The organism is Virgisporangium aurantiacum (genome assembly GCF_016863635.1).
In the GTDB taxonomy this organism is placed as follows: Bacteria; Actinomycetota; Actinomycetes; order Mycobacteriales; family Micromonosporaceae; genus Virgisporangium; species Virgisporangium aurantiacum.
On record NZ_BOPG01000012.1, the window covers coordinates 115344 to 173014 of the forward strand.

52 protein-coding genes (2 of these 52 cut by a window edge) are annotated in these 57671 nt (G+C 71.9%); 29 read left to right on the forward strand and 23 right to left on the reverse strand.

The annotated features are described in order from the left end of the window. Positions 1 to 1065, reverse strand: partial view of a HEAT repeat domain-containing protein gene (locus tag Vau01_RS09345; RefSeq protein ID WP_203989331.1) — the 5' portion only. 96 nt of this gene lie to the left of the window's left edge; the window shows 1065 of its 1161 coding nt (coding positions 1–1065); it begins with the start codon at positions 1063 to 1065; the stop codon falls past the left edge of the window. Positions 1066 to 1145: 80 nt separating this feature from the next. On the opposite strand from Vau01_RS09345, the gene Vau01_RS09350 reads away from it, so the two are divergent. Then, positions 1146 to 2102: a phosphotransferase family protein gene (locus Vau01_RS09350; RefSeq protein WP_203989333.1), complete on the forward strand. Its 957-nt coding sequence runs from the start codon at positions 1146 to 1148 to the stop codon at positions 2100 to 2102. Here the strand turns inward: Vau01_RS09350 and Vau01_RS09355 are convergent. Further along, positions 2099 to 2587 (reverse strand): hypothetical protein, encoded by a 489-nt coding sequence (locus Vau01_RS09355; RefSeq protein WP_203989334.1) that lies wholly within the window; start codon positions 2585 to 2587, stop codon positions 2099 to 2101. The two genes, Vau01_RS09350 and Vau01_RS09355, sit on opposite strands and share 4 nt — an antisense overlap. 115 nt (positions 2588 to 2702) lie before the next feature. Here Vau01_RS09355 and Vau01_RS09360 point away from each other — a divergent pair, with 115 nt between their 5' ends. From Vau01_RS09360 to Vau01_RS09370, 3 genes are read left to right on the forward strand one after another with little or no spacing between them, the layout of a single operon-like run. After that, positions 2703 to 3788: an ArsR/SmtB family transcription factor gene (locus Vau01_RS09360; protein WP_203989336.1), complete on the forward strand. Its 1086-nt coding sequence runs from the start codon at positions 2703 to 2705 to the stop codon at positions 3786 to 3788. Between the two features lie 52 nt (positions 3789 to 3840). Next, positions 3841 to 4380 carry an AAA family ATPase gene (locus Vau01_RS09365; protein ID WP_203989344.1) on the forward strand — a complete coding sequence of 180 codons (540 nt, stop codon included), beginning with the start codon at positions 3841 to 3843 and terminating at the stop codon, positions 4378 to 4380. Between the two features lie 14 nt (positions 4381 to 4394). Beyond that, a complete protein-coding gene (locus Vau01_RS09370) occupies positions 4395 to 5051 on the forward strand; it encodes a hypothetical protein (protein ID WP_203989346.1) in 657 nt (218 codons plus the stop codon). Between the two features lie 10 nt (positions 5052 to 5061). Here Vau01_RS09370 and Vau01_RS09375 read toward each other — a convergent pair whose 3' ends face one another. Then, complete coding sequence (locus Vau01_RS09375; RefSeq protein WP_239151453.1) at positions 5062 to 6207, reverse strand: DUF1835 domain-containing protein; 1146 nt, start codon at positions 6205 to 6207, stop codon at positions 5062 to 5064. Positions 6208 to 6445: 238 nt separating this feature from the next. Then, on the reverse strand, positions 6446 to 7645 hold the full coding sequence (locus Vau01_RS09380) for an epoxide hydrolase family protein (protein WP_203989348.1): 1200 nt from the start codon (positions 7643 to 7645) through the stop codon (positions 6446 to 6448). 193 nt (positions 7646 to 7838) lie between these two features. Here Vau01_RS09380 and Vau01_RS09385 point away from each other — a divergent pair, with 193 nt between their 5' ends. From Vau01_RS09385 to Vau01_RS09410, 6 genes are all read left to right on the forward strand, one after another. After that, a complete protein-coding gene (locus tag Vau01_RS09385) occupies positions 7839 to 8315 on the forward strand; it encodes a DUF5709 domain-containing protein (protein ID WP_203989350.1) in 477 nt (158 codons plus the stop codon). A gap of 43 nt (positions 8316 to 8358) precedes the next feature. Continuing rightward, a complete protein-coding gene (locus Vau01_RS09390) occupies positions 8359 to 9531 on the forward strand; it encodes an AI-2E family transporter (RefSeq protein WP_203989352.1) in 1173 nt (390 codons plus the stop codon). 93 nt (positions 9532 to 9624) lie between these two features. Continuing rightward, complete coding sequence (locus tag Vau01_RS09395) at positions 9625 to 11682, forward strand: phosphocholine-specific phospholipase C (protein WP_203989359.1); 2058 nt, start codon at positions 9625 to 9627, stop codon at positions 11680 to 11682. Positions 11683 to 11777: 95 nt separating this feature from the next. Continuing rightward, on the forward strand, positions 11778 to 12989 hold the full coding sequence (locus Vau01_RS09400; RefSeq protein ID WP_203989361.1) for an inorganic phosphate transporter: 1212 nt from the start codon (positions 11778 to 11780) through the stop codon (positions 12987 to 12989). Between the two features lie 13 nt (positions 12990 to 13002). Beyond that, positions 13003 to 13302, forward strand: a complete 300-nt coding sequence (locus tag Vau01_RS09405; RefSeq protein WP_203989363.1) for a hypothetical protein — start codon at positions 13003 to 13005, stop codon at positions 13300 to 13302. Positions 13303 to 13310: 8 nt separating this feature from the next. After that, positions 13311 to 13628, forward strand: a complete 318-nt coding sequence (locus Vau01_RS09410; RefSeq protein WP_203989365.1) for a DUF3349 domain-containing protein — start codon at positions 13311 to 13313, stop codon at positions 13626 to 13628. Positions 13629 to 13649: 21 nt separating this feature from the next. On the opposite strand, the gene Vau01_RS09415 is transcribed toward Vau01_RS09410, so the two are convergent. Then, positions 13650 to 14144 carry a DUF1003 domain-containing protein gene (locus tag Vau01_RS09415; protein ID WP_203989367.1) on the reverse strand — a complete coding sequence of 165 codons (495 nt, stop codon included), beginning with the start codon at positions 14142 to 14144 and terminating at the stop codon, positions 13650 to 13652. Between the two features lie 100 nt (positions 14145 to 14244). Between Vau01_RS09415 and Vau01_RS09420 the strand changes: the two genes are divergently transcribed. Further along, positions 14245 to 15795: a phospholipase D-like domain-containing protein gene (locus Vau01_RS09420; RefSeq protein WP_203989369.1), complete on the forward strand. Its 1551-nt coding sequence runs from the start codon at positions 14245 to 14247 to the stop codon at positions 15793 to 15795. 64 nt (positions 15796 to 15859) lie between these two features. Here Vau01_RS09420 and Vau01_RS09425 read toward each other — a convergent pair whose 3' ends face one another. Then, the gene (locus Vau01_RS09425) at positions 15860 to 16408 is read right to left on the reverse strand and encodes an HdeD family acid-resistance protein (RefSeq protein ID WP_203989371.1); all 549 of its coding nucleotides are present in this window, start codon (positions 16406 to 16408) and stop codon (positions 15860 to 15862) included. A gap of 184 nt (positions 16409 to 16592) precedes the next feature. Here Vau01_RS09425 and Vau01_RS64590 point away from each other — a divergent pair, with 184 nt between their 5' ends. Continuing rightward, a complete protein-coding gene (locus tag Vau01_RS64590) occupies positions 16593 to 19370 on the forward strand; it encodes a helix-turn-helix transcriptional regulator (protein WP_275423930.1) in 2778 nt (925 codons plus the stop codon). Positions 19371 to 19377: 7 nt separating this feature from the next. Here the strand turns inward: Vau01_RS64590 and Vau01_RS09435 are convergent, their stop codons facing one another. Then, complete coding sequence (locus Vau01_RS09435) at positions 19378 to 20577, reverse strand: PucR family transcriptional regulator (RefSeq protein WP_239151455.1); 1200 nt, start codon at positions 20575 to 20577, stop codon at positions 19378 to 19380. Between the two features lie 141 nt (positions 20578 to 20718). Here Vau01_RS09435 and Vau01_RS09440 point away from each other — a divergent pair, with 141 nt between their 5' ends. Genes Vau01_RS09440 through Vau01_RS09455 form a run of 4 tightly spaced genes read left to right on the forward strand, consistent with a single transcriptional unit; the run spans position 20719 to position 25892 of the window. After that, the gene (locus tag Vau01_RS09440) at positions 20719 to 22212 is read left to right on the forward strand and encodes a long-chain-fatty-acid--CoA ligase (RefSeq protein ID WP_239151456.1); all 1494 of its coding nucleotides are present in this window, start codon (positions 20719 to 20721) and stop codon (positions 22210 to 22212) included. After that, a complete protein-coding gene (locus tag Vau01_RS09445) occupies positions 22209 to 23900 on the forward strand; it encodes a PHA/PHB synthase family protein (protein WP_203989379.1) in 1692 nt (563 codons plus the stop codon). The genes Vau01_RS09440 and Vau01_RS09445 overlap by 4 nt, the downstream gene beginning before the upstream one ends. A gap of 11 nt (positions 23901 to 23911) precedes the next feature. Next, positions 23912 to 25084, forward strand: coding sequence for an acyl-CoA dehydrogenase family protein (locus Vau01_RS09450; protein WP_203989381.1), 1173 nt, complete (start codon positions 23912 to 23914; stop codon positions 25082 to 25084). After that, entirely contained in the window at positions 25065 to 25892 is an 828-nt protein-coding gene (locus Vau01_RS09455) for an alpha/beta fold hydrolase (RefSeq protein ID WP_203989390.1), read from the forward strand. The genes Vau01_RS09450 and Vau01_RS09455 overlap by 20 nt, the downstream gene beginning before the upstream one ends. A 3-nt stretch (positions 25893 to 25895) precedes the next feature. Here Vau01_RS09455 and Vau01_RS09460 read toward each other — a convergent pair whose 3' ends face one another. From Vau01_RS09460 to Vau01_RS09485, 6 genes are all read right to left on the reverse strand, one after another. After that, positions 25896 to 26435 carry an HdeD family acid-resistance protein gene (locus Vau01_RS09460; RefSeq protein ID WP_203989391.1) on the reverse strand — a complete coding sequence of 180 codons (540 nt, stop codon included), beginning with the start codon at positions 26433 to 26435 and terminating at the stop codon, positions 25896 to 25898. A 15-nt stretch (positions 26436 to 26450) separates the two neighbouring features. Beyond that, positions 26451 to 27194 (reverse strand): SDR family oxidoreductase, encoded by a 744-nt coding sequence (locus Vau01_RS09465; protein WP_203989393.1) that lies wholly within the window; start codon positions 27192 to 27194, stop codon positions 26451 to 26453. 99 nt (positions 27195 to 27293) lie between these two features. Further along, complete coding sequence (locus tag Vau01_RS09470; RefSeq protein WP_203989395.1) at positions 27294 to 27965, reverse strand: VOC family protein; 672 nt, start codon at positions 27963 to 27965, stop codon at positions 27294 to 27296. Between the two features lie 101 nt (positions 27966 to 28066). Beyond that, entirely contained in the window at positions 28067 to 28729 is a 663-nt protein-coding gene (locus tag Vau01_RS09475) for a Bax inhibitor-1/YccA family protein (protein ID WP_203989396.1), read from the reverse strand. A 37-nt stretch (positions 28730 to 28766) separates the two neighbouring features. Beyond that, entirely contained in the window at positions 28767 to 29735 is a 969-nt protein-coding gene (locus tag Vau01_RS09480) for a thioredoxin family protein (protein WP_239151457.1), read from the reverse strand. Between the two features lie 60 nt (positions 29736 to 29795). Further along, entirely contained in the window at positions 29796 to 32564 is a 2769-nt protein-coding gene (locus Vau01_RS09485) for a helix-turn-helix transcriptional regulator (protein WP_239151458.1), read from the reverse strand. A gap of 123 nt (positions 32565 to 32687) precedes the next feature. On the opposite strand from Vau01_RS09485, the gene Vau01_RS09490 reads away from it, so the two are divergent. Further along, positions 32688 to 33554 (forward strand): MBL fold metallo-hydrolase, encoded by an 867-nt coding sequence (locus Vau01_RS09490; protein ID WP_203989400.1) that lies wholly within the window; start codon positions 32688 to 32690, stop codon positions 33552 to 33554. Beyond that, positions 33554 to 34396, forward strand: a complete 843-nt coding sequence (locus Vau01_RS09495) for an enoyl-CoA hydratase/isomerase family protein (RefSeq protein WP_203989402.1) — start codon at positions 33554 to 33556, stop codon at positions 34394 to 34396. Before Vau01_RS09490 ends, Vau01_RS09495 begins: the two co-directional genes overlap by 1 nt. Here the strand turns inward: Vau01_RS09495 and Vau01_RS09500 are convergent. From Vau01_RS09500 to Vau01_RS09545, 10 genes are all read right to left on the reverse strand, one after another. Continuing rightward, complete coding sequence (locus tag Vau01_RS09500) at positions 34393 to 34776, reverse strand: DoxX family protein (protein WP_203989405.1); 384 nt, start codon at positions 34774 to 34776, stop codon at positions 34393 to 34395. The two genes, Vau01_RS09495 and Vau01_RS09500, sit on opposite strands and share 4 nt — an antisense overlap. Before the next feature lie 2 nt (positions 34777 to 34778). Beyond that, positions 34779 to 35735: an alpha/beta hydrolase gene (locus Vau01_RS09505; protein ID WP_203989408.1), complete on the reverse strand. Its 957-nt coding sequence runs from the start codon at positions 35733 to 35735 to the stop codon at positions 34779 to 34781. Beyond that, positions 35732 to 36574 (reverse strand): alpha/beta hydrolase, encoded by an 843-nt coding sequence (locus tag Vau01_RS09510; protein WP_203989410.1) that lies wholly within the window; start codon positions 36572 to 36574, stop codon positions 35732 to 35734. The genes Vau01_RS09505 and Vau01_RS09510 overlap by 4 nt, the downstream gene beginning before the upstream one ends. Then, complete coding sequence (locus tag Vau01_RS09515) at positions 36571 to 36858, reverse strand: hypothetical protein (RefSeq protein WP_203989411.1); 288 nt, start codon at positions 36856 to 36858, stop codon at positions 36571 to 36573. Before Vau01_RS09515 ends, Vau01_RS09510 begins: the two co-directional genes overlap by 4 nt. After that, positions 36855 to 37619, reverse strand: coding sequence for an SDR family oxidoreductase (locus tag Vau01_RS09520; RefSeq protein WP_203989413.1), 765 nt, complete (start codon positions 37617 to 37619; stop codon positions 36855 to 36857). Before Vau01_RS09520 ends, Vau01_RS09515 begins: the two co-directional genes overlap by 4 nt. Positions 37620 to 37697: 78 nt before the next feature. Beyond that, entirely contained in the window at positions 37698 to 40424 is a 2727-nt protein-coding gene (locus tag Vau01_RS09525; RefSeq protein WP_203989415.1) for a helix-turn-helix transcriptional regulator, read from the reverse strand. A gap of 114 nt (positions 40425 to 40538) precedes the next feature. After that, the gene (locus Vau01_RS09530) at positions 40539 to 41222 is read right to left on the reverse strand and encodes a sigma-70 family RNA polymerase sigma factor (protein WP_203989417.1); all 684 of its coding nucleotides are present in this window, start codon (positions 41220 to 41222) and stop codon (positions 40539 to 40541) included. A gap of 153 nt (positions 41223 to 41375) precedes the next feature. Beyond that, entirely contained in the window at positions 41376 to 44885 is a 3510-nt protein-coding gene (locus Vau01_RS09535; protein WP_203989426.1) for an NACHT domain-containing protein, read from the reverse strand. Positions 44886 to 44945: 60 nt separating this feature from the next. Further along, positions 44946 to 45614 (reverse strand): response regulator, encoded by a 669-nt coding sequence (locus Vau01_RS09540; RefSeq protein ID WP_203989428.1) that lies wholly within the window; start codon positions 45612 to 45614, stop codon positions 44946 to 44948. After that, a complete protein-coding gene (locus Vau01_RS09545) occupies positions 45614 to 46744 on the reverse strand; it encodes a sensor histidine kinase (protein WP_203989430.1) in 1131 nt (376 codons plus the stop codon). The genes Vau01_RS09540 and Vau01_RS09545 overlap by 1 nt, the downstream gene beginning before the upstream one ends. Positions 46745 to 46876: 132 nt before the next feature. On the opposite strand from Vau01_RS09545, the gene Vau01_RS09550 reads away from it, so the two are divergent. From Vau01_RS09550 to Vau01_RS09600, 11 genes are all read left to right on the forward strand, one after another. Further along, a complete protein-coding gene (locus Vau01_RS09550) occupies positions 46877 to 47893 on the forward strand; it encodes an alpha/beta hydrolase (RefSeq protein WP_203989432.1) in 1017 nt (338 codons plus the stop codon). Next, the gene (locus Vau01_RS09555) at positions 47890 to 48990 is read left to right on the forward strand and encodes an acyltransferase family protein (RefSeq protein WP_203989434.1); all 1101 of its coding nucleotides are present in this window, start codon (positions 47890 to 47892) and stop codon (positions 48988 to 48990) included. The genes Vau01_RS09550 and Vau01_RS09555 overlap by 4 nt, the downstream gene beginning before the upstream one ends. Continuing rightward, positions 48981 to 50501 carry an NUDIX hydrolase gene (locus Vau01_RS09560; protein ID WP_203989435.1) on the forward strand — a complete coding sequence of 507 codons (1521 nt, stop codon included), beginning with the start codon at positions 48981 to 48983 and terminating at the stop codon, positions 50499 to 50501. Before Vau01_RS09555 ends, Vau01_RS09560 begins: the two co-directional genes overlap by 10 nt. 24 nt (positions 50502 to 50525) lie before the next feature. Beyond that, complete coding sequence (locus tag Vau01_RS09565; RefSeq protein ID WP_203989437.1) at positions 50526 to 51491, forward strand: threonine ammonia-lyase; 966 nt, start codon at positions 50526 to 50528, stop codon at positions 51489 to 51491. A 9-nt stretch (positions 51492 to 51500) separates the two neighbouring features. After that, entirely contained in the window at positions 51501 to 52694 is a 1194-nt protein-coding gene (locus Vau01_RS09570) for an FAD-dependent monooxygenase (protein WP_203989439.1), read from the forward strand. 57 nt (positions 52695 to 52751) lie between these two features. Further along, on the forward strand, positions 52752 to 53120 hold the full coding sequence (locus Vau01_RS09575) for a hypothetical protein (protein WP_203989441.1): 369 nt from the start codon (positions 52752 to 52754) through the stop codon (positions 53118 to 53120). 2 nt (positions 53121 to 53122) lie between these two features. After that, the gene (locus tag Vau01_RS09580; protein WP_203989443.1) at positions 53123 to 53794 is read left to right on the forward strand and encodes a hypothetical protein; all 672 of its coding nucleotides are present in this window, start codon (positions 53123 to 53125) and stop codon (positions 53792 to 53794) included. 56 nt (positions 53795 to 53850) lie between these two features. Continuing rightward, on the forward strand, positions 53851 to 54168 hold the full coding sequence (locus Vau01_RS09585) for a PadR family transcriptional regulator (protein ID WP_203989445.1): 318 nt from the start codon (positions 53851 to 53853) through the stop codon (positions 54166 to 54168). After that, positions 54165 to 55175: a hypothetical protein gene (locus Vau01_RS09590; protein ID WP_203989447.1), complete on the forward strand. Its 1011-nt coding sequence runs from the start codon at positions 54165 to 54167 to the stop codon at positions 55173 to 55175. The genes Vau01_RS09585 and Vau01_RS09590 overlap by 4 nt, the downstream gene beginning before the upstream one ends. A gap of 14 nt (positions 55176 to 55189) precedes the next feature. Then, entirely contained in the window at positions 55190 to 56398 is a 1209-nt protein-coding gene (locus tag Vau01_RS09595) for a TetR/AcrR family transcriptional regulator (protein ID WP_203989449.1), read from the forward strand. Between the two features lie 74 nt (positions 56399 to 56472). Then, positions 56473 to 57671: the 5' portion of an AMP-dependent synthetase/ligase gene (locus Vau01_RS09600; protein WP_203989451.1), read on the forward strand. The gene runs 619 nt beyond the window's last position; the window shows 1199 of its 1818 coding nt (coding positions 1–1199); it begins with the start codon at positions 56473 to 56475; the stop codon falls past the right edge of the window.

Genomic DNA, 57671 nt, shown 5'->3' on the forward strand with positions numbered 1-57671 from the left:
CGGCGCGAGGTGCCGCGCCAGGACGGCGACCCGTTGGCGGACCGACGGATCGGGGTCGTCGGTCAGCCGGATCACCAGGTGCTCGCCGAGTGCGGACGGTTTCATCGTCGAGGCGATCCCGCTGATCGTCGCCGCCCGCACCGCGGGGATGTCGTCGGCGGCGAGCATCTCCAGGGCGTCCGCCGCGCGGGAGTCGGCGGCTGCCGCGGCGCCGAGCGCCTTGGCCGCCTCGATCCGTCGGTGCGGTTCCGGATCGGACGCCATGGCGAGCAGCGCGTCGACCGTCGCCGACCCGCCGACCCGGCCGAGCGCCTGCACGGCGCACTCCCGGACGTGCCGGTCGGGGTCCTCGACCAGGCGCAGCAGCACCGGACCCGCCGACTCGTCCGCGAGCCGGCCGAGCCCGAACGCCACCATGGCCCGGACCCGCGGCGCCGGGTCGGTGACGAGCCCGGCGAGCGGCGCGACCGCCACGACCCGCCCGCTGTAGCCGAGCCGGCTCACCGCCGAGGTCCGGACCCCCTCGTCGACGTCGCGCAGCCCGACCAGCAGCACGTCGAAGCCCTCCGGCAGCGGCACGGAACCGATCACCAGGGACCTGATCCGCGGGTCCGGATCGGCCATCGCGGGCGCCAACACGTCGAGGTCCCCCGGCTCGACCACGAACCCGAGCGCCCACAACCCGACCCGGCGCAGCTCCGGCGCGTCGAGGGCGGCGAACTCGCGGGCCGTCGTGCGGCCGACGGCCCGGTCGGTCTGCAGCAGACCGATGATCTCGCTGCCGAGGCTGTCCTGGTCATCGCGGAGGTCGCGGGCGGACGCGCGCAGCAGCACCGGAAGCGCCGACGGACCCTCGATACCGGCGAGCACCCCGGCGATCAGGTCGCGGCCGTAGAAGTTCCCGTCGTCGAGGAACCGGGCGAGCGCCGCTTCGAGCAGCGGAACCAGCGTCCGGTCGCCGCTCTCGGCGAGCGCGGTCAGCGCCGGCTCGATGTCGTCGTAGTCGTCCTCGAGGTCCGTGGCATGCCGGATCACGGCCTCCAGGGATGCGCGGGCATCGATCACCGGATCACGATGCCACAGTTCCCCGGCGTCGGCCGTACGCCAGTCGCGGCACGGCACTGCCGGACGGTCATGCTGACCGGATGCGACTGACCTGGCTGGACGAGCCGACCCTGGACGCGGTGCGCACCGGGCTGCGCACGGTGGCACCGGACCTGGCCGACGCCACGATCGTGCCCCGCGGGCTCGAGCCCACCGACGATCCGCGATGGTGCGCAGCCAGCGCCGTCGTCGACGGCCGGTTCGTCGTCAAGTTCGCCTGGGCCCAACCCCCCACGCGGCGGATCTGGCACGAAGCACGGGTCCTGGACGCGCTGCGGACGGCCGCCCCTCGGCTGCCGCTGCCCGAGGTGGTCGCGATGTCGCGTGCGCCGGCGATGCTGGTCACCCGCCGGGTGCCGGCGCTGCCGTTCTTCGACGTGCGACATCTGATCGGGCCCGCCCACCGGCACCTGGCCGCCCGAGACCTTGCCACCGTCCTCGCCACCCTGCACCACCCTGACGTCCTACGGACGGTGTCCGAGGCGATCGACCCGCTGCCCGACCCGACAACAGAAGCGGCAACGCACACGACCACCGACACGCTGCGGGACCGGTTCGGAACGCTGGTCGGACCCGACCAGCGCGACCGGGTGCTGTCCTGGTGCGACCGGGCCGACCAAGCACTCGCCGCGCCGGGACGCACCGTCCTGGTGCACGGCGACTTCCACGGCGACAACCACCTCTGGGACCGGCACACCCTGCGGCTGCGCCTGATCGTCGACCTGGAGACGGTGGGCGCCGGTGAACCCGAGTTCGACCTGCGCTGCCTACCCGGCGACTGCGGCATCGACCTGTTCACCGCGACCGTGGCCCACTACCAGGAGCTGACCGGCACAACGGTAGACATGAACCGGGTCATGGCCTGGCACCTGCGCACCGTCCTCGGCGACGCGCTATGGCGGGCCGAAGCCGGGATCGCATTGCCGGACAAGCGCACACCGGCACAGTGGGTCGACGACCTGACCGCCAGGTTCGCCACGCTCGGGACCCTCAACTAACCGACCCGTCGGTCAGCGCCGGAGCCTGTACCGCCGGTCCACGCGTCCACCCGCGGGCTGACCACCCAGAACCCCAGGACGAGGTTGACGCTCAACGCCAGAATCACCGCGAAGCCGCCGATCGTACCGTTCATGGCGCTGATGAGCGTGGCGACGAAGTTCAGGGCACACAGTGACGCGGCACCGACTCGACCCCACCGTGCGCCGACGAAGATGCCAATCGTGCATACCAGCAGCGCCGCCCCCACCGCCGCCCGGCCGAGGGAGAGCGGCACCGCGTCCTCGTCGCCGTGATCGACAGCGTCCAGGAATGCGGCGAGACCCGCGAGCAGGTTGACAAGAGAGATCAACAGCAGGACGACGCTCAGAACCCACACCGACACCGGTCTGAACACCGGACGCGTCGCCACCGCTCGCCGGTAGTGCGGTTTCAGCGGGCGCCGGGCGGTGTCGCGCTCGACCGGGTCGCCATTTGTGTCCACCATGGGCACCTCCATCGATGCCAGGAACCCTAGGGCGGTGCACGGGCATCGCAGCCGGGGTTACCGCGAGCCCGGCAATGTTCCCGCCGGCCGCGGAACCGGCCATAGACTGTGACGAGTGTCGGTCGTCATCGTCGTCGACGGGGTCGACGCCGGCCGGTTCGCGGTGACGGTGTCGCCGTCGGCCGAACTGGCGGCGAGCCTGCACGTGCTGACCGAGCACGGCCACCACACCGAGCATGTCCCCTGGGTCCGGCAGGTCCTTGCCGACGCGCCGGCCGCGTTCCTGGCCGGTCTGCACCGGTTCTCTCCACTGTGGACGGCGCTGCGCTGGCGCGGGTTCTACCCCGGACCGGGTCCGGCGTCGGGTGGTGCGGTCACCGGCACGCCGCCGGTCGCACTGTCTCCCCGGCAGTTCGCCGAGCTCACCGCGTACGCGTGCGTCAGCGGGTACCACGGCTTCGACTTCAGCCGGGTACTCGACGATCCGCGGCAGGCGACCGCACTCCGGCACGGCGCTTCGAGACTGTCGGAGCCGCATTCACGCCTGGCCGAGGACCTGCTGGGGGACGCCGGACAGCTGCGCGCGGACATCACCACCTTCCTCGACCTGTGCCGGCCGGTCTTCTTCGACCACCTGTGGACGCAGGTACAGCCCATCCTCGCCCGCACCGCCCACCGGGTACGCCAGCAACTCGCCGACGCCGGACCGGCCGCGGCGCTGCTCTCGCTGAGTCCGTCCAGCGCGAGCCTGCACACCCCGGCGACCGGCCCGGCCCGCGTCGTGTTCGACAAGGTCCACCACGCGGTCGTCAGCCCGGCGCGGACGATGGTGCTGCTGGTGCCGACCCGGTTCGGCGCGCCGCACCTGCTGGTGAAGAACGAACCGGGACTGCCGGCGATCGTGCATTTCCCGGTCGACGCAACCGACGTCGGCGTGACCCTGGCCCGCAACCGGCTGCTGGCGCTGACCGACTCGCACCGGGTCCGGCTGTGCCGGCTGATCGCGCGCCAGGCGATGACGACCGCCGACCTGGCCGACCGGCTGGCGATGACCCGGCCACAGGTGTCCCGGCACCTGCGGGTGCTGCGGGACCTGGACCTGGTGCTCACCGAACGGCACGGCCGCCAGGTCCACTACCGGCTCGACCTGGACGCCGTCGCCCGCATCGGCCACGACGTGGCGACCGCACTGCAGCACTGAACGCGTTCACCACGGGGAGCTTGGATCCGGCCCGCCGCTATCATCGGGCCCCGTGATCGTATGGATCAACGGCACCCACGGCGCGGGCAAGACAACGACCAGTGCACTCGTGCAGCAACTGATCCCGGATTCACGGGTCTTCGACGCCGAGAAGGTCGGCGAGACACTCATGGACATCACGCCAGGGCTGCCCGAGACGGACAACTTCCAGCACTGGCCGCCGTGGCGCCCGCTCGTCGTCGAGACCGCCCGCCGCGTGCTCGACTACACCGGCGGCACGCTGGTGATCCCCATGACCGTCCTGATCGAGCAGTACTGGCGCGAGATCAGCGCGGGGCTCGCCCAGCATGCCATTCCGGTCAGGCACTTCGTCCTCCACGCCGACCAGGACACCCTCCGCCGACGAATCGCGGGGCAACATCCCGTCCCGTCCCCGTTCCGGCTCAAATATCTTGAGCCCTACGCCGAGGCGGCCCGCACATGGCTGCACGCCGAAGCGGAGGTCGTCGACACCACGCACCTCACGCCCGCCCAGGCTGGCCTACGGATCGCCGAAGCCGTCAGGACCAAGTCACGTGGCTTGTGCGGCTGAGCGATGCTGGGACGATGACGGGCGTCATCGTGTCGCTGTGCGGCGCGGTCCTGCTGTGCCTGTTCTTCCTGGTGCGCAGCATGCTGTGGAAACGGCGGGTCTCCGCGCGGCCGGTGCTGACCGTCGCGGACGTCGCCGCCGCCGCACCCGGCACCGCCGTCGTGGTTTCCGGCCACACCGCGTCGTTCCCGGTGCGGATCTCGCCGGTGCTCGGCCAGGAGTGCGTCTGGTACGAGGTCGCCCGGAACCGCACGCGGGTGATCAGCTCCAACTATGACGAGCACATCCGCACCGTCGACGAGACGTGGGGCGATCTCGGGGTGTACAACGAGCACGGCACGCGCGTCGCGGTCACCGCGGACCTGGGCCGGCGGCCGATCCTCGCCGTCCGCTCCCCGATGGTCGTGGAGCCGCCCACGAACCGCCCCACCACCGGCTCCAACAGCGACTTCGAAAGCATCAGCGAGCGCCTCGTCGAGGTCGGCCGTGCCGTCGTGGTGACCGGCGTCGTCGAGCCCGGCGGGACACTCGGGAAACGCAGCTGGCTCGACGGCACCGCACAGTCCACAGTGGACGACGTGTTCGCGCGTCACGTCCGGTTCCAGCGCTGGATGCTGTCCATCGTCGTCGCGCTTTCCGCCGTGGCGATGGTGGTACCCCATGCTGCGTGACCGCAACGAATTATGACGTGGCGTGGTGAGGTTCCTGCGTCTCCCCGGAGACGGAGACGATGGTTTCGGTCCCGTCGGCCCAGCGCCACGGCGTCTCACGCCCGTGCAGGTGCACCCCGCCGATCCACCGGTCGATGCCGTTGAGCTTCACGTGGTCCGCCGCACCGGCGAGCACCCGTGCCCCGGTGTCGGTCAGACGCAGACCGGTGCCCCGGCCGACCGGACGGTCCGCCGGCTCGGCGTCAAGGAGCGGGACGGACGCGTGTGCCATCCGGTCCATCATCGCGAAGCACCAGTCGTCGCCGAGGTACGGACGCGTTTCCCGCGCACCCGCCCGAACGAACGCCGTCGCCGCGTCGGACGCGCCGTCGGCAACGGCGGCCAGGATCCGCCGTTCGGTCAGCGACAACCCGTCGCGGGTGGCCGGGTACTCCCGGCTGAGCCGGTCGAACGCCTCACCCAGAAACCGCAGCTCGCCGGAGCGGGTGTCGACGATGGTGCGCAGACCGTCCGGAGTGGGCGCACGGAAGGCGGCCCAGGCCTGGCTGGCGAGTTCCAGCGCGGCCGGGGTCAGCCGGATGCACGCGTTCGTGGCGGGCAGTTCGCGTAACTGCTCGGACGTCAGCTGGCCGAGACCACCGAAGCGGGCGATGCCCGCGTGCTCGCCGATACAGATCAACGTGATGCGCTGCGCCGGCACGTCAAGGTCGGCGAGCCGGTCGAGAATCTGGATGATCTGGAGCTGGTCGTACAGATCGGCCTCGAACCACAGGACGTACTCGCCGTCGCGATTGGCCGCCAGGACCCGGTCGCGCTCGGCGAACATCTCGGTGCCCTCGGCCCGGTCGTCGCAGTCCTCCTGAAGCAGGAAGTCGGCCCTGATCCGGCGAAGCTCCTCCGGCCCGCACGCGGGCACCGGCCCTTCGTGCAGCACGTCGCGCCAGTACAACACGCGCTCGGCCAGCCCGGTCCCCGGCAGGTCTGTGGCGTCGCCGTTGCTCACGTGCAACGCCGCGGTCATCCAACCGTCGACACGAACGGCGGCCGCCGTGTCGGGCCGTTCGGCGAGGATGTGGCTACGGGCGGTCGCGTACGACTCGCCGGTCTTGGCCATGCGGGTACGCACGCGTCGTTTGAGGTCGGCCTGCTTGGTCATGATCGTCTCCCGCGGCCCGTCCGCGGATCCCCCAGCGACCGGAACGGCGGGCGCACGATCGACTACAAAGGCCCCGGCCGAGAGGTGGACCCCCCTTTGCCTCCTGGGGTAACCCGGCTGGGGCGGGTCGCCGGAGGTTCGGCGCGGACGGACGCCGACCACCACGATACTCGACCATCGCGGCGATCGGCGGCTCGAATCGCGGCACTTCCGGTGCCAGCGGCCAGCGTGCTGGCAGTCACCGCAGCGGACGGAACGCGGCCCGGAGCTCCGCCGCGAACAGCTCCGGCTCCTCCCAGGCAGCGAAGTGGCCGCCCCGTTCAGCCTCGCCGAAGTAGCTGAGCGTGGGATAGGACTGCTCGGCCCAGCTGCGCGGCGTCCGCCAGATCTCGCCGGGGAAGGTGCTGAACCCGACCGGGATCCGGGGCGCCGGGAGCGGCTGGCTCCCCGCGGCCGGCGCGTCCGGTCCGTACGCCTCCCAGTACGACCGGGCCGCCGACGCGCCCGTGCCGGTCAGCCAGTAGGCCGTGACGTTGTCGAGGATGTGGTCGCGGGTCAGGTTGCCCGAGGGCTGACCGTCGACGAACGCACGGGCAATCTTGTAGTAGGCGTCGGTGTCGTGGTCGATCATCCAGGCGGCGAGAGCGGCCGGCGAGTCCAGCAACGCGTATCCGATCGTCTGAGGCCGGGTCGCCATCTCCACGAAGTAACCGTTTCCGCTGGTCTGGAACGTCTTGATCGCGGCCAGCGCCGCGCGTTCCGCGTCCGTCTCCTGCGGCAGCGACGCCGGGTCGTTGAGCGCCGGCACGAGCAGGTTGGTGTGGATGCCGGCCAGCCCGTCAGGGCCCAGCCGTCCCATCGCATCGGTGACACCGGCGCCGACGTCGCCGCCCTGGGCCACGTAGCGGTCGTAGCCGAGCCGGCGCATGAGCGTCGACCACGCCCGCGCGGTCCGGACCAGATCCCACCCGACCTCGGCCGGCTCACCGGAGAAGCCGTACCCGGGCAGCGACGGCAGCACGAGGTGGAACGCGTCCGCGGCGGCGCCACCGTGCGCGGTGGGGTCGGTGAGCGGGCCGACGGAGTCGAGCATCTCGATGACCGAGCCCGGCCAGCCGTGGGTCATGATCAGCGGCAGCGCGTCCGGGTGCCCGGACCTGACGTGCACGAAGTGGATGTCGACGCCGTCGATCTCCGTGGTGAACTGCGGCAGCGCGTTCAGCCGGTGCTCGACCCGCCGCCCGTCGTACTCCGTCATCCAGTACTGGTGCAGTGCCTGCATCGTGGCCAGTTGCACACCCTGCGACCGGTCACCGGCGAGCTCCTTGCTCGGCCAGCGCGTGCCGGTCAGGCGGCGCTGCAGATCGTCGAGCGCGTCCTTGGGGATCTGCGCGGTGAACGGCCAAACGGCGTTGCCGGCCTGCTCGTGCGTGGTCATGTCAGACACTTCCTCTCCAGAGACCCGATGAGGCGCAGCACCCAATCGTTGGAAGCCTCGGGCTGCGGTACCTCCCCCCGCGGGGATGAGTTGCGGACGACCAACCGCAGTGCGGGGGCGTTGTCCGCGAACCGCGGCGGTGCACACTGGACGGGTCCAGAACGGCTCGGACGGTGAGCGACCTGGAGGACCGATGAGCGGCGACGACATCGACGGCGTCACCCAGTGGGACGACATCGAGGACGACGGCGTCCTGGACGCCTCGGACACCCTCGACGGCGACGCGGTGAGGGATCCCCTCGACCGCGGCATCGCACCGGCCGACCGGTGGTCGCGGGCCATCCGGTACGGGACGACGCCCGCCGAGCAGCACGCCGGCGAACCCCTCGAACAGCGGCTCGCCGAGGAGGAGCCGGATGCCGACCCGTACACGGATCCGGGCGACGACGAGGACGAGCTGATCCGGCGCGGACACGAGCCGGAGGCGCGCTCGGGCCGTCTGGTCGCCGACGATCCGAACGCGGCCGACACGGAGCCGGGCGGCGAGGACGTCGAGTCCGACGCGGTGGCCTGGAACGCCGGCATCGACGGCGGCGGCGCGAGCGCCGAGGAGGCCGCGATGCACGTGGTCGACGACCCCGACGGGCCAGGCGACAGCCCACTCCGATGAGCCGTCGCCGGGTAGCTGCTTCATGCCCCGGAGGGGAGCCGGAATGGAGACGCCGGAAGCCGCGAACACGATTCAGGCGCACGCGGTAGACGAGGACGCGGGCGACACGGCACCCGCGTGGGTGGCGCCGTTGATCCGGCGCACCATCTGGCGGGTGGTCTGGACGGGCCTCGGGCTCGCGGTCCTGCTTTTGATCCTGTCGAAAGCGCGCGGCCTGATCGGCACGCTGATCATCGCGGTCTTCTTCGCCGTCGCGATGGATCCCGCCGTGACCTACCTCCACGCCCGGTTCCGCTGGCGTCGGGGCGCTGCCACCGGAATCATCTTCGCCGCCGTGGCCGGCTTCTTCGTCGCGCTCGTCACCGTCCTGATCCCGGGAATGATCGAGGTCACCGGTCGGATCAGCGACCGGCTGCCCGGTTGGCTCGACGAGGTCAACCGCCGGTTCGGCGTGTCGATCGGTGACGCCCGAACCGGGTCGGAGGCCAGCGAGCAGCTCAAGGCCGCGATCACCGACTGGCTCACCGACAACTCCCGTCAGGTGCTGGGCCTGGCGGCAACCACCGTCGGGCTGCTGTTCCAGCTCCTGACCGTCGCGGCGTTCACGTACTACTTCACCGCGGACGCGCCCCGGATCAGGCGCGCCATCCTGATGCGCCTACCGCCCGCCCAACAGAAGCGGCTCGGCTGGGCGTGGGACACGGCGATCCATCAGACCGGTGCCTACTTCTACTCACGACTGATCCTGATGGGAATCAACGGCGGGCTGTTCTTCTTCGTCCTGCTGGCTGTCGGCATCCCCTGGTTGATCGCCCTGCCGCTGGCCCTGTTCGAAGGATTCGTGGCCGAGTTCATCCCGGCGATCGGCACCTACATCGGCGCCGTGGTACCGATCGTCGTCACCCTCGGCATCCAGGGCCCGGGGCCCGCCCTGATCCTGGTCGGCTGGATCTGCGTCTACCAGTTGGTCGAGAACTACTGGCTCGCACCACGCTTGAGTGCCCGGACCATGGAGATCAACGGCGGGGTCGCGTTCGGCGCGGCACTGGCCGGCGGAGCGATCGGCGGCCCGATGGGCGCCTTCATGGCGCTTCCCGTCGCCGCCCTGATCACCTCGTTTCTCACCGAGTTCACCCGGCGCTACCCCCTGGAGTACCACTCGGTGTACGACCGGGCCCCCGCATCGCCTCCCCGGCGGCCAACGGTCACCGACTGATGGGGAAACCATCGACCGCCGGCCATGCACCGTCAACCGGGCGTCGTTACGTTCCCGCACGCCAGCATTTGGCATCGCGAGAGGGGCTGCACCATGAGCGGGATGGACCGCCGCACGTTCATGACGATGGTGGGTGCGCCGGCGATCGGCGCAGCGGTGCCCGGGCACCTGGACAAGGCGCTGGCCATCCCGGCCAACAACCGGCACGGTTCCATCGCCGACGTCGAGCACGTGATCTTCTTCATGCAGGAGAACCGCTCCTTCGATCACTACTTCGGCACCCTGCGTGGTGTGCGCGGCTTCGCCGATCCGCACCCCGTGACGCTTCCGTCCGGTCGCAGCGTGTGGCACCAACCGAACGGGTCGGGCGAACTGCTGCCGTTCCGCCCTCCGGTGCGCGACCTCGGCCAGGCCTACCTGCCCGATCCGCCGCACGGCTGGGTCGACGGGCACGCGGCGTGGAACGGCGGTCGGTTCGACCGGTGGGTCCCGAACAAGGGCGTCGTGGCGATGACCTACCACGTCCGCGCGGACCTTCCCTACCAGTTCGCGCTCGCCGACGCGTTCACCGTGTGCGACAACTACCACTGCTCCCTGCTCGGCCCGACCGATCCGAACCGTTACCACATGTGGACCGGCTGGGTCGGCAACGACGGCACCGGCGGCGGACCCGTCGTCGACAACGCGGAGCTGGGCTACGGCTGGTCGACCTACCCGGAGCGGCTGGAGCGCAACGGCATCTCGTGGAAGGTCTACCAGGACATCGGCAACGGCCTGGACGCCGCCGGTTCCTGGGGCTGGACCGGCGACCCGTTCATCGGCAACTACGGCGACAACTCGCTGCTGTACTTCCACCAGTACCAGAACGCGGTACCGGGCACACCGCTCGCCGACCGGGCGAAGACCGGCACGGAGATCCGTGCCGACGGTCGTGCCCCGGAGAAGCTGCTGACCGACTTCCGGGCCGACGTCGCGGCGGGCCGGCTGCCGCAGGTGACGTGGATCGTCGCGCCCGAGGCGTACACCGAACACCCGAACTGGGAGCCGTCCTACGGCGCCTGGTACCTCTCGCAGGTCATCGACATCCTCGCCGCCAACCCCGAGGTGTGGAGCAAGATGGCACTGTTCGTCACCTACGACGAGGAGGGCGGCTTCTTCGACCACATCGTGCCACCGACCCCGCCACCGACCCGCGAGCACGGCCTGTCCACAGTGGACGTCACCGACGAGATCTTCCCGGGCAGCGCAAAGTACCCGACGGGACCGTACGGTATGGGCATCCGGGTCCCGATGATCGTCGTCTCACCATGGACCCGCGGCGGCTGGGTCAACTCGCAACTGTTCGACCACACGTCGCTGATCCGCTTCCTCGAGGCGCGCTTCGCCGGCGGGCGACCCGACCTGGTCGAATCGAACATCACCCCCTGGCGACGCGCCGTCGCCGGTGACCTCACCACGGCCTTCGACTTCCGCACACCCAACCGCTCCCGGCGGGTCGACCTGCCCGACACCGACGACTTCAAGCCCGTGGACCTGACCCGGCAGCCCGACCAGCCGCCCGTCCCACCGGCCGACCAGCGGTTGCCGGGCCAGGAGCGCGGGGTGCGGCCGGCCCGCGCCATCCCGTACGAACTGCACGCCACGGGTCGCGCCGACGCGGAGTCGTTCCGCATCGCGTTCCGCAACACCGGAGCGGCCGCCGCGGTGTTCCACGTCCGGCGGGCCGGCGACGACCCGCGCACCTACACCGTCGAGGCGGGCCGGGAACTGACCGACACCTGGCCGCTCGGGCCGGACCTCTCGGTACACGGTCCGAACGGGTTCTTCCGGCGCTTCACGACCACGGCCGCGAGGCTGGACGTCGAGCCGAGCTACGACAAGCGACCACGGGCCATCGCGCTGAGGCTGCGCAACTCCGGCCCGCGCCGGGCGGAGATCACGATCCGGGACGCGTACCGCAGCCGACCGGTGACGGTGACCCTAAGGCCGGGTGAGACCGCCCGCCGCACCTGGCCGCTGGAGCGCACCCGCGGCTGGTACGACCTCGCCGTCACCGTCCGGGACGACAACGCCTTCGAATACCGCTACGCCGGCCACGTCGAGAACGGCACCGACAGCATCAGCGACCCAGCCATGGGCGGCCTCGTCTGATATGACACGACGCGGGGTCGAACGGCCGGTGAACTTCGCGTGCGGCGGCTCTCCCCGGCTGGCGGGCCGCCGGTGACCGGCTAAGCATCGAAGTCGTGACGGCTGAAACAGTCATCCTGGTCCTGGTGGTGATCACCGCCCTCGGCTTCGACTTCACCAACGGGTTTCACGACACCGCCAACGCGATGGCCACCTCGATCGCGACCGGCGCGCTGAAACCGAAGGTAGCGGTCACCCTGTCGGCGATCCTCAACCTGGTCGGCGCGTTCCTGTCCGTCGAGGTCGCGCTCACCGTGACGAACGCGGTGGTGAAGATCCAGGGCTCCGACGGCGCGCCAAAGCCCGACCTGGTCGACGACGGCGGCAGCGCGCTCCTGATGATCATCCTCGCCGGTCTCGTCGGCGGCATCGTATGGAACGTGTTCACCTGGCTGCTCGGCCTGCCGTCGAGCTCCTCGCACGCGCTGTTCGGCGGCCTGATCGGCGCGGCGCTGGCCGGGCTGGGCGTCGCCGGGGTCAACTGGAACGGCGACGGGTCCAAACTCGACGGGGTCGTCGGCAAGGTCGTGCTGCCGGCGTTCATGTCCCCGGTGATCGCCGGGGTGGTCGCGGCGATCGGCACGTGGCTGGTGTTCAAGGTGACGGTCGGAGTGGCGACCCGCTACACCGACCGCGGCTTCCGTTGGGGTCAGATCGGCAGCGCGTCGCTCGTCTCCCTGGCGCACGGCACCAACGACGCGCAGAAGACCATGGGCGTGATCACGCTCGCCCTGATCGCCACCGGCGACTGGACCGACACGGAGTCCATTCCGTTGTGGGTCAAGGTGTCGTGCGCGGTGGCGATCGCGGCGGGCACGTACCTGGGCGGCTGGCGGATCATCCGGACGCTGGGCAAGGGTCTGGTGGAGATCTCCCCGCCGCAGGGCATGGCCGCCGAGAGCGCGTCTGCCGCCGTGATCCTAGTGTCCAGTCACCTCGGGTTCGCGCTGTCGACCACGCACGTGGCCACCGGGTCGATCCTGGGCTCCGGCGTGGGCCGGCCCGGCGCGGAGGTGCGGTGGCGGGTCGCGCTGCGCATGGTGGCGGCGTGGCTGATCACGCTGCCGTCGGCCGCCGTCGTGGGCGCCGCCATGTGGTGGGTGGGCGATCTGATCGGTGGCCTGCCCGGCGCCCTGGTCATCTTCGCCGTGCTGTGCGTGCTCGCCGCGCTCATGTGGCTGCGCGCCCGTCGACACCCGGTCGACCACACCAACGTCAACGACGAGTGGGACGCGGCCGAGCCGGCCGAGCCCGCCGCTGTTCCCTGACGGAAGGATCGGCATGCACAACGTCGAATTCGCGCTCGAGGCGGCGTGGCAGGTCCTCGCCATGGGTCTCCTGCTCGGCGCCGGGCTGCCGGCGGTCTTCGCCATCGGCATCCGCGCGATGGCCTACGGCGCCGGCGGCGCCGCCGAGGTCGACACCACCGCCGCCGCGCACCCGGTCGGGCGGGTGCTCGGCTGGACCTGTTTCGCCGTCGTCGTGATCGGCGTCGTCCTCGGCATCACCTACATCGTGGCCAGCGGGCTCGGCCTGGAGTTGAGCTTCGGCCACGGCTACCCGACGCTCGAAGAAAAATAGGAGACGCCGTGAGCGACGTCCGCTCGAACTTCCTCGCCCGGGCCGTGGAGTGGCTACGCGCCGGCTACCCCGGCGGCGTGCCCCGGCAGGACTACGTCGTGCTGCTGGGCCTGCTCCGCCGCAAACTCACCGACGACGAGATCCACAAGATCGCACAGGAGCTGGCCGACACCGCGAGCGACGGCGAACCCATCACCGTCGCCGACATCGAGCGGATGATCGACGACGAGATCCTGCAGAAGGCCAGCCCCGAGGACATCGCCCGCGTCTCGGCCCACCTGGCCGCCGGCGGCTGGCCACTCGCCGACCCACCGGCCGCGGTGTAAGCGGCGGTCTCCCGTTTCGCATCACGGTCGAAGGTCGTCGTGTTCGGCGGGTGCGGTGGTGCTGCCGAGCGCGGTGCGGCTCTGTCCGATGATCTCCTGCACCCGCCGTTCGACGGTGTCCGGATCGATGCCGAGCTTGGTGCCGATGTGAACCGACCACACCTCGGACCGGACGTTGTTCTCGAAGTCCAGGTCCGCCCGGAGGTTGTCGCGGGCGGCCTGCCGGTTCTGGCTGAGCATGACGAACGTCGAGAGAAAGATGGCTTCCAGGCTCACGATCATGGTGAGCAGACCGAACGGAAACGGATCGAACACGGCCGCCCGGCCGAACAGGCCCAGGTTGACCGCGATCCACGCCGCGAACCAGGCGGCGTGGACATGGACGAACCACAGGTTGCCGGCGAACGCGGTGATGGCATCCGAGATCCGGTCCTGGGAGCTCCGCAGCCGGATCACGGCGTCGCGTTGATGAACGACACGTGACCGGGACCCGCGCGCCGGTTCCTGGTTCGTCATGGGGACTCCTCGTCCTGCGGCCTCACATCGACACTTAACGCGGTCCGGGCACACACATATGCTGACCGGAGCCGTCGCCCGCCCGGTCAAGGGAGGCCTCATGGACGAGCCCGGTAACGCCGGCTTGGACGAGTTGATCTCCCGTTACCTGTCGTCGGCGGTGCCGGTCCATCGCGAGAACTCACCTGTCGAGACGGTATTGGATGGACGCGCCTGGATGCAGCGGATGCGGGACCTGCTGACCCCGCTCGGCCCCGGCGACGCCGCCTACATCTGCGGTCTCCAGCTCGATCCGGACATGGACCTGACCGGACGACGCCCGTCCGAGGACGGGTACGAGCCGCTGGGCGACCTCCTGGCCGGCCTCGCCGCGGCCGGTGTCGACGTACGCATCCTGCTCGCCGGCGCGGTCGTGGCCAACAGCTTCGCCCGCCGACCCATCGGACCGTTCCACGACAACGTCGTCACCGCGCACCGGCTGCGACGATGGCGGCCGGCACAGCAGTCGACCGGCCCACCGCCGCTGCGGGACCGGGTCGTGCTGGACTGGTCCGGCTCGGGCGTCGGCAGCAACCATCAGAAGATCACCGTGGTCCGTCGGGGCACCGACCTGACCGCCGGCGTCGGCGGCATCGACTACAGCGCGAACCGGATCGACGAGGGCCCACACCGGCGGCTGGTGGTGCGGGGCGGCCGATGGGGATGGCACGACGCCGGAACGATCGTCGCCGGACCCGCCGCGGCCGACGTCTGGCAGGTCTTCCGGATCCGCTGGATCGGTGCGGCCAGCCTGCCGCGGCGCCGCTACTTCTGGCCGCCGCGCCGGTTCCCGGTGCTCAATCCGGAGGTGATCGGCGCCGGCGTCGACGCCGCTCCGACCCAACCCGCCCGCCCCGCGCCGGGCGTCGCCAGCCAGATCCTGCGCTCGGTCGGGCCCTGGTACATCGACTCGCTCGCCCCGTGGGCACGCCGGCACTACGCCGCGGAATCGCCGAACGGGGTCCACGAGGTGTACCTCACCCTCGTCCAGGCGATCGGCGCGGCACGGCGCTACGTCTACATCGAGGACCAGTACTTCGAGGAGTACCCCGGCGGCGATCGACGGTTCGAGCTCTACCCGCACCTGCGGGCGGCGGCAGCGCGCGGCGTGAAGGTCATCCTCGTCGGCTCCGGTACCCGGGACCCGACCGAGTCCGCACCTCTGATCAACCGCACGGTCAACCGGGACCTGCAGCGCAGGGTCATCGATCCGCTGCCCCAGGGCCTGCGGCGCAACGTCGGCCTGTGGCGGGTGGAGCACCTGACCGTCCACACCAAGCTGGTCCTCGTCGACGACGTGTTCGCCAGCGTCGGGTCCGCGAACTTCTTCAGCCGCTCGATGGCGGGCGTGGACACCGAACTCACCACCGCCATGGTCACCGTGGGTGCCGCCGTGCGGGAGCTCCGGGCCCGGCTGTGGGCCGAACATCTGCGCACCCCCGTCACCGGTCCGGCGCTACAGGCATCGTTCGAGGACCTCGATCTGGCGCTCGGCATCTTCCGACCCGAATGGCTGCCTCCCGACGCACCGGCCGGCAGTTGGCGGCGGCCGGGCATGCCGGCCGGGTTCGCCCCGGCCGAATCCGTTCTGACGCTGGTCGGGCCGCCCTGACCGGCGGAAGTCCAGGACACGTCTCCGTGTCCTGGACTTCCCGGTTCCGGGCGGCGCCGATACGTCACGCGGCGGAATTGACGAGCCGGTCGGTGCCGGCCTCCAGTCGGTGTGCCCGGCTGGACAGGATCAGTGCCGACACGCCGTAGACGATGCTGAACAGGCCGAACACGGTGGCCGCCGCCAGGGCGCCGATGTCGGGCCGGACGAAGAACACGATGCCCAGGGCGATGGAGATCAGGCCGGTGATGGCCCACAGGGCCCGTTCGCCGGCGATCGCGTCCCGCCGGAACGCGAGGACGACCTCGACGATGCCGGTGACGGTGGCCCAGGCGCCGATCCAGACGACCAGGACGAGCGCGGTGATGCCGGGCCAGGCGAGCGCCACGACACCGGCGACGACCGAGAGGGCGGCGAGCAGCAGGTAGCCGAGGACCGGTCCGGTGCGGGAGCTGCGGAACGCCCGCATGGCGTCCACGGCGGCGGCGAGGAAGGCGTACACGGCGAAGAGGATGACGAACGCGCCGACAGTGACATCGGGCCAGACGATCGAGACGACGCCGACCGCGAGGGCGAGGACTCCTCGCCACAGCAACGACGATGACAGGGACATGGGAGTGCTCCTTCGGTAGTGGATCGAGCGGGAACCAGGTGCCACCCACACGGTCCCGCGTCCCGGCGCCCGTCGCCCCCGTGGTTTTCGCCGGCCTTCGGGTGCCGGCACCCCGGTGTCGCGCGACCCCGGGCGATTGTCCTCATCGCCATCGAGGTCGATGATCTGCGAGGGAGGTGAGGTTGTGACCGGCTTCGCGCGGCCACCGGCACTGCTGGGCAGACAGCGTGAATGTGCGGCGCTCGACGGGCTGATGGACACCGTCCGGGGTGGGCGCGGCGGCGTCCTCGTGATGCACGGCGAGGCCGGGATCGGCAAGACGGCGCTGCTGGACCACGTCGCCGGGACCGCGTCCGACGTGCGGATGGTGCGTGTCGCGGGCGTGGAGTCGGAGATGGAACTCGCGTTCGCCGCCCTGCACCAGCTGTGCGCTCCGCTGCTCGACCACCTCCCAGCCCTGCCCGGCCCGCAACACGACGCGCTCGCGACGGCGTTCGGGCGGCATGCCGGCCCGACACCGGATCACTTCCTGGTCGGCCTGGCGGTGCTCAGCCTGCTCTCCGAGGCGGCCGGGGAGCGTCCGCTCGTCTGCCTCGTCGATGACGGGCAATGGCTCGACCACGCGTCGGGACGCGCGCTGGCCTTCGCCGCCCGCCGGCTGCTCGCCGAGCCCGTCCTCCTCGTCATCGCCACCCGCGAGCCGGGCGCCGACCTGGCCGGACTGCCCGACCTGCCGGTACACGGCGTGCCCGACGCCCAGGCGCGCGACCTGCTCGCGTCGGTGCTGCGGTGGCCGCTGGACGAACGGATCCGCGAGCGGATCCTCGCCGAGGCGCGGGGCAACCCGTTGGCGCTGCTCGAACTGCCGCGCGGCCGGTCCCAGGTGGATCTGGCCGGCGGCTTCGCGGTACCCGATCCGCAGCCGCTGTCGAGGCGGATCGAGGAGAGCTTCGGGCGGCAGATCGCCTGTCTGCCGGCCGACACCCGCCGGTTGCTGCTCCTCGCGGCAGCCGACCCGGTCGGCGACCCGGCGCTGGTCTGGGCCGCGGCCCGACGGCTCGGCCTGCCGGCGGAGGCCGCCGTCGCGGCCGAGGAGGCCGGCCTGATCGAGTTCACCACCCGGGTGCGGTTCCGCCATCCGCTGGTCCGCTCGGCGGCCTACCGATCGGGGTCACTCCACCAGCGGCTGGGGGCGCATCAGGCGCTCGCGGAGAGCACGGATCCCGCGGTCGATCCGGACCGGCACGCCTGGCACCGGGCGCAGGCGACCCCGGGCCCGGACGACGACGTTGCCGTGGAGCTCGCCCACGCGGCCGGCCGGGTTCAGGCACGCGGCGGCCTGGCCGCGGCGGCCGCGTTCCTCGACCGGGCGGCGCTGCTCACGCCCGACCCCGCCCAACGTGCCTGGCGACTGCTCGACGCCGCCCGGGCCAGGCGCGACGCCGGCGACCTCGACGCGGCGCTGGAGATGGTGACCGCCGCCGAGGCCGGCCCACCCGACGAGGCGCGCTCGGCGCAGGCCCAGCACCTACGCGGCCAGATCACGTTCGAGCAGCGGCGCGCCGGCGAAGCCGTCGGGCTGCTGTTCGACGCGGCCCGCAGCCTCGAACCGGTCGATGCCAAGCTGGCCCGGCAGACCTACCTGGAGGCGCTCGGCGCGGCCATCTGGACCGCCGACCTGGACCGGCCCGGAACCGTACGCGAAATCGCGGCCGCGGCCCGTGCCGCCGCGCCCGGCCCGACGCCGCCGCGCGCGGTGGACGTACTGCTCGACGCGCTCGCGACCCGGTTGACCGACGGCTACACCGCGGCGGCCCCGATGCTCGACGCCGCCCTGCGATCGGTCCTCGCCCTGGAGCCGGGAACCGACGTCGGCGAATGGCTGTGGCTGGCCGGCTTCCGGGCGGCCGGCATCGTCGCGGGCGAGCTGTGGGACTACGACACGTGGCACACCCTGGCGGCCCGGCAGGCGAACGTCGCCCGGGACGCCGGTGCCCTCGTGCATCTCCAGTTCGCCGTCAACTTCCTGGCCAGAACCCACCTGGACGCCGGAGAACTGGTCGCGGCGGCGCAGCTTCTGGACGAGGACCGCCTGATCGCGGAGACCATCGGCACCGCGCCGGTCGGATACACCGACATGGCCCTCGCGGCGTGGCGGGGCCGCGAAGCGGAGGCCACCGAGCTCATCCAGTCCACCGTCCGCGACGCCACCGCCCACGGTCAGGGCCGGCTGATCACCTTCGCCGACCACGCCGCCGCCGTGCTCAACAACGGGCTCGGCCGGCACGACGAGGCCCGCGTCACGGCTCAGCGGGCCTTCGACGACGACCTTCCCGGCTACGGGCCCTTCATCGTCCCGGAACTGGCCGAGGCGCACGCCCGGGCCGGCGACCGGGACGCCCTGGCGGTCGTGCTGCGGTGGCTGTCGGAACGCACCCGAGCCACGCCCGGCGACTGGGTGCTGGGAACCGAGGCCTGTGTCCGGGCCCTGTCCACCGACGGCACCGCCGCCGACGACCACTACCGCGAAGCCCTGGACCGGCTCGGCCGCACCCGGCTGCGCGCCCCGCTGGCCCGCACCCACCTGCTGTACGGCGAATGGCTACGCCGCGAGAACCGACGCGTCGACGCCCGGCAGCACCTGCGCCTGGCCCACGAGATGCTCACCGCCATGGGCATCGAGGCGTTCGCCGAACGCGCGCGCCGCGAACTGCAGGCAACCGGGGAGACCGTGCGCAAGCGCAACGTCGCGACGGTCACCGAGCTGACCGCCCAGGAGGCGCAGATCGCCCGAATGGTGCGCGCCGGCCTGTCCAACCCGGAGATCAGCACCCAGCTCTACCTCAGCCCGCGAACCGTCGAATGGCACCTGCACAAGGTCTTCAACAAGCTGGAGATCAGGTCCCGCCGCCAGCTCCGCGGAACACTCCCCTTGGCCGCCCGCCGGGCCCTGTCCGTGTAGCACCGGGTCACGGCCGGCTGGGCAGGCGCAGGACGCGGCAGGCCTCCAGTGCGAGGTGGAGCGCGGCGACGCCGCCGGGCTGGGTCAGGCTGCGTCCGGTGAGCTCCTCGATCCGGCGTAGCCGGTAGCGCACGGTGTTGCGGTGCACGTGCAGCGCGGCCGCGGCCGTCGAGGTGGCCCCGTGCTCGGCGAACCATGTTCGCAGGGTGCTCAGGAGAATGTCGCTTTCACCGGCGGACAGGGCCAGCACCGGTCCCAGGATGGCTTCGGCGACCGCGGCTGCCGCGTCGGGCGCGCTGGCCAGGAGGACCGCGACGGGGGCCGCGCCGTACCGGACCGGTTCCGGACCGGTCGCCGCGGCGCAGGCCAGGCGCGCCTCCCGCAGGGCGGTCGGTGTGTGTTCCAGGTTGGGATACGGCTCGCTGAGCCCGATCGGTCCGTTCGAAAGCCGGGCCAGGGTGGCGGAGAGCCGGTCGATGCCGGTGCGTGGGGTGAGGACGACGACTCCGACGTGCAGGCCGACCTCGACCCGCCACGCCGAGCGGACTCCCTTGACCCGCAACGCGTTCTCGACGTTCGGGATGGACTCCACGCCCGGTCGTGGTGCGCCGGCCGCCACGACGACGAACGTGCCCTGCGGCGGCAGGCCGAGGCTGGCGGCGCACTCCCACCGGCGCGACCCGTCGTCGGGGTCGCCGCGCAGGAGGACGTCGAGCATGGCGCTGCGGGTCTGTTCGTTGCGGCGGACGGCCTCGATGACGGTGTCCCGGTACGAGTCGGTGATCGCGCCCGAATGCTCGTCGATGATGAGCCAGAGCTGGGATCCCGCGTAGAGCAATGCCTCGGCCGCGTCCGGTGTGCGCGTCGCTTCAGCGACGATCGCGGCCCAGATGAACCGCCCGGCCACGCGGTAGGAGTGCAGCACGACCGGCAGCGGCACGCCCTGCTCGGCGCGGCGGCGGCCGGTGGCCAGCGAGGGGACCGGCCCGCGCTGCGGGCGTCCGGCGAGCTGACGCAGGATGTGCACCAGGTTCGCACGGACCGAGGCACGCAGGTCGGCGGCCGGCACGACGCCACCGGCATCGTAGAACGGCTCGGCGCCGCGAATCACACCGCTCAGGTCGGTGGCGAGGTCGTCGACGCGGTCGAGCAACGCCTCGCTGATGTCGGCGACTGCCTTCCGCGCCGCTTCCGGCGGGCCTGCCATGCCCCGCAGGGTACGCCGACCCGTTGTGCTCGTGCACAGTCCGCCGGTGCCGGACTTCGTATTCCCGCACATGGCCCCGGAGGCGGCCGGCTCACCAGAATCGAGGCACCTCACCGCCCGTCTACGAAAGGGGTGCCGTCCGTGAATATCGCGACCAACCTGACCGCCACCGCCGCCCGGTGTCCCGACCGGCCGGCGGTGCGCCTGGACGGGGCCGTTCTGACCTATGCCGACCTGGCCGAACGCAGCGCCCGGGTCGCCGCGTTCCTGCGCGCGCAGGGCGTGCGGCCGGGTGACCGGGTCGCCGTCATGCTGCCCAACGTTCCGGAGTTCGCGACCGCGTACTTCGGGATTCTGCGGGCCGGCGCTGTGGTCGTCCCGATGAATCCGTTGTTGAAGGAGCGCGAGGTCGCGTACTACCTCGCCGACTCCGACGCCCGCCTGATCCTCGCCGCGCCCGCCTGTGCCGGCGCGGCGGCGGCCGGTGCGGCGCGGGCCGGCGCGGCCTGCCACCCGGTCGACGGCGGCTTCGCCGACGCCTCGGCCGGCCACCCACCGGCCGACGATGTCGCCGACCGGGCCGACGGCGACACCGCCGTCATCCTCTACACGTCCGGCACCACGGGCCGGCCGAAGGGCGCGCAGCTCACCCACGCGAACCTGGCGACCAACGTGCGGATCGCCGCGACCGAGCTGTTCCACCTCCGGCCCGACGACGTGGTCTTCGGTGGGTTGCCGCTGTTCCACTCGTTCGGCCAGACCTGCGGACTCAACGCGGCGGTCAGTGTCGGCGCATGCCTGACCCTCATCGCCCGGTTCACTCCCGAGAAGGCGCTGGAGGTGATCGAACGCGACGCGGTGACGGTGTTCCAGGGCGTTCCCACGATGTACGTCGCCCTGCTCGGCGCGCCCGGACGGGACCGGTGCGACGCGTCGGCGCTGCGGCTGTGCGTCTCCGGTGGAGCGGCGCTGCCGGTCGAGGTGCTGCGCGGGTTCGAGCGCGCCTTCGGCTGCGTCGTCCTGGAGGGCTACGGGCTGTCCGAGACGTCACCGATCGCCTCGTTCAACCATCCGGACCGGCAACGGAAGGCCGGTTCGATCGGTACGCCGATCCGCGGCGTCGACTTCCGCGTGGTCGACGAGGACGGCAAGGACGTCGCGGTGGGCGATGTCGGCGAGATCGTTGTTCGCGGGCACAACGTGATGGCCGGGTACTGGCGCCGTCCCGAGGAGACCGCGGCGGTCGTCCGGAACGGCTGGTTCCACACCGGCGACCTGGCCCGCGTCGATGAGGACGGGTACTTCTTCATCGTCGACCGCAAGAAGGAAATGATCATCCGGGGTGGGTTCAACGTGTACCCGCGCGAGATCGAGGAGGTGCTTTACGAGCACCCCGCCGTGGCGGAGGTCGCGGTCGTCGGCATCCCCGACGCCACCCTCGGCGAGGAGATCGGCGCCGCGGTCGTCCTGCGGCCCGGATCCGAGGTGACCCGGACGGAGCTGGCGGATCACGTCAAGGGCCAACTCGCGCCGTACAAGTACCCGCGGAGGGTCTGGTTCGTGCCGGCGCTGCCGAAGGGCCCCACCGGCAAGGTGCTCAAGCGGGAGATCCGCCCGCCGGAGGTGGCGCGATGAGCGAGCCTCCGGTGTCCACCGTGGACGACCTGGCCGTGCCGCTGGACGTGCTCCTGGTCGACGCCGCTTTCGGACCGCTGCGCATGCTGGCCCCCGACGTGTCGGCGGCCAGGCTGGCCGGCCGGCTCGCCACCCGTCCCCGCCGTACCGGCCGGCGGCTGCTGGACCTGGCCGCGGAGCTCGGCCGGGTGGGCGCCGGCACGTCCGCGCTCGCACCGGCACCGCGCGACCCGCGCTTCGCCGATCCGGCCTGGGCCAGCAGCCCGCTGCTGCGGCGGGTCACCCAGGCCTACCTCGCGTTCGCGTCCACTATGGACCGCCTGATCGCCGACGGGGAACTGAACTGGCGCGACGAGCGCCGGGTGCGCTTCCTGTCCGAGAACGTGATCGCCGCCCTGGCGCCGAGCAACGTGCCGCTGCTCAACCCGGCCTCGGCGAAGGCGGCCGTCGACAGCGGCGGCCTGAGCCTGCTGCGCGGCGGACTGAACCTGGTACGCGACCTCGCCCTGCCACCGCGCGTGCCGCGCACGGTTCCGGACGCGGCGTTCCGGGTCGGCACCGACCTCGCCGCCACGCCCGGAGCCGTCGTGCTGCGCACCGAGGTGTTCGAGCTGATCCAGTACGCCCCGCAGACGACCGAGGTCCGGACGGTGCCGCTGGTGCTCGTCCCGCCGACCATCAACAAGTACTACGCCATCGACCTCGCACCGGACCGGAGCTGGGTGGAGCACCTGGTGCGCGCGGGCCAGCAGGTGTTCGTGCTGTCCTGGCGCAACCCCGACGCCCGGCACGCGGAATGGGGCCTGGACCGGTACCTGCACGCCGTGCTGGACGCCCTCGACGCCGCCGAACGCATCTGTGGCACCGAACGCACCGTGCTCGCCGGCATCTGCTCCGGCGGGACGATCGCCAGCCTGGTCGCCGGCCACCTGGCCGGCAGCGGCGGGTTGGACCGCCTGGCCGGGTTCGGCCTCGCGGTGACCGTGCTCGACCAGTTCGAGGCGGGCACGCCCGCGGCACTGGCCCACCGGTACCTGACCGCCGCCGCCACCGCGGTCTCCCGCAGCCGCGGCTATCTCGACGGCAGGACCCTCGCCGAGATCTTCGCCTGGCTCCGCCCCGCCGACCTGGTCTGGCACTACTGGGTCAACAACTACCTGCTGGGCCGCCCGCCGCCCGCATTCGACGTGCTGTTCTGGAACGCCGACACCACCCGCATGAGCGCCGGCCTGCACGCCGATCTGGTCGACCTGGCCGTGACCAACCGGCTGGTGGAACCGGGCGGCGTCACCGCGCTGGGTGTGCCGGTCGACCTCGGCGCGATCAGCGTCGACTCGTACGTCGTCGCCGGAATCGCCGACCACATCACGCCGTGGCAGAGCTGCTACCGCACCGCCAACCTCCTCGGCGGCCGGACCCGGTTCGTGCTGTCGACCAGCGGCCACATCGCCGCGTTGGTCAACCCGCCGGGCAATCCGAAGGCCTCCTACCGGGTGGGCACGGATCCCCCACGCGACGCCACCCGCTGGTTGGAGAGCACCGCCGCCGAACCGGGAAGCTGGTGGCCCGACTTCGCCGGCTGGCTCGACACCCGCTGCGGCCCGCAACGCCCCGCGCCCACCGGACTCGGCTCGCGGCGGTTCCCGCCGATCGTCGAGGCCCCCGGCACCTACGTGTTCGACCGCTGAAGGAGCCCGTGATGCACCCCGATGTCGGGACCGACTATTTCCACATCACCGACCAACTCACCCCGGACGAGCTGGCGTACTGGCGGCGCACCCGCGACTTCGTCGACGCCGACGTGCTGCCCGTCATCAACGGCTACTGGGAACGCGCCGAGTTCCCGTGGCCGCTGGTTGCCGCGCTCGGCAAGCTCGGCGTCGTCGGTGACGGCATCGACGGCTACGGCTGCCCGCCGATGAGCCCGATCGCGACCGGACTGGTCCACATGGAACTGAACCGGGGCGACGGCAGCCTCGGCACCTTCCTCGGCGTACAGGCCGGCCTGGCGATGCGGTCGATCGCGATGCTCGGTTCACCCGAACAGAAGCAACGATGGCTGCCACCGATGGCGCGGTTGGAGCGCATCGGCGCGTTCGCGCTCACCGAGCCGCTGCACGGGTCGGACGCGGTGGCGCTGGAGACCACCGCCCGCCGCGACGGCGACACCTGGATCCTCAACGGCGAAAAACGCTGGATCGGCAACGGCACCATCGCCGACGTGACGGTGCTGTGGGCCCGCGACGAGGCCGACGGCCGGGTCAAGGGGTTCCTCGTCGAGAAGGGCGCCACCGGGTACGAGGCACGCCGGATCGACGGCAAGGGGTCGCTGCGGGCGGTGTGGCAGGCCGACATCACGCTGACCGACGTGTGCGTACCGGAATCCGACCGGCTGCCGGGCGTCCACAGTTTCAAGGACGCCGGCGCGGTACTCGCCGGCACCCGCGGCACCGTCGCCTGGGCGGCCCTCGGACACGCCACCGCGGCCTACGAGGCCGCCGCCCGGTACTGCCGGCAGCGGCAGCAGTTCGGCAAGCCGCTCGTCGGCTTCCAGATCGTGCAGCAACGGCTGGTGCGGATGCTCGCCGAACTCTGCGGCATGCAGCTCTACTGCCTGCGCCTGGGCCGGCTCGGCGAGGAGGGCCGGCTCACCGACACCGTCGCCGCGCTGGCGAAGATGCACAACACCGGCAAGGCGCGGCAGATCATCTCCGACGCCCGGGACCTGCTCGGCGGCAACGGCATCCTGCTGGACTTCCACGTGATGCGGCACCTGGTCGACATGGAGGCGATCCACACGTACGAAGGCACGGAGACCATCCAGACCCTCATCGTCGGACGGGACATCACCGGTGTGGGCGCGTTCACCTGAGCGGGTCGTCCGGTACGTCGACGTCGACGGGCTGACGCTGCGTGTGGGCGTGCGCGGCACCGGCCGCCCGCTGCTCCTGCTCATGGGCATCGGCGGCAACCTCGAGATGTGGACGCCGTTCGAGGACCGGTTCGACGGCGCGGCCGTACAGACCATCACCGTCGACGCGCCCGGCACCGGCGGCTCCACCGGGTACCGGTGGCCACGGCGCATGCCCGGCCTGGCCGCCACCATGGCCGGACTGCTGCGGACGCTGGGCCATCGCCGCGTCGACGTCCTCGGCGTGTCGTTCGGCGGGGTGCTCGCCCAGCAACTCGCCCGCCAGGAACCCGATCTGGTACGCCGACTGGTCCTCGCCGCGACCGGGCCGGGCCTCGGCGGCATGCCCGGCTCACCACGGGTGCTGCTCACGTTGGCCACACCCCGCCGGTACCACCAACCCGACCATTTCCGCCGCACCGCCGGCCGCCTCTACGGCGGCCGGGCCCGCACCGACGCCGACTCGTCGCTGCACGGCTCGCTGGCCCGCTTCACCCACCCGCCCTCGCCCGGCGGATACCTCGGCCAGCTCTACGCCATCGCCGGCTGGACCAGCCTGCCCTGGCTGTGCCGGCTGCGCCAGCCGACGCTCGTCCTCGCCGGCGACGACGACCCCATCGTGCCGCTGGTGAACGCGCGGGTGCTCGCCCGCCTGATCCCGAACGCCCGGCTGCACGTCGTCGACCGCGGCGGGCACCTGTTCCTACTCGAACACCCGACGCCGATGGCAGGCCTGGTCACCTCGTTCCTCACCGAGCCGGACTCCTGACACTCAGACGGCGAGTCGACGGGTGGCGGAGTCCAGCTTGCGGACCTGGAAGTACAGGATCAGCGCGGACGTGCCGTAGAAGATGCTGAACAGCCCGAAGACGGTGGCCAGGGACAGCGCGCCGATGTCGGGCCGGATGAACAACACGAGACCGAGGCCGACGGAGACCAGCCCGGTGATCGCCCACATGGCGCGCTCTCCAGCGGTCTCGCCCTGCCGGAAGGCGAGCGCGATCTCGATGGCACCGGTGACGACGGCCCAGATGGCGACCCAGATGACCAGCACGAGCGCGGTGATGTCGGGCCAGACCAGCGCGACGACACCGCCGGCGAGCGAGAGAGCGGCGAGCACCAGGTAGACGAATACCGGCCCGGCGCGGTGGCTGCTGAAGGCTCGCATGGTGTCCATCGCGGCGGCGATGAACGCGTACACGGCGAAGAGGATGACGAAGGCCCCGACGGTGATGTCGGGCCAGGCGACGGAGACGATCCCGACGGCGATGGCTGCCAGCCCTCGCCAGAGCAGTGACGTTGACAGCGACACGACTGGTCCTCCTGTTCAGGCGTTGACGATCTGCTGGCCACCGTCGATGTCGAAGGTGGCTCCGGTCAGGGCGGTGTTCGTCATGAGATGCACGGCGAGGGCGGCGACGTCGGTCGGGCCCACGACCCGCCCGATCGGCAATGTGGTTCGAAGCTGCTCGCGACGCCGGTCGAGGTCGTCGCCGAGCAGGCGCGCCGACAGCGGGGTGTCGACGAAGCCGGCCGCGATGAGGTTGACCCGGATCGGTGCCAGTTCCAGCGCGAGGTTGGCCACGAGCGCGGGCATGGCGGCGGTGAGAGCTCCGGAGACCACCAGGCCCAGCCCGGGACGCCGCCCGCCGGTGCCGCCCATCAACAGCAGCGTCCCGGTGGCTCGCACCGTGCCGACGGCCGCCCGGGCGACCCGCAGCGCCAGCCAGAGATGATCGTCGACCTGGCGGCGCGCCTCGGCGAAGTCCAGGTCGGCCAGCCGCACGTAGTAGTTGCCACCGGCGGTGACGAGCACATGGTCGACCGGGCCCGGCAGGTCGGCGAAGAACCGTTCCAGGTGGCCGGGCTCGGTGGCGTCGAAGGCCGCCGTGCGTGTGGCGTCGACGTCGGCGGCGGCCGCCGCGAGGCGGTCGGCATCGCGGCCGACGAGGATGACCTCCGCACCCTCGGCGCGGGCAAGCCGGGCCGTCTCGAGCCCGATTCCGGCACTGCCGCCGATCAGGACCACGGTCTGGCCGGCCAGCCGCGGCTCGCGTACGGGCCCGGTCATGATCCCGCCGCAACCGGCTTGTGGGCCGCGGCGATCGTGGCACGCAGCGCCTTCAGCGCCTCGATGTCGATCTCGGAGAAGGTGGGGAACGGCACCGCGCTACTCCGGCAGATCTTCGCCGGACTGCTCGGCCACCATGTACCGGGCGTACCACGCCGGCCAGTTCGCGTCGGCCTCGCCGGTGCGCTTCTCGTGTTCGCCGTGCGCGGCCGCCGCGCGGATCAACGCCTGTTCCACGTCGTGCACCGAGGCATACGAGGTCTGACGGGTGTCGATGCGTCCCGGCAACCGCGTGGTGACCTCCTGCAGCAGCCAGCCGTTGCCGTCCGGGTCGGAGAACGTCGCGAACGAGCTGTAGCTGGCGCGGTCGTCGGCGGGGCCGCCGGCCCGGCTCGCCTCGTCCGATTGGAACTGCGCACCCGGTGCCGCGGGGTGGAAGACCTCGCTGACCGGCGCACCGCGCGCCACGAGGTCGGCGCGGGCGGCCTCGATGTCGGAGACCACGAGATAGAGGCCCTGGGCCGAGCCGGGCGTCGCGGACGTGACGTTCGTGCCGAACTGCACCGACGCCGGCGACCCGGGCGGCGTGAACTGGACGACCCGGAAACCGTTGTCGAAGGCGAAGTCGGCGTCCAGGCGCCAGCCGAGGCTGGCGTAGAACGCCTTCGCCCGATCGGTGTCGGCGACAGGAATCACGACGGCTTCGAACTTCAGGTCGACGGTGTCGACCGAGACGGTGCTGATCGCGTCGGGGTGGGCTTCGGTGGTCATGACTACCTCCACGTTCTTGTCTCTGTCGAGTAGGACACTGCGCGTCCGACCGCTCCGTGGCACCCGTGAATGTCCCTGGTCTGTGCGTGCGAGCCGACGGGTCAGTCGCCCCGCCGGCCGCCGAAGATCTGCAGGAAGAACAGGAACACGTTCAGGATGTCGAGGAAGATCGACGCGGCGAGCATCGGCGCGGAGTCGAGGCCACCGCGCTGCCGCAGCCGCTGGAAGTCCACCATGGTGAGGCCCGCGAAGATCACCAGACCGATCGCGGAGTAGATCACCGCGCCGCCCGGGATCTCGACGAAGATCAGCACGACGCCGAAGCCGATGAGCGCGACCAGCGCCCAGAAGCCCAGCCGGGCGATGATCGACAGGTCCCGCCGGATGGCGTAACCGGCAGCGCCGAAGCCGGCGATGAACAACGCGGTCGCACCACCGGCCAGCCACAGCGCCTGTGGATCCGTGTCAGCGTAGTAGGCCAGCGTCGGTGCCGTGGCCACCCCCATGAAGACCCCGAAGGCGGCCAGCAGCCCGACGGTCAGGCCGCGCGACCGGCGCAGCGCGAATCGCATGCCGATCAGACACGCGAAGGCGGCGAGGAACGCGAGCAGGCCCGGCCCGTACGGGAGGTCGCGGCCCAGGTACGCGCCCGCCGCGAACAGCCCGGTGGTGACCGCGACGTACCCCATGGTGTGCGAGAACAGCGTTGCGGTACGACCCGGTGGATACGCACCGACCGCCCGGAAGCTGACCGCGTCGCCCATTACCGACCCCCTCCGGCCGCTGAGGATGACCCCTGATCTACCCGAAGGTGAAGGCATAGGCCCGGACGCCGGGGTCCAGGAACTCGACCTCGAAGGTGCGTTCCGTGACGGGGCCCGGCTGCCGGATGAGCTGGAAGAGCCGCGCCTCGGAGACGGTGCCGTCGCCACGGTCGTCCACGTCGAGTCCGTGTGCGTCGCCGGGCGGCCGGCCGTCCAGGCGGACCCGGAACCCGACGGATCCGCCCGCGGTGGACGGCGCCATGACCAGGTGCACGTCGCGGGCATGGAAGCGGTAGGCGATCGTCCCCTTCGCCTGGTTGAGCTCGACGGCCTGCCGCGTGATCGTCCAGTCCCCCGACAGTGCCCACTGGTTGAGGCTCAGCCGCGGCGGAACGCTGTATCTGTGCCGCGTGCCCAGGACGGCGCCGTTGCGGGAGGCGAAGTTCTCGCTGCGCTCCGAGCCGAGGTAGTTCTCCGGCGACCACAGGCTCTCCCAGTTCGCGGCCGCTTCGAGACCCGTGGCGTCGACCGGTGCCGGATCCCGGCCGACGCCGGTCCCGTCGCTCCCGGCCAGCAACCGTTGGATCGCCGCTTCCGACTGCTCGTACTCGCCCTCGCCGGCGGTGTGGTGGCGGATGCGTCCACGGCCGTCGACCAGGTAGCGGGCGGGCCAGTAGTGGTTGTCGAACGCGGTCCAGATCTCGAAGTCGTTGTCGACCGCCACCGGGTGGTCGACCCGCAGGCGCGCGACGGCGTGGCGGACGTTGTCGAGGTCGTGCTCGAACTCGAACTCGGGGGCGTGGACACCGATCACGACCAGCCCGTGCTCCCGGTACCGCTGCTCCCAGGCGCGCACGTACGGCAGCGTCCGGAGCCAGTTGATGCAGGTGTACGTCCAGAAGTCGACGAGGACGACGCGGCCGTGCAGACCGGCGGCGGTCAACGGTGACGAGTTCAGCCACGTGGTCGCGAGGCCGAGGGACGCGAGTGCTCCCGCACGGATCACCGGCCCAGCGTCGCGGGTGCGGCGGGCCGCTCGCATCTGCCGGTGGACAGTCCACGGGCATCAATGCGGGGGGACGGCGGCCCCGTCGCCGGGCAGGACGCGGTCCAGGTGCGCGCGCGAACCGATGTCCAGCTTGGTGAACACCTTGCCCAGGTGGTACTTGACCGTACGCGCGCTGAGGAACAACCGCGCGCCGATCTCCGGGTTCGACAATCCGTCGCGGGCCAGCCGGGCGATCAGGAACTCCTGTGCGGTCAGCGCGCCGCGGGTCACCGTCGCCCGCTTCCGGACCCGTTCGCCCGTCGCGGCCAGCTCCCGTGCGCTGCGCGCGGCGAACGCGTCCATGCCGATCGCGGTGAACATGTCGTGGGCGGTTCGCAGCCGCACGCGTGCGTCGAGCCGGCGGCGGTCGCGGCGCAGCCACTCGCCGTAGAGCAGGTACGCGCGGGCGAGCTCCGGGCGTAGCGTCGTCCGGCTCAGCCGGTCGATCGCCTCCCGGTAGAGCTCCTCGGCACGGGCGCCGTGGCTCACCAGCGCCCGTGAGCGGGCCTCGATGCCCACGGCCGCGTCGGTGCCGGCCGGTCGCGTGGTGTCCGCCAGCCGGTCGAGGGCGTCCCGGGCCAGTTTCTCGTCCGCCACTCGCGCCGCCGCCTCGACCAGTTCGGGAAGCGCCCACGCCGACACCCAGTGCTCGAAGGTGTTCGAGGTGGCCGTCGTGGCCGCCGACACCGCGTCCCGGTAGTGGGCAAGGCCGTTGTGCAGGACCGCGGCCGCCCAGTGCCCGTACAGCGCGACACCCGGCCCCGCGGCCTCGGCCTGCTCGATCGCCACCGACAGTTCGGTCTCGCGTCCCTGCAGTGCGTGCATTCTCAACGCGCTGTACGGCGCGAAGCGGCTGCCGGTGACCGCCGCGACGCTGTCGGCCTCCGCGATGTTCGCGGCGACGGTGTCGAAGTCACCCGTCCACGCGCAGGCAAGGCTCAGCGAGGACAGGTGCAGCGGCAGCTCGGCCAGCGCGCCGGCATCCCGCAGCAGCCGGACCTGCCGGGTGGCGATCGCGAGTGCGCCGTCGTTGTCCCACACGGCGTTGCTGGCCGCGGGGGCCATCCACCCCCAGCGCAGGACGTGGTCGACCGGGATGTCGGCGAGTCCGGCCGCGGCCCGCTGCAGCGTCGGCGTCGCGGTGGCGCGCCCGTCGGTGATCAGCGCCGCCAGGCCGTCGAGCAGCAGGTCGAGCGGGCGCGGACCGCCGGGGGTCGGGGGCAGTGCCCGGACCGCGCGGCAGATCTCGAGGAGGACGCCGGCGCCGGAGGAATGACCACCGGTCGACGCCGCTCCCCACGCGGTCAGGTAGATCTCGCGCGCAAGACCGAGATCGAGCGGTGCCAGCCGGCTCGCGGCCCGTAGCAACAGGGGCGCGGCGTCGCTGCTGCCCACTGCGAACGCGACCTGACCACGCACCATCTCGACCCGGGCACGTTGCGACTCGTCCAGCGCCGCGCCGTCGACGGTGGTCAGCAGTGCCAGTGTCGGGTCGAGCGCGCCGGCCCGGAAACTGGCCTGGGCCGCCGCCAGCACCCGATCGGTGCGGCGGGCGGGATCGGCGGTGAGCGTCACGGCACGCCGGAGGAACGCCGCGGCGGCGGCCAGGCCACCGCGTGCCCGGGCCCGGGCGGCCGACCGCTCGAGCTCCGCGGCGACCGGCTCGTCCGGGCCGAGGGTGGCGTGCGCCCGGTGCCAGGCCCGACGGTCCGGATCGGTCCCGGCGTCGGTGGCCTCGGCCAGAGCGAGATGGGCCCGCTGGCGCGCCTGCGGCGACGCCGACCGGTAGACCGCGGACCGGACGAGCGGATGCCGGAACCGCACCCGGGCGCCGACCTCCAGCAGGCCGGCCTCGACCGCCGGTGTCGCCGCATCGGCGGGAACGCCGAGCCGCTCGATGGCCCGCCACACCAACACCGGATCACCGACCGGCTCAGCGGCGGCCGCCAGCAGCAGCGTTCCGGTCTCGGCGGGAAGCGCGTCCAGCCGTCGCCGGAAACTCTCCTCGATCCGCCCCGACAGCGGGATCGCGTCGGGCAGGGCGAACCCACCGGCCAGCTCGGCCGGCGTCAGGCCCTGCGGCAACTCCAGCAGGGCCAGCGGATTACCCCGGGTCTCGGCCACCAACCGGTCGATCACCTGGGCGTCGAGCGGCCCGGTCAGCGCCGCCGCCAGCAGCGCCCGCGCATCGGCGTCTCCCAACCCCCCGACCCTGAGTTCGGGCAACCCCGCCAGGTCGTTGCCCGCGCCGCGGGTGGCGAAGACCAGCCCGACGCACTCGGCGACCAGGCGACGACCCACGAAGCCGAGCACCTGTGCGGACGCGTGATCCAGCCACTGGGCGTCGTCGACCAGGCAGATCAGCGGGTGCTCCTCGGCGACCTCGGCCAGCAGGCTCAACGTGGCCAGCCCGACCAGGAACCGATCCGGCACCGGACCCGACCTCAGACCGAACGCCGTTTGCAGTGCCGCACACTGCGGCCCGGGCAGCTCGTCGACGCGGTGCAGCATCGGCGTCAGCAGTTGGTGCAGCCCGGCGTAGGCGAGTTCCATCTCCGACTCGACGCCCGCGGCACGCGCCAGCCGGCACCCCGAGGCGCGCTCGACCAGGTGGTCCAGCAGCGCCGTCTTGCCGACGCCCGGCTCGCCGTGCACCACCAACGCCCGGCCCGCGCCCGCTCGCACCGCGCCGAGGAAATCGTCGATGACGCCGCATTCACCGCCCCGGCCCCGCAGGTCGGCCGGTACACGTCGGTGACCACCGACCCGGCGCCCCGGCAGCGCCACTAGCCCACCCTCCCGGCCATACCGCCACGATAGGGCCGGTAATCGGACCCGGGAACACCCTGGTGCGACGCGGCGATGATGGCATTCAGACTTCGACCGGTTTGATTGAAGGAGGGTTCAATGATGAGTTCGTTGTCCATCGACGTGTTCACCAGCGGGTACAAGCCGATATCCGGCGGCCCGGGCTGGGACGACAGCAGCCCCGCCACCTGGCCGGCCAGCACCTCGACGCTGATCGCCGGCCACGGCGACGCCGTCCTCGTCGACGCCCTGCTCACCGTGAGCGAGGGACAGCGACTGGCTGCCTGGGTGCGCAACTCCGGCAAACGGCTCCGGGCGATTGTCGTGACCCACGCGCACGCGGACCACTTCTTCGGGGCCGGGCCGGTGCTGGACGCCTTCCCCGACGCTCGCCTTCTGGCCTCCGACCAGCAGGTGGTCGACGAGGCCCGCGCCCAGACCACCCCCGGCGCCCTCGCGCGCTGGAACGCCTGGTTCCCCGGACGGCAGGTCACGGACGCCCCCGCGACACCGGTCCTGGCCGGCTCGTCGGAGTTCCACCTGGACGGCCGACCCCTGGTGTTCCGCACGATCGGCGGTGCCGACGGCGTACTCGCCACCATTGTGCACGTGCCGGATCTGCGGGCCGTCTGCGCCGGCGACATCGTGTACAACAATGTCCACATGTGGCTCCGCGGCTCGACACCGGACTCGCGCAGGGCATGGCTGGCGTCCCTGGACGCCGTCGCCGCCCTCACGCCGTCGACGATCATCACCGGCCACCGGGATCCCGCCGCGCCCGACGACGACGCCGGCCGCGTGCTCGACCAGTCCCGCCGCTACATCGAGGACTTCGACCGGACCGTGGCCGTGTCCGGCACCCCGCAGGAGGTCATCGACACGATGGTCGAGAGGTATCCCGCCCACGGCAACCGGTACACCCTGTTCGTCGCGGCGGTGAGCCAGTTCCCGCCCCACCGGAGCACGTGATGACCCGCACCTACCGCACGTTGCGGGTCACCCCGACCGACGAGGGTGTGCTCGGCGTGGTGATCGACGCGCCGCCGATGAACCTGATCGGACCGGAGCTGGTGCGCGACCTGGTGAACCTAATGGGCGAGCTGGGGTCGGAGTCGGACCTCCGGGTCGTGGTGCTGGAGAGCGCCGACCCCGAGTACTTCGTGCCACACGTCGATCTCACCAAGGTCGCGGAGTACACCGCCGAGGCCGCCAAGGCGGGCGGACCGGACGACGCGTCGCTCGGCATGTTGTGGCACAAGCTGAGCGAGCTCCCGGTCGTCACCATCGCCAAGCTCCGCGGCCGCGCCCGCGGTGCCGGCAGCGAACTGGCGCTCGCGTGCGACATGCGGTTCGCCGCCCGGGAGAACGCCGTCCTCGGACAGATCGAGGTCGGCACCGGCGCACTGCCCGGCGCGGGCGGCATGCAGCACCTGGCGCGGCTCCTGGGGCGGGGCCGCGCCATGGAGGCGATCCTCGGCGCGGCCGACTTCGACGCCGAGGTGGCCGAACGGTACGGCTGGATCAACCGGGCGCTGCCCGACGCCGAACTGGACACGTTCGTCGCCGACCTCGCCCGGCGAATCGCGTCGTTCCCCGCCGAGGCGGTGCGAGCCACCAAACAGGTGCTCAACGAGCTGACGCTGCCCGCCGCCGACGCGATCCGCGCCGACGCCCGGCTGTTCCAGCAGCTGGTCCGCTCCGACGCGGTCAAGGCCCGCCTGGCCACCCTGTTCGCGCAGGGCCTGCAGACCCGGGGTCCGCTCGAACTGGACCTCGGCGAACGACTCGGCACCCTGGGCCACGACGCCTAACGGACAGGCCGGCGGACCGCGGCGAGGACCAGCGACCCGACCGCGAGAGCCAGGTAGCCCGACGTGATGAGGACGTACCGGTGCTCGCGGGCGCGTAGATGGACACCGACCGCTCCGCAGAAGAACAGAACCAGGCCGGTCCCGGCGGCGGTGCCGACGACCGGGACGCCGGACAGTCCCAACGCCAGGCCGGCCGCGCCGGCCGTCTTGAGCGTCCCGGACATCGGCAGCACCGACAGCGGGACGCCGACCTTCGCCGACATCCCGACGGCGAAGTGCCCCCTGGTGAAGTCGGAGTAGGCGGCGACGCCGTTGGCCGCGATCGTGGCACCGGTGACGACAACGTCGAGAACGTGCCGGCTCCGCGGCGCAGCGGACATGGTCACTTCCCGTCGGTATGGAGGGCCTTGCGCAGGACGTGGACGGCGAGTTCGACGGCGGCGGTCGTGGCGGCGGTGCCGCGCAACGGGTTGAGCATCATGAAATCGTGGATGGTGCCGTTGTAGCGGACGCTCGTCGTCCGCACCCCGGCGGCGGTGAGTTTGCGGGCGTAGGCCTCGCCCTCGTCGCGGAGGACGTCGTTTTCGTCGACGACGACGAGTGCCTCGGGTAGGCCGGCGAGGTCGTCGAGGGTGGCCCGTAGCGGCGATGCCGTGATCTCGTCGCGTTTCTGCTTGTCGGGCAGGTAGGCGTCCCAGAACCAGGCCATGCTGGCGGCGAGCAGGAACGGGCCGCCGGCGAATTCGTGGTAGCTGTCGGTGTCCTGCCCGGCGTCGGTGACCGGGTAGTACAGGGACTGGTGGACGAAGGTGACGTCGCCGCGCTGTTTGGCCAGGATCGCCAGGGCGGCGGTCATGTTGCCGCCGACGGAGTCGCCGGCGACCGCGAGGCGGGACGCGTCGAGGCGTTCGGCGGCGCCGTGTCGGATGATCCAGCGGGCGGTGGCGTAGGCCTGTTCGATGGCGACCGGGTAGCGGGCCTCGGGTGAGCGGTCGTACTCGACGAACACGACCGCGGCGTCGGCGCCGACGGCGAGTTCGCGGACCAGCCGGTCGTGGGTGCCGGCGTTGCCGAGGACCCAGCCGCCGCCGTGCACGTACAGGACGACCGGCAGCGTGTCCGTGGTGCCGGGTGGTGTGACGATGCGGACCCGCACATCGCCGACGTCGGCCGGCACGGTGATCCACCTCTCGTCGACGTCGAGCTTGTCGATCGGGCCGGCCTGGATGTCGTCGAGGATCTTGCGGGCGTTCTCGACACCCACCTCGTACAGGAACGGCGGCTTGCTCGTCGCATCGGCGATCGCCTGCGCCGCCGGTTCCAGAACATGCTCGCTCATGTCCGACCTCCCTGCCGGTGCGTCTGCGCGTGGGTCGTCGCCCATTCGAGGGCGTAGTCGGCGACCTGCTCCCAGCCGGGCTCGACACCGGTGAAGTGGGAGCGCTCCGGGAACTCGTAGTAGTCGGTCGTCGCCTCGGAGTTGCGGTACTTCTTCGCGTTCGACCGGATCACCGACGGCGGCATGAGGTGGTCCTTGCCACCCGCGATGAACAACAACGGCGCACGGTCGTCGAGGTCGTAGTCGACCCAGGTCTCCTGGTGACCGGGCTTCCAGTTGGCGATCAGGCCGTAGGCCCACACCCAGTTCCCCGGCGCCGGAATATGCAGCCGGTCGTACGCGGCGTCGGAGTCCTCCCGGCTGACGGTGTTGGCGAAGGCGTAGTGGAACTGCTCCTTGGTGAACCCCACCGCACGGTGCCGGTTCGCCGGGTTCCGCAGGACCGGGAACAGCGACCTGATCTGGGACGGCGGGTTCACCCGCACCCCCTCCGGCGGCGCAGAGTCGATCGTCACGGCGGCAGCGCCCAACCCGCGGTTGACCAGGAGCTGGGTGAAGGTCCCGCCGAAGGAGTGCCCCATGATGATCGGCGGACGGTCCAAACCCTCCACCACCTCGCTGAGATGGTCCAGCGTCGCGGGAACCGACGCCTCGGCGATGACCTCCGGCTTCTCCCGCAACGCCTCGACCTCGATCTCGAACCCCGGATACGTCGGCACGATCACCTCGTGGCCCTTCGCCCGGTAGTGCTCCACCCAGCGGTCCCAGCTGCGGGCGGTCATCCACAACCCGTGGATCAGCACGATCGGCGGGGCACCGGTCGTCGGTTGACTGGTCATGATGAATCCTGTTCTGTGAGACCCGTGTCGGTAGGCAGGACGTACTTGAGCACGTGCTGTGCGACCTCGTTCGCGGCGGAGACCACTCCGGTGTGCGTGCGCCCGTCGACGCGCATCGAGAGCGCGATCGCGTCGAGCAGCCGCGCGATGCCGAACATGGCGTACTCGCCGGGTGGCTGGGAGCGGTAGACGCCCTTCTCGATCCCGAGGCGCAGTCTCCGCGCGGCCTCGACGAGCAGGGCCGGGTCGCCGCGGAGGCCCCAGGGCGAGGTCGTGTCGGTCATGGTTTTCCCGCCCGCGGCGGGTTCAGCGGGAGCCAGTCGTCGAACCGGGTCGTCGCCAGTTGCGCGCCGGCGCCCGGCAGGAGCGTGTCCTTGTCCAGCAGGACCTCGAAGTAGCGCGCATCCGGGTCGGTCACGACGGTGCGGGGGTCACCCCGGTACGCCAGCCCTCGCCGCACGAACTCGTCGAGGCCGAACCGTTCGGGGCCGCCGATCTCCACGGTCGCGTCGAGCGGGGCGCCGACGGCGGTCCGGCCGACGGCGCCGGCCACGTCGTCGGCCGCCATGGGCTGAATACCGGCGTCGGACAGGCGCACGGTGCCGCCGTCCGTGGCCGCCTGGGCGATGCTCCCCAGGAACTCGAAGAACTGGGTCGCGCGCACGATCGAGTAGCGCCGGCCGGAGTCCTTGATCAGCGTCTCCTGCGCGAGCTTCGCGCGGAAGTATCCGCTGTCGACGAGCCGCTCGGTGCCGACTACCGACAGGGCCACGTGATGACCCACGCCCGCCCGCTCCTCGGCGCCGAGGAGGTTGCCGGTGGCGGTGCGGAAGAAGTTCATCGCGGCGTCGTCGGCGAAGGACGGCGAGTTCGAGACGTCGACCACCACGTCGGCGCCCCGCAGCGCCTCGTCGAGGCCTTCGCCGGTCAGCGTGTTGACGCCGGTGTCGAGTGACGCGGCCACGGCTTCGTGACCGTGCTCGCGCAGCTTCGCCACGAGTTTCGAGCCGATCAGCCCGGTACCGCCGATGACGACGATCTTCATGGGAGATTCCTTCCGCCCCGCTGGAACGCTGTCGGTAGCGAAGACAGGACAGCCGTGCGGTTTGTGACACCTGACTGGTCAGCTGCGGCGGAGCTGCCTGCGTGAGCTGATGCTCAACTTGGTGAAGACCTTGCGCAGGTGCCATTCGACGGTGTGTGGACTGAGGAAGAGCTGGGCGCCGATCTCGGCGTTCGTCAGTCCGTCGCCGGCCAGGCCGGCGATGTGCGCCTCCTGCACGGTCAGAGTGTCGCTCGCGCGGGTGGCGCGCTGGGCGACCGACTCGCCGGTGGCCATGAGCTCGCGGCGGGCGCGGCTGGCGAACGCGTCGGCGCCGGCCGCGGTGAACATGTCGTGGGCGTTGCGGAGCTGGCCGCGGGCCTCCTGGCGGCGGTTCTCCCGGCGCAACCACTCGCCGTACACGAGGTGGGCGCGCGCCAGCTCCATCCGGATCCGGGTCCGGCCGAGGTGCTCGATCGCCTGCCGGTACAGCGAATCGGCCGCGGCGCCGGTCACCAGCAGCGCACCGGCCCGGGCCAGCACGCCGAGCGCCCAGTCGGTTCCGCTGGCGCCGGCGATCGCCGCGAGGCGCTCGTGCGTGTCGGCGGCGAGGTCGGTCCGGCCGCTGCGCGCGGCCGATTCGACCAGTTCCGACATCGACCAGTAGACGAGCCCTGACTCGACCGGGTAACCGACCGCCGCGCGGGCCGCCGGGACGGCATCCCGGTAACGGGCGAGCCCGTTCATCAGGACCGACCGCGCCCAATGGGCGACCGTCACCCCGGCGGACTCGCCGCGGGCCACCGCGTCGGCCAGGCTGGCCTCGATCAACGGGACGGCGACCGCCTCGTCGCCGTGCCAGGCCGCCGACGCCACCGCGCCGTACGGTGCCAACGCGGCCCCGGTCGCGTCGCCGATCGCCTGGATCTCGGCGACGAGCGCGGCGGCCGCCGCACGTTCACCGGCGAACAGGTGCACGACCACCTGCGAGTTCAGGGTCAGCGGCAGGGAACTCAGGTCGCCGACGCCACGGGCGACGCGTACGTGGCGGGCGGTCAGCGTCGACCAGTTCTCGTCGTCCCACAGGCGGGCGGCCGTGATCGCCGCCAACCACAACCACGGCTGATCGCCCTTCGTCGACGTCTCCTCGGCGCGGAACGCACGCACGGCCGCCCTCATCGCCGGGACGCCGGCCGGATATCCGTCCGTCTGCACCACGGCGAGGCTGTCGAGGAGGAGATCTCCGGGCCGGTACCGCACCGGCTTCGGTGCCGCCAGCACCGCCCGCGCCACCTCGGCCAGGCCCGAACCGGTGGCGAGCCGGGCGGCTCCCATCGCGTCGCGATAGGCGTCGCGGGCCAGGTCGACGTCGAGCGGCTCGAGCCGTTTGGCGGCCCCCAGCAGCAGACGCGATGCGGCCGGGTCGGCCCCGGAGGCAAAAGCGATCTGGGCCCGCATCAGGTTCACCCGGGCCCGGTGGAGTTCGTCGGCCGGGCCCTCGTCGGCGACGACCAGTAACTTCAACGCGATCTCGAACGCGCCGGATCGGAGTTCGGCGTCGGCGGCGGCCAGGGCACGGGTCGCGCGGGTCGCCGGGTCCGGGGTCAGCTCGGTCGCGCGCCGCAGGAACTCGGCCGCGGCCGCGAGGCCGCCGCGGCGCTGCGCCCGGTCGGCGGAGCTGACCAGGTCGGTGGCGACGTCCTCGTCGGCGTCGGCAGCGGCGTGCGCGCGGTGCCAGGCCCGCCGGTCGGGGTCGGCCGCCGGGTCCGTTGCCGCGGCCAGCGCCCGGTGGACGTCGCGGCGCTCCGCGGGCGACGCCTCCCGGTAGATCGCCGTGCGGACCAACGGGTGACGAAACCGGACCCGGGAGCCCACCTCGATCAGCCCGGCCGCCTCAGCCGGCGCCACCGCGCTCATCGGAACGCCCAGTCCCGTGATCGCGCGGAGCAGCAACCGCACGTCACCGACCGGATCTGCCGCGGCCGTCAGCAGCACCTTGCGCGTCGGGGGCGGTAGCGATCCCGCCCGCTGGGCGAAGGTCCGTTCGATCTGGCTGGCCAGCGGTCGGACGTCCGGGCTTCCGAACCCGCCGGCCAGTTCGGCGGCCGTGAGCCCGCGCGGCAGCTCCAGCAGAGCCAGCGGGTTGCCCCGGGTCTCGGCGACGAGCCGATCCCGCACCTGTTCGTCGAGCCGACCGGGTACCACGGAGTCGAGCAGCGCGCGGGCGTCGTCGTCGGTCAGGCCGCCGAGCCGCAGCGCCGGCAGTCCCCGCCACTGCGGACCGTCAGCCGGCTCCCGGACCGCGAACACCACGCCGATCCGCTCGGCGAGCAGGCGACGGGCGACGAACGTCAGCGCCAGCGCCGACGTCTGATCCAACCATTGCGCGTCGTCGATGACGCACAGTAGCGGCCGGTCCTCCGACACCACTGCCAGCAGACTCAGCACGGCCACCCCGACCAGAAACCGGTCGGGCGGACTCCCGGCGCTGTAGCCGAACGCGACGGCGAGCGCCTCGCGTTGCGGGCCGGGCAGGCGATCGCGAAGTGGGAGCATCGACCCGCACACCTGGTGCAGGCCCGCGAAGGCGAGCTCCATCTCGGCTTCGACCCCCGCCACCCGGGCGATCTTGAATCCGCCCGCGCGCCCGGCCAGGTCGTCGAGCAGAGCCGACTTGCCGACGCCCGCCTCACCCCGGATCAGCAGGGCACGCCCCTGGCCGGCGCGCACGTCGGCGACCATCCGGTCGAGGATCGCGCGCGCGGTGCGCCGGCCACGGAGCTCGGGTGCCGGCGCACCGCTCGTCATGGCTCAAACCACCCCGGGTTCGAGGCTAGAGCCGACAGCCTGATCGCGATAGGGACTTCCCGGTGTCGCGAACCACCTCCCAGGAGCGATCTTGGACAGCGATTCCCTTGAATGTCAGACGGTCCGCTTCAGATCCGCGATCAGAACGGCTTCGAGGCCGCTGAGGTCGCCGCTGTGCGATGCCACCGCGAACGCCCGTCGCAACCGGTGGTGTAGACGGCGGTGCTGGCGGCGGTGCTGGCCGCGGTGCTGGCCGCGGTGTGCGGCCCCGCCGATCGGCCCGCGCCGGCCGGTGGCCAATCGGACCCGGGCACGCCGCACGAGTTGCCTCGCGTTGGCCGCGCCGATCCGTAGCGTCCGCGCGATCCGCGGGTACGGAAGATCGAAACCCTCACGCAGCACGAATACGGCCCGTTCGGCCGGTGGCAGCCGTTCGAGCAGCAGCTGAACGGCCTGCCCGATCCGCTCGCCTCGCTCGGTCAACACCGCTGGGTCGGTGTCGTGGTCCGCCACCTCCTCGTGCGGCCAGGCGGCGACCGGCGTCTCGTACCTGCGCCGGGCCGAGCGGGTGACGTTGATGGCCAGCCGGCTCGTCGCGGTCACCAGAAACGCTTCGGCATTGAGCACCTTCGCGCGGTCCACACGCTGCCAACGCAGCCAGACGTCCTGCACCACGTCCTCGGCCTCCTCGACGGTGCCGACGATGCGGTAGGCGATCCCGAACAGGCGTCGGCGCTGACGGAGGAACTGGTCGAGGTCGGAGCGGGCCCGTTCGTCACTTGACCAGCATGTTTTCATCGGTCCGCCTCCCTGCCCGCCGACGCCGATCTCACCGTCGTCGCCGGGCCGGGGCGGGCGCGCCCCGTGAAGTCCGTGGTTGATGCCGTGGTCCGTCCCAGGACGGTCCAGCCTCATCAGCTAGACCGGACAGCCCCACGATGTGTGACAGTCTCAGCTCCGCTGGCCGGCGGATGCCTCAAGCCTGTCGATCGCGCTGCGGAACCTGTTCCTGAGGTCGATGTCGCGAAGGCCCACACCGAGCTTCGGGATGAGTTGTTCCGCCAGGTTCAGCAGCGGATGGGCGGTACCCGGCTCACCGGTCGCGTGTTCGAGCAGGACGGTCAGGAGCTCCACGTCCGATCGTGAGGTCTGGCGTTCGCTCCAGTCGATGTGCCACGAGCCGGGTTCGCCATGATCCGCGGCCACGGCTGCCGCGATGCCGATGACGTCGTCTCGCTTCTCGCCCTGCCACAGGACGCGCGCGGCGTTGATCCGGGTCCCGATCGGCAGATTGCGGTCGCCCGCGATGTTCGTGAGTGTGCTCGCGGACGCCGGAGCGGGATTGGCGAGTATCACGTGGGCCCAGGCACGAGCGGTGACCGGATCCCGGTACCGGAGGTACTCCGTCTCCGCCAGGTCGATGATCCACGGTTCGTGCGGTCGATCGGTCAGCGCCCTGATCCCCTCGCTTCGCGCGCCGGCATCGGCCTCTCGGGAGAGAAGCTCCCGCACCCGGCGCCGAGCCCTTCTGCCGGCGCGGTTGACGAGTTCGGCGAGCGCGCTGCCCCGGATCTCGGGGTCGTCATCGGCAGCCAACAGTTCGAGCAGTTCGGTGGGCGCCGACCGACGGAAAACGTCTCCGGGCAGGTGTCGGCCGATGGCAGCGCTGACACCGGGAACAGCGTCCGCGACCAGCGGCTCCAGTGCGATGACCAGTTGCTCGTGTTCGGCGTGTTCCAGGGAGATCCTGGCTTCGGCCCGGACATCCGGGTCCGGGTGGGTGAAGAGTGAGCGGATCGGGTCGAGCGATTCCGCGGTCACGCAGAACTGCAGCGCGGCGGCGGCCGCCACGTCCGCGAGCGGACCCAGGTCGTCGCGGAAGTCGTCGACCAGTTGGTCCGTCATGGTGGGCGGCGACCCGGTCAGGACGTGAACGGCGAGCCGGACGGCGTACTTGTCGCGCGCCAGCAGGAGCCCGGCCGCGAGAGAAGGGTTGATCGCGATCTCCCCCTGCTGGATCGCGGCCACCACGGCCGACAGCCACGCGCCCGGCCAGGAGTACCTCGACTCTGGATCGCGGCACACGTGGACGAGGTCGACGAGCGACCACGGACTCGTGCCGCTGGCCGGACCTGGCGCTCCGGCGCGGATCGGGTCGGGACAGCACGTGAGCCATTCGTCGACCACGCGTCCGGTCGTCTGCCGCCCGATGGGACCCGATTCGACGCGGACGCTGCGGTACGGATCTCGGTCGACGTCGTAGTAGTTCCGCACGAACTCCTCGTTGTTCTCCTCCAGAACGGCATCGATCTCGTCGAGGAGGTCATCGGGGGTGAGCCAGGATGCCAGCCCGGAGTCGGGACCCGCGGAAGGATCCAGTCGGTACCGGTTCAATCCAGGGATCATCCGGGCGCGGGCGTGGACGTTCCACTCGATCGGCAACGAGACCAGTGCCTCCTCGACCCGGTACGCGGTGGCGAACCTGTTGAGTCTGTTCAACGTCGCCAGGAGCGTGAGCGCCTGATCCACGACACGGTCGAGCAGCGGCGGACGGTCGGCCGACGGGAGCTGCACGACGCAGCGCAGGGCGGTGGTCGTACTCAACCCGAACGTGTCCGGACGATCCCCGGCTATCTTCCGGATCCAGGACTCCGGTGCCGGGCTCAGTCCGGCGATCAAGGGGATCGTGTTGGTCCAGTCGGGATCGAGCCACCACACGTCGTCGATCTTCCGCGCCCCGGCGGCCGGGTCCAGGCGAGCGATGTGCAGCGCGGTGAAGAACTCGTGGAAGAGCCGATGGTTGAAGCGGACGAGCCCGGCGGACGTCGGGTCCGAGGTCGCGTCGATGACGAGGAGGCCGCCGAGTTCGTCCAGTTCGGCGCGGGCGTCGGTTCTGGACGTCGACCCCGGTCGCGACCGCATGATCGCCTTGACGGCGTCGGACACCTCGATCTGGTCCCGCCACACCCCGCCGGACGTGGACAGGTGCCATGCCAGGCGGGCGGCCGCCTCCATCGCGTCGTCGATCCTCTCGGCCGCGCGTCTCTGCTCGAACTTCCAGATGACGCCGAGGATCCGGCGGGCCATCGCCTCCAGGACGCCGGCGCTCGTCTGTGGCAGCCGTTCCGGGTTGTCGTTCAGGATGGCCAGCATCGTGAGAAAGAGCGGGACGAAGACGATGTTCGAGACCGTCGAGCGATCGACGGCCTCGAGGAAGCTCTTTGCCCGCGCGGTATCCCCGCCGTACCAGTTCACGGCGAACGTCACGACGTCCTGCTTGCTGTACGGCCGCAATGCCAGGCACGCGTCGGGCAGGTTGAACTGGTCGAAGCCCGGATCGAATCCGAAGCGCCGGGACGAGAGGACCGCCCGCCGGTCGGCCACGCACTCCCGGATAGCGGCCCACAAGAAACCCTTGCGGTCGTTGGGAACCTCGTCCAGACCGTCGATCAGAGGTCGCACCCTGCCGCCCCGCGAGACGTGATCGCGCACCGCGACCATCGCGTCTCCCCGTGGGCGCGGCGTCGACGCGAACGCCCACTCCACCGATCGCCGGACGCAGGTGTCGACACGGTCGACCGAGTCGTCGCGGGCGAGCATGCTCGCGGGGCAGAACAGCGGAAGCTCAAGGTCTGCAAGCTCTGCGCCACGGTCGAGATCGTCGAGCGCGGCCTGCGCCATCGTCCGTGCTTCGTTCTGCAACGTCCACGTCTTGCCCTGGCCGGCGTCACCGAACAGAACGATCAGGTTGTGGTCGGCGGACGCCGCGGCCCACGGCCAGGTCACCTCACCCTCGCCGCCGGAAGTGCCGCTCGTCTCGACGAGTCGGGTCGCCACCACCCGCAGGGATCCGTACACCACGGCGGGGTCGGGCAGCGAACTCCGTCCGCTCCAACCGTCCGGCCAACGGCACGCCGTCGACACGACCGCCGTGAGATAGCCACGAACCGCTGCCAGCGAATGGCCGGCGCCGGTTCGGGTTCGGGTATCGGACGGGCTTGAGCGAATCACCCGCAGCAGGGCGGCGATGCCGTCGTCGGTCAGCTCCGGGATGGCGTAGAAACTGGTCGACGGCACCCGGGTGAACCGCGGGAAGTGTTCGTCCGAGCCGCCGGGCAGCAACACCGGCAGTATCTTCGGGAACCACAGGTCCTCGTCGCGGTACAGGTTGTCCGTCAGCAGCGTCGCCTCGTACCGCACCCCGCGGCTGGCACCCGATCCGGACGGACCGTCCACGCGCCGATACGCGGGCGAGGCGATCACGATGACGTAGTCGGCGCTGTCGATCTGCTCGCTCATCCATCGCGGCCAGTCCTGCCGGCGGTCGGTGAACAACTGGTCGAAGATCGCGTCGACCCCGTGCTGGCTCAGGAGCTCACAGAACTGGCGCACCGAGACCTTGTGCGCCTCCGAGTCGTGGGCATAGGAAACGAAGACCCGCACGGACTGGGGCGCCTCCACATCGAAGAGACTCTCGGCGCCACTCTACGCCGCCGTCGATTCCGCGCGGGACCGGCGACCTCAGCCGGCCCGCGGCCCGACCAGGCCGGTTTCGTACGCGATGATCACCAGCTGCACGCGGTCGCGGGCGTCGAGTTTGGTGAGCAGCCGGGCGACGTGGGCCTTCACGGTGGCGACCGTGATGTGCAGGTCGCCCGAGATCTCGGTGTTCGAGCGGCCCCGGCCGATCAGGGTGAGCACCTCGCGTTCGCGGTCGGTGACGCTGCCGGCGAGCCGTGGCGACGGCGACGACGGCGACGAACCCGGTGCGGCGACGAACCGTTCGATCAGCAGGCGGGTGACCTTCGGCGCGAGGAGCGCGTCGCCGGCGGCCACGACGCGGACGGCGGCCAGGATGTCGTCGAGCGCCATGTCCTTGACCAGAAAGCCGCTCGCACCGGCGCGCAGCGCGTCGTAGACGTACTCGTCGTCGTCGAAGGTCGTCAGGATCAGGACGTGGGGCGGGTCGGGCCGGTCGAGGATCCGGCGGGTGGCGGCGATGCCGTCCATGCCGGGCATCCGGATGTCCATCACCACCACGTCGGGCGCGGCACGAAGGACCAGATCGACCGCCTCCGCGCCGGTGCCGGCCTCACCGACCACGATGAGGTCGTCGGTGTCGGCGATCAGCACGCGCAACGCGCTGCGGATCAGCGGCTGGTCGTCGACGAGCAGCACCCGGGTGGGCATCAGCTGTCCAACGGCAGGCGCGCGGCGACGCGGAACCCGCCCTCCGGTCGCGGACCGGCGGAGAACTCCCCGCCGAGCAGCGCCACCCGTTCGCGCATGCCGACGATCCCGAAGCCGGGCCCCACGTCTCCCCCGCGGCCGTCGTCGAGCACCTCGATGTCGAGCGCCCCGGGCGTCCGGTCGACGGCCACCCGGCAATGGTCGGTGCCGGCGTGCCGGGCGACGTTGGTGACCGCCTCCTGGATGATCCGGTACGCCGACACGTCGACGTCGGGCGGCAGCGGCCGGCGGTCGCCGGTGTCGCGGACCTCGACCCGCACCCCGGCCGCGCCGAACCGCTCGGCGAGCGCGGCCAGGTCGGCGAGGCCGGGTGCCGGGTCACGCGGCGACGGCGCGCCGTCGGGATCGGCCTGCCGCAGCCCGCCGACCATGCGCCGTAGGGACGACAGCGTCTCCCGGCCGGTGTCCTCGATGACGCCGAGCGCGCGGCGCGCCTCCTCGGGCTGGCTGTCGATGACCCGACGGCCCATCCCCGCCTGCATCGCGATGACACCGATGCTGTGCGCCACGAGGTCGTGCAGTTCCCGCGCGATGCGCAGCCGTTCGGTCTGCGCCGCGGTGTTCGCGGCCTCGACGAGCCGCACCTCGGCGAACAGTCGCCGCTGCCGCACCGTGTTGCCGACGAGCCACGCCGCGAGCAGCGCGACGAGATACGGCACGAGCGCGGAGATCTGGTCGCCCTCGGTCCACGGCCCGGCGAACGAGAGCGCCACCTGGAAGACGGCCACGGCGACGGCCGTGCCGACCGACGCCAGCCGCTCGTGCGTCGCCGCGATCCAGCCGACGGCCACGTCGACGGCGACCACGAGAATGACGCGCATCCCGATGGCCGGCGCCGCGTTCTCCCATTCCGGCGCGCCGAACTCGACCAGGACCAGCATCACCACCAGCAGCGCCAGCACCGCGAACGGCTTGCGCCGCAACGCACCCACGAGCAACACGAGGAACGCGGCCGGCACCACGTACCACAGGCCGAAGATCGCGGCTTCGGGTGATACGCCGAGCAGCCACGCGATGAACAGCAGTGGCGACACTGCGAAACCGGTCCACGCCAGGGCCGAACGTCTCATGCCGCCGACACTAGTGAGCCGGGCCGCGCGAAACGTCCGTCCACGGGCCTAATCCCCCGGGCTACCCCGCGCCGGCGCGTTGTGATCGCCGGCCCGATGCCTCCGGTGGCCCGCTGCCGGCACGGTTTCCCCATGACACGGAGGCTTCTGCTGGCCGTCGCCGCGATGGCGCTCGCGCCGGCGTCGACGACGATGCTGGCCGCGCCCGGCCACGCCCGGCCGGTCACGCCGGTCGGCGCCGCGGCGTGGCGCGCGGATCCGCGCGGGCTGCCCGACCCGGTGACGACCGAACCGGACGCGGTCCGCCGGTACTTCGCCGGATTGGGTGACGCCGAGCAGCGCGACCTCGCGCGCACCTACCCCGGCGTGGTGGGGAACCTCGACGGCGCACCGGTCGACCTGCGGTACCGGGCGAACGCGGCGGCCGGCCACGACGGCATCCTCGGGTTCGACCCGCGCGGCCGTGGCCGCGTCGCGCAGGTCTTCGGCGACCTCGCGACCGCCGACCGCATCGCCGTTCTGGTACCGGGTGCCGGCAACCGGCTCGGCAACTTCTGGCGGGGCGTGGGCGGCAAGGCGTTCCGGTCACCGGCCCGGCAGGGCGCCGACCTGTTCGACCGGGCGCGGGCGAGCGGACCGACCGAACGGTTCGCCGTTGTCGTGTGGCTCGGTTACGAACCACCGGCCCGCATCGACGTCTCGGCCGCCCGGGAGGACCGGGCCCGGGAGGGCGCGCTCGCGCTGGGACGCTTCGTCGCCGGCCTGGCCGCTGTCCGTCCACATGCGACGGTGGCGTTGCTCGGTTACAGCTACGGGTCGACGGTGATCGGGGTGGCCGCGCCGCACCTGCCGCCGACCGTCACCGACATCGTCGCCGTCGGCAGCCCCGGAATGGGCGTCGACCACGTGACGCGCCTCGGCACGACCGCCCGCGTCTGGGCGGCGTTGTCCCGGCACGACGTCATGCGCTTCGTGCCGGGGGTGCGGTTCCTCGGCCTCGGACACGGTCGGCAACCGGCCGATCCGGCGTTCGGCGCCACCGTCGTCGCGGCCCGCGACGTCGTCGACCACGACCACTACCTCGCCGCCGGCGTCGACTCGCAGGCCACCCTCGCCCGCATCGCGTTGCTGGGAAGGGACCGCCCGTGAGAGACCGCACCATCGACGCCGTCCGCGCGGTCGCGATCGTCGGGGTCGTCCTGGGCCACTGGCTGGTGTCGGCGGTGGTGAGCGACCCCGGCCGGGTGACCGACCTGCACGGCGAGAGCCCGCTGGAGTACGCGCCCGGGCTCGCCCCGGCCAGTTGGGCGTTGCAGACACTCGGGCTGTTCTTCTTCGCCGGCGGGTTCGCGGCGGTCCGGCGCCGCAGCGCGACCGGCGGAACGGGACGGAACCGGATGCGACGCCTGGCCCGTCCCCTCCTCGCGCTGGCCGCCGTGTGGGTGCCGGCGATCGTGCTGCTCGACGCCGTCGGCGCGCCCGCACCGACGCGTCACGTCGTCGTCTCGCTGGTGACCCATCCGCTCTGGTTCCTGCTGGTGTATCTGGCGCTGACGTTCGCGGTGCCGGTGCTGCGTCCGCTGGTGGCCCGCGCCGGCGGGTGGACGGTGCTGCCGGCGGTGGCGCTCGTTGCGGCGACCGACGTGACGCTGTTCGCCGGCCACTCGTCGTGGTGGCAACCGGTGACGGTGGTCGCCGGCTGGGCGGTGCCGTACGTCCTCGGCATGCTCTGCGCGACGAACCGGCTCGACCGGCACGGCTTCGCGCTCCTCGGCGTCGGGGTGGTGGGCGGGACGGTGCTGGTGCTCGGTTTCGGGTATCCGGCCAGTGCCGTCGGCGTGCCGGGGCAGGACTTCTCGAACCTGGACCCGCCGTCGCTGTTCACGGTTGCGTTGGCACTGGCCCAGATCGGGCTGTTCCTGCTGGTGCGGCCGGCGCTGGCCCGCGTGCTGCGCCGGCCGGCTGTCGCGGTGCCGATCGAGGTGCTCACCGCGTCACCGGTAACGATTTTTCTGTGGCACCAGAGCGCGCTGCTGCTCGTGTCCTTCGGCGGCCTGCTCGTGGGACGGCCCGCCGGCCTGCTCGACGCGCCCGACGCGGGCTGGCCGCTGGCGCGACTGCGGTGGCTGCCGGTGTTCGCGCTCGTGCTGGCCGCGCTGGTGACGGTCTTCCGGCAGTTCGAGTCGCGTAGGGTGGGCGGCGCCGATGGTGGCGCCGGCAACGATATCGTTGATCGATGTCGGTGATTTCGCACCTGTACCGTGGCGAGCTGGGTGAGTGGTGTGCCGACCGCCTCACCCGCTGGGAGGATCTGACCACCCGGATCGCGTGGCGAACCCGCGCGCGGGAGCCCGTCCGCCCGGCCGACGGCGCCGACCGGCAGCACTGGGCGCAGGTGGAAAGGGCCGTCGGCATCCGGTTGGCCGCCCTGGTCCAGCCCGCCCCGCCCTACGCCGCCCTGCTCGGCCTGGTGCACCTCGGCCTGGTACGCCGCGCCTGGGCCAGCGATCAGGCCGCCCGCTACGCATCGCATGCGACCCTGCCGGCGGAGCTTCGTGACGACGCGCTCTACCACGGCCCGACGCTGGACGGCTGGGTGCGCGTGCCCGCCGGGGCCGCACCGGCCATGCCCCGCTTCGACGGGCGGGCCCAGGACTACCCGGCCGAGCCGATGCTCGCCGACCTGCTACACCGCGCCCGGGCCTACTTCGCCACGAACGCACCACCCGGCCGGCTCGGTGCCGAGCGCGGCGTGGCCCGCCTGTGCTGGCTGCTGGCCCAGTTCCAGTACGCCTACCGCAACGACGCCCTCGAACAGCCCGCCTTCCGGCTGTTCCGCCCCGGCGTGCCGACCGTCGAGGAACTGCTTGCCACCGTGCCGGACACCGCCCTGGACGAGATGGTCGCCATCGCCCGCCAGCTGGACAGCACCCGTGCGCTGGCCGAGCTGACGAAACTGGCTGGCGACCCGCCGCCCGGTCGGCCGCTCGGTATCGCCGGCCCCATCTTCCTCGACCACCGCCACGACAGCGACCTGCTGCTGGCCGGCCCGGACGGCAGCGCGCTGGTACACGTCCACGCCGCGATCGCCACCAACAAGACGGCCCGCTCCCGGCAATGGCTGTGGAACCTGCTGGGCTGCGCCTGGCTCGACGCGAGCGACGCCTACCGCATCCGGACCGTGGGCCTGTACTTCGCCCGCCACGGCGAGCTGATGACCTGGCCGGTCGACGCCCTCGCCGACCAACTGCTCGCCGGCGCCGACCGCGGCACGGCGCAAGCCGACCTCCGGGCCCTCGCCGACCGGCTGCGCAGCGAGAACGACCAACGGCGGGCCGAGCGCGAGCGGCTGCGCACCGAGCAGCGGCAATCGGCGGCCGCCCCGGCCGTCGCCGTCCACGCCCTGATCACCGACGGGCGGGGCCTCGTACTGACGGCCGGTGACGCGCTGCCCGGCGGCCCCGTCGCGCCCGGCGAAACGGTCGAGGCCGCCCTCTGTCGCTCCGTCGCGGCGACGACCGGCCTCGAGGTGGCCGCCGGCCCCTTGACCGGCGTCTACCACGACGCCCGGAGCGGCGCCGTGGCGTTGGTGTTCGAAGCCCGCATCACCGGCGGCGAAGCCGCCGACGTGCACTGGTGCGCCCGGCCGGAGCTGCCCGGCCGGCTGGCGGCCGTCTTCGCCGAGGCGGCCCACGACGCCCTGGACGCCGGCCGCGCCCGCGTCCCGGTGCGCGAGGCGGCGCTGCCCGATCCGTAGAGCGGTGCGGTACGTTTCCTGGACATGATCACCACGCGTCTCGATCTGGACCGGATCCGGGCGGCCCGCCGCATGGTCGACCCGGTCTTCCTGGACACGCCGCTGTATGAGTGTGACGCGCTCGGGTCCGTGCTCGGCTGCACCGTGAGCATCAAGCTGGAGACCGCGAACCCGGTGCGCAGCTTCAAGGGCCGGGGCACCGAACTGGTCGCCAGCCTGCTCGCCGAGCAGGGTCGCCCGGCCCTGGTGTGCGCCAGCGCCGGCAACCTCGGGCAGGCGCTCGGCTGGTCGGGCCGGCGGCGCGGGCTCGACGTCACGGTGGTGGCGTCGCGGCGGGCGCCGGCGGCCAAGCTCGACCGGATCCGCGCGTTGGGTGCGGCGCTGGAGATTGTCGACGGCGACTTCGAGCAGGCGCGCGAGCGGGCGTCGGAACTCGCGCGGCAGCGCGGGGTCCGGCTGGTCGAGGACAGCCTGGACATCGAGACGTGCGAGGGCGCGGCGACCATCGGCCTGGAACTGGCCGCCTTCTCATGTGACATGGTGCTGATCGCGCTGGGCGGCGGCGCGATGGCCACCGGGATCGGGCACGTGCTGAAGACGCTGTCGCCCGGCGTCGAGGTGGTCTGTGTGCAGCCCGCGGGCGCGCCCGCGATGACGCGCTCCTTTCACGCGCGGCGGGTCGTCACCACCGACTCGATGGACACGATCGCCGACGGGGTCGCCGGGCGGTTCCCCATTCCCGAGGTGCTCGACGACCTGCTGGCGGTGGCCGACGACGCGGTCCTCGTCCGGGAAGAGTCGATCGTCCGGGGGATGCGGATGCTGCTCGAACACGCCGGCCTGGTGGTCGAGCCGTCGGCGGCCCTCGGCGTCGCGGCCATCTTGGAGGACCCCGAGCGCTTCGCCGGCAGGAACGTGGTGACCGTCATCTGCGGCAGCAACGTCGACATCGACGCCTATCACCGGTGGGTCTTTGGCTCGCCGTCGTAGGCTCGTCGCATGTCACGATCGACCTCTGTGGCCGTCGTCGGTGGTGGGATCGGCGGGCTCGCGACGGCGCTCGGGTTGCTGCGGGCCGGGTTCGACGTCCGCGTCTACGAGCAGTCGCGCACGCTGTCGCAGGTGGGCGCCGGAATCCAGCTGGCGCCGAACTGTACCCGGCTGCTGCGCGGGCTCGGCGTCCTGCCGGCGGTCGAGCGGGTCGCGTTCGCGCCGGACGCGATCGAGTTCCGGCGATGGGACGACGGCCGGCTGCTGTCGGAGACGTTGCTCGGCGCCGGAATCGCCGCCACGTACGGCGCGCCGTACCTGCACGTGCACCGGGGCGACCTGGTCGGCGTGCTCGCCGACGCCGTCACCGCCGACCGGATCGAGACCGAACGGCGCTGTGTCGGGGTGACCCGGGACGGCGCCGGCGCCCGGCTCCGGTTCGCCGACGGCGGCACCGCGTACGCCGACGTGGTGGTCGGCGCCGACGGGATCCGCTCGGTGGTCCGCGAGACGCTGCTCGGGCGGGAGGACGCGCGGTTCACCGGCTACCTCGCGTACCGGGGGCTCGTGCCCGCCGAGCGGGTCGCCGCCCTGTCCCTGGAGCCGCGGTGCACGGTGCGGCTGGGCCCGGGCGCACACTTCGTCCACTATTTCGTCTCCGGCGGGCGGCTCCACAACGTCGTGTGCGTCATCGAGGAGACGTCGTGGACGCGCGAGTCATGGACCGATCCCGGCGATCCCGACCAGCTCCGGGCCGCCTTCGCCGGCTGGCACCCGGTGGTGGGCGCGATCATCGACGTCCTCGACGAACCGTTGCGGTGGGCGCTGTTCGACCGGCCGCCGCTGCCGCGATGGAGCAGCGGCCCGATCACGCTGCTGGGCGATGCCTGCCACCCGATGCTGCCCTACGGCGCGCAGGGCGCGGCACAGGCCATCGAGGACGCCGCCGTGCTGGCCACCTGCCTGACCGAGGCCGCCGGCCGCGACATTCCGGCCGCGCTTGTCCGGTACGAGACCATCCGACGCGGCCGGGCGACCCGGGTGCAGGAGATGTCCCGCGCCAATGGCGTGCGCTTCCACCTGCCCGACGGGCCCGACCAGCAGGCCCGCGACACGGCGATGGCGTCGGGTTTCGGAATCTCGCCCGAGATCGACTGGCTCTACGGCCACGACCCGTTGATTGCCGAACAGGCAACGTCCTGACACCTGCCCGGGCCGTGCAGGCACTACGATGTGCGCCTTGACGGAAGGACCCGGCCGATGACCCAGCCAGGATCGATGGACCCGTTCAGCACGTTCCTCAACGTCGACCGCGACAGCAGCGCCGAGTCAGCCGAGCCGCCGGCCGGGACGCCAGCCGGGACGCCAGCCGCGACGTCCGCCGAACCGGGCGTGACCCGGGCCGACGTCCTTCGCGCGCTGCTCGCCCGGCAACCGGGCGGCGGCCCCGTTCCGTTGCGGGACCTCAGCCGCGACCTCGGTGTCCGCACCACCCAGGTGGCCGTCCTGGTGGCCGGCCTCGACGAGGAGGACCTCGTGACGATCGGCGCCGCCGCCGACGACGACCTGGTGCAGTTGACCGCCGCCGGGGTGGCCGCCGCCGGTGCCGTCACGGACGAGGTGGCGTAGCCGTGTGGTCCTACATCGTCACCGCGCTGATCGGCGCCCTGGTCGGTGCCACCGAACTCGCGTCCCGGTACCGCGACCGCCCGGCCGTGCTCGTCGCGGCGCCCACCGCCTGGCTCTACGCGCTGCTGAACGCGGCCGCGGCGATGCTGGCCCTGCTGATCGTCAACTCGGCGGGCTGGAACTTCGGCGCGACCGACGACACCACGATCACGGTGCTGCGGATCATGGCGGCCAGCCTGTCGGCGATGGCGGTGTTCCGCAGTTCGTTCCTCACCGTCCGTCTCGGTGACACCGACGTCGCCGTCGGGCCGGCCACGCTGCTCACCACGCTGCTCGGGATCGCCGACCGCTCGGTCGACCGGCGCCGGGCCGCCGACCGCACCGTCACCGTCACGAAGATCATGGCCGGGGTGTCGTTCGAGCGGTCGCGGCTGGCGTTGCCGACGTTCGTCCTCACCCTGATGCAGAACGTTCAGCCGGCCGAACAGCACGACCTCGGAGTGGCCGTCGAGGCACTGTCGGTCAGTCGAATGAGCGATACCCAGAAGGCGTACGCGCTCGGTCTGCTGCTGATGAACATCGCCGGTCCCGCGGTCGTGGCCGCCGCGGTTGCCGCGCTGCGCAAGGAGATCGGACCCGACGCCGTCGTCCCGGTGGCTGACCGGCCGATGTAGGTCGCGGGTCGAACGGACGATGTCCACCCGTTGTCTATCTATATAGAGTTAGGCCTGTGACCCGATCCCGGCGACCGTCGGCACAGACCCTCCTGGTGGTCAGAGCTTTGGCCGTGCAACCCGACACGTGGCGGTACGGCTACGAGTTGGGTCTGGAGATCGGCCTGAGGGCCGGCTCGTTGTACCCGATCCTGATCCGGCTGTGCGATCGCGGTCTGCTGGAAGCCGCCTGGGAGAGCGATCCGCCACCGAACCGACCGCCACGGCACCTGTACCGGCTGACCGGTGACGGTGTGCGGTGGATCGCCGCGGTCACGGCCGCACCCGCACCGCGTGCCGCCACCGAACTCCGGACCCTGCGGGAGGCGTGGTGACAACGCAAGGAAGGCCGGATCTGCCGAGCCGGGTGCTGGCCGCCGCGGTGCGCGGGCTGCCTGCCGAGCGCCGTCACTGGGGCCTGGCGATGCGCGCGGAACTGGTCGCGGTCAATGCGCGGCGAGACCGGTGGGCCTTCGCCTGGGGCTGCGTGCAGGTGACCGCGGCACAGACCCGGGTCCTCCGTGCGGGCCTGCACCTCGGCGCGGTACTGGCCACCCTCGGGACGGTGCTCGCCTGGGCCGCCACCGTCGACTACCCGCCGCTGTTCTGGGGCCTGACCATGGTGATGTCGGTGCTGGCAGTGGTGTGCTGGCAGGCGCGGCGGACGGCGATGCTCGGCCCGGTCGGAGACGGCCGCACCGCGTGGCTGCTGCGCGTCGGCGGCTACCTGGTCGCCGGTGCGATCGCCGCGATCGCCCTGGCTCACGCGCACCCCGCCACCGTGTCCGCCGCCGAGGACGGCACGGGCGTGCTCGTCTTCGCCGTGGTCGGAGCCAGTTGCGTGCTCGGTGTAGCCACAGTGTGCTCCCGGCGCTCGGCGGCCACGGCACGGGTGCTGGCCACCGCCGCCGGTTGCGGGCTCGCCGGCGCCGCCGGGTGGCTGGCGACCACCGTGCTGGCGCCGCCGATCCCACCCTCGACGGGGTGGGCGATCACCCTGGCGGGCCTCGCCGCGGTCGCCGCGGTGGCAGTGAACTCCGGCGGGTCCCACACCCCACGGCGTGGTCTGCTGGCGGCGCTGCTGGCTGCGGTCACCACGATGGTGCTGATCTTCGTGACCGTCGAACTGCTGGCCCACTACGGACCGGAGAGCCTCATCCCGGACGTCACCCCGCACGCCCTACCTGCCGACCGCGTCAGCGAGAGCCGCATCGAGATCGTCGACCCGTACATCCTGCTCCTCACGCTCGGTGCCCTGTTCGCCACGACGCTCAGCGTCGCCGGCCTGGTGACCCGCGTGACAGGTTGGTCCGACCGCAGGGTCGCCATCACCCCGAGGTAGCTACGCTCGACCCCGTGCACGCGACGGAGGTGACCCGCACAGCCCGGCGGCCGAAGAACCGCAAGGCGCAGATCGCCCTGGCCGCCGCCGGGTTGTTCTGCGAGCGCGGGTACCACCTCGTCGGGGTCGACGAGATCGCCGCCGCCGTCGGGATCAGCGGTCCGGCGGTGTACCGGCACTTCCCCACCAAGTACGCGATCCTCGTGCACGCGTCGCGGGAGCTGATCGCCGGAATCCTGGCGGCCACCGAGGTCGACGACGTCGACGATGACGACCTCGGCCGGCTCGACGCGATCCTCGGTGGCCTGGCCCGGTTCGCGGTCGAGCAGCGGTCGGTGGGTGCCTTGTACCAGTGGGAGTACCGGTATCTGGCGCCGGAGCACCGGGCCGAGTTCCGCGTCGCGCTGGCCACCGTCGTCGAGCGGATCGCCGGGCCGCTGCGCGCGCTGCGCCCGGGGCTCAGCGGCCCGACCGCCGACCTGTTGGTGCGGGCGGCCCTGAGCACGTTCGGCAGCCTGTCGACGCACCGGGCGGCCGTGTCGCGCGGTCGCGCCGAGCAGACGCTGCGGCGGCTGGGCTGGGCGATGCTGCGCGCCGACGTCGCGGATCCGGTGCCGACGGCGGCGGTGCCGGGCAAGGGCATCGGGGACGGCGAGGGGACGGGCGTGCGGACCGCGTCCCGGCACGAGATCCTGCTCACCGAGGCGATCCGGCTGTTCCGCCGGTTGGGCTACCACGCGGTCGGCATGGACGACATCGGCACCGCGGCCGGCATCAACGCGTCCAGCGTCTACCGCTACTTCCCGAGCAAGGCCGACCTCCTCGCCGCGGCGTACTACCGCGCGTCGGAGCGGCTCGCCGCGAGGAAGGAGTCCGCGCTGAACGGCGCGACCGACGCGCCCGAGGCGCTGCACCGGCTCGTCGACTCCTACGTGACGTTCAGCTTCGAGCAGAGCGACCTCGTGTCGGTGTACGTGTCGGAGAACAACAATTTGCCCGACCACGACCGGCACCAGTTGCGCCGCACCCAGCGGCTGCACGTCGAGGAGTGGGTGCGCCTGCTCACGACGGTGCGGCCCGGCCTGCCGGCGGTCGAGGCCCGGTTGCTCGTGCACGCCGCGCTCAACCTGGTGAGCGACCTCGGCCGGGCCGTCCGGTTCGCCCGCGGCGCGGGAACCGAGGCACTCGTCACGACCCTCGCCGGGATCGGCCTGAACGCCTGAGTTTGTTAACCGGCGTTCGCACTACCTGAAGCGAGATACTTCCCGTCAAGTTAACCATCGTTTACAGTGCCGGAATGAGCCCCAGCGGCAATCTGCAGCGCTGCGCGGCAACCGCCGCCGGCCTCACCATCCCCAACCTGTTGCACCGCAACGCCACCCGCTACGCCGACCGCCCCGCCCTGACCACGCTCGGCGCCGACGACACGCTCACCTGGGAACAGCTGCGGGACCGGGTCGCCGCCGTCGCCATGGGCCTGCACGACCTCGGGCTGCGCGCCGGCGACCGGATGCTGATGATGATGCCCAGCCGCGTCGAGCACTGGCTGGTCGACCTCGCGGCCGTGCACCTGGGCGCGGTTCCGTCCACCGTCTACGCCACCCTGAGCCCCGACCAGTTGCGGTACCTGGCGCAGCACAGCGACGCGCGGCTGCTCGTCCTCGACGGCGCGGCCGAACTGGAGCGGTGGCGGCCGCTGCTCGCCGAAGCCCCGAACCTGCGACACGTCGTGGTCATCGACGGGGAACACGACGGCACCGTCCCCTTCCGGCAGGTGCTCGCCGCCGGCGAGCAGGCGCACCGGGCCGATCCGGCGGCGTTCGAGAAGCGGTGGCAGGAGGTCCGGCCCGAGCAGCCGGTCACGGTGCTGTACACGTCGGGCACCACCGGGGACCCGAAGGGCGTGCTGCTCAGCCACCACAACGTCGTCTACCAGTCGGTGGTGCTGGAGGCGACCGTCGACGTCCCCGATCACGCGCCGTCGCTGGCCTACCTGCCGCTGGCACACATCGCCGAGCGGATGCTGGGCGTCTACAACCCGATCTACCGCGCCGGCCACGTCACCGTGTGCCCCGACCCCGCGCGGCTCGCCGAAGGGCTCAAGGCCGTGCGGCCGGTGTCGTTCTTCGGTGTTCCCCGGGTCTGGGAGAAGATGGCCGCCGGCATCCAGGCCTACGTCGCGGCGGCCGACGAGCAGGTGCGGACGGCGTTCGCGGCCGCGAGCGCCGCCGCGCTGGAGGCCCACCGGCTGCGCGAGGCGAAGCGGCCGGTGCCGGCCGAACTCACCACGAAACTGGTCGCGCTCGACACGGCCGTGCTGCGCCCGGTCCGGGCGATGCTGGGACTGGACCACGTGCAGTGGGCCGGCAGCGGCGCCGCGCCGATCCCGGTCGACGTGCTGCTGTTCCTCGCCGGGCTCGGCGTCGACGTCCTCGAGGTCTGGGGAATGACCGAGACCACCGGCACCTGCACCATCAACACACCGACCGACTTCCG

Bases quoted from the DNA above. Each gene is read 5' to 3' on its own strand.
- Vau01_RS09445 (WP_203989379.1), top strand. From the start codon at position 22,209: ATGAGCGAGCCTCCGGTGTCCACCGTGGACGACCTGGCCGTGCCGCTG.
- Vau01_RS09385 (WP_203989350.1), top strand. From the start codon at position 7,839: ATGAGCGGCGACGACATCGACGGCGTCACCCAGTGGGACGACATCGAG.
- Vau01_RS09565 (WP_203989437.1), top strand. From the start codon at position 50,526: ATGATCACCACGCGTCTCGATCTGGACCGGATCCGGGCGGCCCGCCGC.
- Vau01_RS09350 (WP_203989333.1), top strand. From the start codon at position 1,146: ATGCGACTGACCTGGCTGGACGAGCCGACCCTGGACGCGGTGCGCACC.
- Vau01_RS09495 (WP_203989402.1), top strand. From the start codon at position 33,554: ATGACCCGCACCTACCGCACGTTGCGGGTCACCCCGACCGACGAGGGT.
- Vau01_RS09450 (WP_203989381.1), top strand. From the start codon at position 23,912: ATGCACCCCGATGTCGGGACCGACTATTTCCACATCACCGACCAACTC.
- Vau01_RS09475 (WP_203989396.1), bottom strand. From the start codon at position 28,729: ATGGGCGACGCGGTCAGCTTCCGGGCGGTCGGTGCGTATCCACCGGGT.
- Vau01_RS09490 (WP_203989400.1), top strand. From the start codon at position 32,688: ATGAGTTCGTTGTCCATCGACGTGTTCACCAGCGGGTACAAGCCGATA.
- Vau01_RS09415 (WP_203989367.1), bottom strand. From the start codon at position 14,144: ATGACGAACCAGGAACCGGCGCGCGGGTCCCGGTCACGTGTCGTTCAT.
- Vau01_RS09540 (WP_203989428.1), bottom strand. From the start codon at position 45,614: ATGCCCACCCGGGTGCTGCTCGTCGACGACCAGCCGCTGATCCGCAGC.
- Vau01_RS09420 (WP_203989369.1), top strand. From the start codon at position 14,245: ATGGACGAGCCCGGTAACGCCGGCTTGGACGAGTTGATCTCCCGTTAC.
- Vau01_RS09545 (WP_203989430.1), bottom strand. From the start codon at position 46,744: ATGAGACGTTCGGCCCTGGCGTGGACCGGTTTCGCAGTGTCGCCACTG.
- Vau01_RS09470 (WP_203989395.1), bottom strand. From the start codon at position 27,965: ATGACCACCGAAGCCCACCCCGACGCGATCAGCACCGTCTCGGTCGAC.
- Vau01_RS09575 (WP_203989441.1), top strand. From the start codon at position 52,752: ATGACCCAGCCAGGATCGATGGACCCGTTCAGCACGTTCCTCAACGTC.
- Vau01_RS09465 (WP_203989393.1), bottom strand. From the start codon at position 27,194: ATGACCGGGCCCGTACGCGAGCCGCGGCTGGCCGGCCAGACCGTGGTC.
- Vau01_RS09525 (WP_203989415.1), bottom strand. From the start codon at position 40,424: ATGACGAGCGGTGCGCCGGCACCCGAGCTCCGTGGCCGGCGCACCGCG.
- Vau01_RS09515 (WP_203989411.1), bottom strand. From the start codon at position 36,858: ATGACCGACACGACCTCGCCCTGGGGCCTCCGCGGCGACCCGGCCCTG.
- Vau01_RS09570 (WP_203989439.1), top strand. From the start codon at position 51,501: ATGTCACGATCGACCTCTGTGGCCGTCGTCGGTGGTGGGATCGGCGGG.
- Vau01_RS09370 (WP_203989346.1), top strand. From the start codon at position 4,395: ATGACGGGCGTCATCGTGTCGCTGTGCGGCGCGGTCCTGCTGTGCCTG.
- Vau01_RS09530 (WP_203989417.1), bottom strand. From the start codon at position 41,222: ATGAAAACATGCTGGTCAAGTGACGAACGGGCCCGCTCCGACCTCGAC.
- Vau01_RS09395 (WP_203989359.1), top strand. From the start codon at position 9,625: ATGAGCGGGATGGACCGCCGCACGTTCATGACGATGGTGGGTGCGCCG.
- Vau01_RS09510 (WP_203989410.1), bottom strand. From the start codon at position 36,574: ATGACCAGTCAACCGACGACCGGTGCCCCGCCGATCGTGCTGATCCAC.
- Vau01_RS09390 (WP_203989352.1), top strand. From the start codon at position 8,359: ATGGAGACGCCGGAAGCCGCGAACACGATTCAGGCGCACGCGGTAGAC.
- Vau01_RS09405 (WP_203989363.1), top strand. From the start codon at position 13,003: ATGCACAACGTCGAATTCGCGCTCGAGGCGGCGTGGCAGGTCCTCGCC.
- Vau01_RS09355 (WP_203989334.1), bottom strand. From the start codon at position 2,587: ATGGTGGACACAAATGGCGACCCGGTCGAGCGCGACACCGCCCGGCGC.
- Vau01_RS09550 (WP_203989432.1), top strand. From the start codon at position 46,877: ATGACACGGAGGCTTCTGCTGGCCGTCGCCGCGATGGCGCTCGCGCCG.
- Vau01_RS09505 (WP_203989408.1), bottom strand. From the start codon at position 35,735: ATGAGCGAGCATGTTCTGGAACCGGCGGCGCAGGCGATCGCCGATGCG.
- Vau01_RS09380 (WP_203989348.1), bottom strand. From the start codon at position 7,645: ATGACCACGCACGAGCAGGCCGGCAACGCCGTTTGGCCGTTCACCGCG.
- Vau01_RS09560 (WP_203989435.1), top strand. From the start codon at position 48,981: ATGTCGGTGATTTCGCACCTGTACCGTGGCGAGCTGGGTGAGTGGTGT.
- Vau01_RS09520 (WP_203989413.1), bottom strand. From the start codon at position 37,619: ATGAAGATCGTCGTCATCGGCGGTACCGGGCTGATCGGCTCGAAACTC.
- Vau01_RS09375 (WP_239151453.1), bottom strand. From the start codon at position 6,207: ATGACCAAGCAGGCCGACCTCAAACGACGCGTGCGTACCCGCATGGCC.
- Vau01_RS09435 (WP_239151455.1), bottom strand. From the start codon at position 20,577: ATGGCAGGCCCGCCGGAAGCGGCGCGGAAGGCAGTCGCCGACATCAGC.
- Vau01_RS09500 (WP_203989405.1), bottom strand. From the start codon at position 34,776: ATGTCCGCTGCGCCGCGGAGCCGGCACGTTCTCGACGTTGTCGTCACC.
- Vau01_RS09425 (WP_203989371.1), bottom strand. From the start codon at position 16,408: ATGTCCCTGTCATCGTCGTTGCTGTGGCGAGGAGTCCTCGCCCTCGCG.